Source organism: Paenibacillus motobuensis, from assembly GCF_039521865.1.
In the GTDB taxonomy this organism is placed as follows: Bacteria; Bacillota; Bacilli; order Paenibacillales; family Paenibacillaceae; genus Fontibacillus; species Fontibacillus motobuensis.
Genome location: NZ_BAAACX010000018.1, coordinates 329013 through 386683, shown reverse-complemented (window position 1 = coordinate 386683; position 57671 = coordinate 329013). Strand labels below are relative to the sequence as shown.

The window sequence follows — 57671 nt, the reverse complement described above, 5'->3', positions numbered from 1 at the left end:
TTTTGTTCCAGAGTTATGATAATATTAGAGGCCTTGGCATGCTTGCCGGCATTACGGAGCAACTCCTGTACAATACGGAATATCGTGAGCATCTGCTCATCATTAATATCCGCCATAAATGAGTCGGATTGAAAATCGATAACATAATTGGAGCGGATCTGCGCCTGCTCAAATAACCCTTGCAGAGCTTCAACAATTCCCATCTCCTGAAGCAGAGGCGGACGCAGCTCATTACATGTCTCCCGAATCTGATGGATAACGTCCAGTAGGCCTTCTCTGACATCGACCAGCTTCTGATGAAGCTCTGACGACATATCATGGTCCAGCATCGCGGATTCCAGATTACGATACCAGATCAATTGATCCTGAAGCGCGGAATCGTGGAGATCCGAAGCCAGCTTGCGCCGTTCCTTCTCGGCAAGCTTGAATATTAGTCGAAGCAGCCATGGAGAGGAGTCAGCCCCCCTATGCTTCTGGAACTCTACCTCAAGTTCCTCGACCAGGCTCTCGATCAAATACAAATTCTCATATACGATTGCACTGTAGTTGGCTAATGTCCGCAGCCAGGCCAGTTCATCCAGATTGTATCTGGTCCTGTTCCCTTTCACATCCAGCCACATCAAGTGCAGAATATTCTGCTTCTTCCCCGCGATCACGCAAATGCCCCTCTCCACATTCAGTACGCTTCCGATCATCAAATGGCCTGCTGAGGTCTGAACCGCTTCAATGACAGAATCCTGAATATCGGCAAGTGATTCATTAAGCTTAAAATCCATAAAATGATCCGTATCGATCTCAAGGAATGCGACTTTCTTGACCGGTAGCACATTATAGATTTCCTGCTCCAATACGCGTTCCAGATCGGATCGCTTCATAACGCGTGATATTCGAGCAGAAAACCGATTGAGGCTGCCTTGAAAATTATGCAGATCCTTATTGAGCTTGGGACGCAGCTTAAGATCGGCATATTCCTTCAGGAACAGCATCAGCGTAATCAATAAATAGCATGCGAGGAACAACCGGCTCCATTTGACCCAGGATTGATTATCCTGATTCATAATGAGAACCGTCAGCAAACAAATTACAAGCGTAGGCAAAAATGACAGACTGGCGTAATAGAAAACCCGATTGATTAGAAAATCAATATCGAACAACTGCTTAGTCGTAAACATATACAAATAAACAATTGGAATAGTCAAGAGAAATACCGCAGCGATTTCCGGCGATAAAAAGGATATGCCAAACAACTGAGGAACAGCAAACAAAAATACAAACGGAAAAAAGCCCGTTATATGTCCGATCAAAATTAATTTGAATAAAGACTTCAACGGTCCGTGGCGATGAGCAATAAACTTTTGCGCCAATCTTAAGACAATGTAAATATTAATTCCTATGAAATATATCAGTATCAAGGTTGATATGACACTTGGCGATCCGTAATTAAATATAATTTTGCATATATTGAGTCCAAGAACGATACAAACTACGGTATAGAAAAACCCTAGAGAATAGCGACTAATCATTTTCTCCTGATAGCGATCCAGATAATACGTCATAAATTGCAAGAAGAAGATCGGCACCATGAGAATGGTGAACGTCATGGTCAGTCTGCCCACCGGGTCAGCTCTTCCAGAAGAGAGCGAACTTAAATAAGCGATTCCGATAGATAAGAAGAACAGAATCAACTGAATGGCCGCCGGATCGCCCTTCTTCCTCTGATATACGAAGAAGGATAGACCGGAGAATAGAAGTACGGAGATCAGAGGCGAGATAAGCTGGATCATCAATTCATTCAACGACAGATTATTGGATACATGAAGCAAAATAAAGTTTGGTGTGCCATCCTCACCTGCCCGGTTCAGAACTATTGATGATGCCCTCTCCAGCAAGCCGTATGTCTTGATCGTGAAGAAATCCTTCGCCGGCTGGCCGTTCACCTCAAGAATCGTATCCCCGACTAATATTCTCCCGTTCCCCCAGCTGCTCTTGGAAGAGAAATCTGTGACTACATACTGTCCTTCCCCATTATCAGCAACCTGCGCTCCGATAAAAGGATTCTTATATATGGAGAAAGACAAATATCCTACAAGAATGCTAATTAGAACAATTAATATCGACATTTTTGGTTTATGTGCCAATGTTGTTCCCTCACATTTTAGATTAGTTCACTTAATCTGCATTCTTTATAAGAATGATGTTATTAGCACCATGGAATAAAGCGAAGCGGCTCTTTACTCATATCTCCTTGGTCTTTAAGCACATCGATTAATGCTCTTTGCTCGACGGCACTCATGCCTGCCAATTGAAGCTGTCCTGCCTGAATATTCATCATTGCACCAGAGTCTTTTACCATAGCTTGAATCAGTTCCTTCAACATCTTAAATCCCTCCAATTGGATTATTTGATTAAGAGGTTTTCCTCTTAAGCCCAATATACAGGTCATTTCAGACGTTGGAAACGACAACCACTCCCGTATTTCCCGCAAACCTTTTTGCGGGACTTGCGTGGGTTTGCGGCCGCCATTTGCGGTTGATTAGATAGGGGCGCAAGCTCCTCGATATCCCGCAGCAGTCAGCCTTTATTCGGCAAAAGAGAGCATCTTCTCCTTCCAGTGCGGCTCCAGATTAAGACGTTCGATATGCTCCAAATAACGGTAATAATGCGTCCTCATTCGGACGGAGGTATAGATCAACGTTCCCGTTGATTCTATCATCTGCTCAACCTCCTGCCTGCGTCCTACGACATCGGCAAAATCAAGACGCCCCTCGAAATAATCGATGATCCAGTGCTCCTCTTCGGAGACGGATTGCAGCAAGTACAGCGTCGGGAGCGTCTTTTTCCGATTCAAAAAGTCATTCTTGTCATCCCAGTTTAGCAAGTCGCGAATGTCATTTTTAATCTGGGCGGCGATACCAAGCTGTTCCGTATACAACTTGACTTCCTCGATCCATTCACCAGTCGCCAGTACAGTACCGATCATACTAGCGGTAACGAGAAGGGACGCCGATTTCTGCGATACCATTTCAATGTACTCTTCTTCCGAACTGATATCGTTGTAAAGATCCGTCATTTGACCATTCACGGCGATGAGGATCCCTTGATTAAGAAGCTGCGCCGCCGCTAATCTCCGTTCATCCGGGAATCCGGTTGATAGAATAAGCTCCCCTGAAAGTGTCAGCATACCGATCCCGATATTCAGGGCGATTTCGGACGGAAGCTGGTTCCATGCCATCTTACCGTTATCCTTATCCTGTATATCATCGATGATGTCCAGGCTGAGCATCATCAGCTCGATCGCCGCAGCTGCTCGGTAAATGTCCTTTGTGTCTCCACCTGCGAACATCCTATAATGAAGTACGGTCATTCTGCCCAGCAGCATAGAAGATTCTTGCATTTTGTCCTCAAGACATGCGAGTGCGTGTTCATAGAGCTGTGGGACACTAAAATAGGTTCTCAAACTTTCGCGCAACTCTATTTCTAGTATTTCCGCAAATGGTTCCACACTATAACCTCCATACGAAATGAATTATAAAAATATCCAATTCTTTATATGTATTCCATATCTACGAATTAACCCCTTCTTCCTTACGAAAATAAACAACAAAAAATTACAAGAAAAAAAAGTCTATCCCATGAAATATTCATCGAATAAACTTTGTAAGCAAGCTCTATTCTATTGATTTCCGATGGCGAGCCCTGAAGCCGCAAGTGGCCTCCTAAAATGGACTATATATTTTATATTTAATCGCAGTATAACAACTGATGGAGCATATTCGTCATCTCTTCGGGAGTAATCCGATACATCCGGGCCATCTGAACAGCCCCTTCCAGCGCACGACTGACTTGCGAGCAGCTCCATTCGTGATCGAAGCAGCCATTTTCAAATTTGACAAAGGTGCCGATTCCTTTTCTGACCGTCAGCAACTTCTCCCGCTCAAGGTCCGTATATACTCGGCGTACGGTCACAAGGCTGCAGCACAACTCACTGGCTAATTCACGGAGTGAGGGTAGCATCATGCCATCCGGCAGGTCGCCGCTAGCAATCAGGGCCCGAACCTGTTCCCGAATCTGAATATATAAGGGTTCATTGGATTCCGGCGATATAACGATAGGCAATATTCGGCTCATTCGTATCCCTTCTTCCTGCATAACGCAAGCCCTAGTTGGACTGAACTTCCCGTTCGAAGATCAGCTCGAAGTGGCCCGCTGTTCCAAACTAGGGGCAAAAATTTGCAGCAGTCTCCATCCCTGTCTGGCATGCTCATGCACAAACTCATGATAGTCCTGGACCGGTTTATTCTCGATAATCCCGCGCAAATCAACTCTCTCAAATTTATATTCGTACATCCCTATTCCTCCCCGCGAAATATAAGACTCGACAATACGACATCATAATAGCCATCCACGCCAAGCAGTTCCTGCACTGGCTTATCATAGAACGTCATTACCGGAACGAGCGATGATCCTCCGCCCTCTTGCGAGCTGCGCACGAGGCGCTCCGTCAACCGGCCGCCCTCAAGCATGCATAAGCGGTAGCCCCGCTCTCCGAACAGCCTGATGCTGCGGTTCATATTCGCGGTGATGAACAAGGCCAAGTCCCCATCGTGAAATTCCAGGCTCTTGTCATAAGCCTTGCTCCACCAGCGTGGATCCTCCTCTTCCTTGACATACTCTACGAACTTCTCCACGGGACTGTAATAGAAGAGCTCGTAGTTGCCGCCGGTCTGGCTCTTGGACAGAAAATATAAATCGAGAGCGTCCAGCTTATCGGTTGGGCCCAGATTATTTAGGCTCTCAAAATCCCAGAACGGAACGGCGGTGCGCTGCAGCTTCTCCAGGCTTGCGATCAGCTCGGCTATATAGGGATGGCCCTCTTGATAGAGTTCATCGGCCTTGAACCGCTCCGCGGCATAATAACGCTTGGCTGGCGTTACTACCTGATTCATCTGCATGAACAGATTTTTCAGCATGTTCATGCGCGACCGGGTCAATACATCCAGCTGCGGATAATGATTGGAGTTGAGATGATAAGTCATCGCCAAATGCTCCTCCTCAAAATCCTGATCGGATCGCCAATCCATATATTTGATTTGCATGGGTATCACGTCCTTATGATTTGATGAGTGAACGCTAGTGATCTTTATGGAAACGGATGCGGGCTGCGGTTCAAATTTTGCGGCTGGATCGGCTCTGTTCGGAGTGCAAGCTCCACCGGCGTCTTATAGATCCGTTCACTGGTAATAATCCGCTCCTTCTCGCTGCGCGGTAGCTGGACCGTACCCGGAACGATCATCTTGACGACATGCAACCCTAGTTGACGGACATCGTCCGTGGTTAAGTCGACACACAGCACTTCAAGTCTCCGATTCGCAAATTGCTGAACGATATATTGAAGGCGCTCCGCTTCCGTACCCGCTGCAATAGGCGGAGCCGGCTGGATCGATCGGAACTCGCTGGAAGCCGTGGTGAACGCTAATTCTTCATGGGCAAAGGGCTGTTCATAATAGGGCAGCCTCAATCCATAATCAGTAACCTGATGCGGCAGAAGCGACGGGATCGATTTCGAGTACATTTGCGACTTATTGCCGATGAACAATTGGCTTATCTCCAGCAGCGTCTTGTATACAGCTTCCTCCATCGATAGCTGGGCTGATCCTCCGACCGATACTTTGCCGTCGCGGGTCATCAGCAGACCAAATGCGGAAGGGATACCGATGTCGCTCGTTGTATCGATCATCGTTAACTCGAATTTATTCGGATCGAGCAGCTCCTTGAAATGATCCATAACGGGCAAATGGCGGGTATCCAGTCTCGGCAGCGAGAGCGAATTGTACCACATAATCATGAAGGCATCCCGCTCGATGATCTCCAGCAGACCTCCAATCATAGCCTGCTCCTTTGTGGTTCCCGCCGCTGACCCGGTCATGAGGCCGAAGCATATCGCTTCCTCATCCCCGCTCTGCGGGACATACGAGTCCCAGGCGATCGCGGCCGGCACCCATTTCGTTCGCCCCGTTGTCAGACTGCGGCCATGCACCCAGCGAATCCTGGATTGCTCTGTAAAGGGCCTATATGGAAATTGCCACTGCTCGTACTGCTCTTTCGTAAATAACGGAAGTTCATTCGGATGCAGCGCATCCTCGCCAAGTTCCTGCCAAGTCGCAAGTACCAGACGTTCCGGAATAACATAAGCGGCACAATAACGCTCAATCGCTTTCGCAACAGCGGTCGTATTGGCCTCCTCCAGCGTCAACCCCATTCCGCTGGCAAAGAAATCGATCAGACCATGCTGTCCCTCCGCGAGAAATTTCGGGTTGGCCGGAGCGGCCAAACTCAAATATAGTCTGGGGTCTCCAGGGTCCGAACTTAAATTCATTAATCCCCTGACCATGCCCCCATGCGGACTAATCGCCTTCCGCAAATGATCTGGCACGGTAGATGTCAAGCCTTGAAGCTTAACCGAAACCGCGGCATTGTCGGTCCTAGGGCGGCCTGCATACCTCGCCCCTCCCGACCTTCGGATCAACGTACGGCTCATGGCCCAAGCACCAGGTCCGACTCGCGCCAAGACTGTGCGGCGAGATGAGCCTGGCTCCTGGCTCCGCAGGAAGGACAGGTCGGCACCTTGTAGACCGGATTAACGTCCCCCTGCAGGTGGAAGACGTCAAAATCAATCATATGACCGAGCGATAACGGCGGAAAGCTGCTCGTATGGCGCGAGATCCATTTTGCCGTCTCGATGGCGATTACACCGCTTAGTACAGACCAAGACAGATCGAACATGATGTCCTTCGCCTCCAGAGGAGCGAGGCCGTTCGAGCTGCCGCGCCGCTGCGCGCATTCATAACAAGCTGAATAACCGGGAACGATAATCGGGCCAATTCTGCCTGTGGAATGAGAGAATTGTACAGGCAGCCAAGTGATCCCCTGCTCCAGTGCGTAGGTATTGAACGCTTCCCCCCATTTTTCAGCCTGCAGCACGACAACCAGCTCGGAATCTATGCTAACATCCGCGAACTCACTTACTGTGCTCACTTCAACGCCTAGTCCTGCAAGCAAGCCTTCGAGCGGATCCGCCGGATTAACAGCCTCCTTCTCGTACAGAATCGTGACCTGACTCATATGGATTGGCCACCTTTCTCAAGAATTAAGCATCTTACATTTTCCTCATCAAATACTCCGAAATACATCTCTTCAACCTCCCCCTATTTTCTCATGTATTTTTTTAGAGCCTCGTATACATTGACCACACCCACTCCGAAGTCCGTATCCGGACCTGTCGCTCCATAGTCTGTGGCACTGCGGAACAAGATCTGCTTGACATCCTCCGGACTCATTTGTCTGCCTTTTTCCCGTCCCTCCGCAATGAGCAGGGCTGCTGCTGCTGAAACTTTGGGAGCGGCAAGACTCGTGCCGATCATAAATTCGTAGCCTGCAGGCAATCCGACAAGCTGGCTAAGATACGACTGAGGCAGGTTAGTAGGATAAGTGGTGAGACACATACTTAATAGATTCAACTCTCCCTTGGTGAACCATGTGCTACCATAATCACCGGCTGGCGCGGCTATCATATTACGTAAGCCATAGTTCGAATAAAAAGCTCGTTCATGCTCCCGATTTGTCGCCGATACGGTGATGACACCAGGGAGACTACCCGGAGCATGGACGGCCAAATTCTTTCCCCAGCCCAAGTTTTCAGCCAATTGCAACGGGTTGCTAATATCCAGGCCATCCGTACCGGACGAAGCCACGACGACAACCCCATGCAGATAAGCATAAGCCAGAGCCCGTTCATAAGCGATTAAGATGGCTTGATCCTCACGTTTAATCAATGATTTATAAGTGCCTAGACTCAAATTAATGACATCCACTTTATCACGTACGGCTTGAATAATGGCCTCAATGACCCAGGAGCTGTCAGCTTCTCCCTCGTCAAACACTTTATATGCCGAAATTCCCAGGTTAGGTCCAACCCCCAAGAGCTGACCATTGGCAGCGATCGTGCCCGCAATCATCGTTCCATGCCCGAGACGATCTATGGTATCGTTGACACCAGGTACAAATGATCTCCCTTCGTTAACGATATTACCGCTTAAATCTGGATGCGAGGCATCAATCCCGCTATCTATGACCGCAACGACCACATTATGATTTCCGGATTGCATGGATAGGCTTTGCCCGTCTCCGGTTACCTCCTTAATATCCCACCCCCAGCTTTGATATAAGAGAGCACCTGTAGTAAGCGGCGATGAGCCCGCTACGCTGTCGGCTACCTCTTGACGGCGGGCACTTGGAAACTGCGTTACAGTTTTCTCTATATAGCTGTTCAAGTTCAGGATATTAAAGGTTTTTTTGCTAGCTATCCCGGCATCCTGCAAAGGGTCCGCAGCATGATCACTGATCATAATCTTAGGGTCCTCTCCCACCTCTTCAATATCAGAGGCAAAGGCCGCGGTCAGCGCTGCTTCCGCATCCAGGAGGCGGTCCAGCGAATAACCAGTCAATTTCAGCATGCTTACTTCAGGTAGCAGAGTAATCTCAATCTCCGGCCACTGCTGCAGCAATTCCTCCGGATATGCAGGCAATCTGCCTTCTTTAAACATAATTAGCCGGCTCTGCGGATCTCCCGATGTAATACCCTCGTCCCATCCCAGAGATTGCAGAGAGTGGTACGTGATATCTGTGACCGACATCGGAGAAATAATATTTCCGTATTTCTGCTCGGCCTTTGCACCATTCGTCTCCTCCATTACCGCTGCGAGTACGCCACTATTGCCTGGAGACGTTACCAGAAGCAGAACAACCGCCATTACAAACATAATCTTCCGTCTGCGGTTCCCTTTCTTATTTCCCACTTCCGACTTAAATTGCGAGTTCATGTTCTTTTTCCTCCTCACTCATATAAAGTTGATAATATAGCCCTTTTTTCGCTAAAAGCTGCTGATGTGTTCCCGTCTCGACGATCCTCCCCTCGCTCATTACAATAATCCGGTCGGCATTGATGACAGTACTTAGTCTATGGGCAACAACAAGCCGCGTACATTTCATAACCGACAACGCCCTATCGATCTCCGCCTGAGTTAGATTGTCGAGCGCACTGGTCGCCTCATCCAACAATAAAACCTGCGGACGGTTGACGAGCGCGCGCGCCAGAAGCAGGCGCTGTCTTTGTCCTCCAGACAAGCTTGTGCCGTTCTCGGAAACCACCGAAGCATAGCCAAGAGGTAGCTTCATAATTTCGTCATGTATATTGGCCATCATGGAGGCCTCTACAACTCGTTCCAAAGGAATATGTTCGTCCAGCATACGAACGTTCTCCTCGACTGTTCTTTGAAAGAGCCTCGTGTCCTGGAGAACAGAACCGATACATCGCCGTAATGAAGAAAGCTCCAATTCATCTATTAGCCGACCATCATAACGTATTTCTCCTTCGGTACAGCGATACAGTCCTAACAACAGCTTGATAAGTGTACTTTTTCCGGAACCGGAAGGACCAACAATGGCAACCTTCTCACCGGGTTCAATTTCAAGATTCACATTACATAGAACATCAGAGGAGAAGGGCGAATATCGGTAGGAGACGTTGTTCATCTCAATTCTCCCTTGCAAGCTCGTCACTGCTTCTCCCCCTTCCTGCTCCGGCTTTGCTTCGACGACATCCTGCATCCTTTGCAAGTATGATCCTACCGACAATAGCTGGGTATAAGCAGACCCGAGTGAAACAATAGGTATCATAAATGCGGCGGCCAGCGCATTGAATCCAAGCAGTCCCCCCAGGGTCATGTCTCCTTGAATAACTGCACCACTCCCTGCCCACAGCAACAGCAGCGGCAAAATGAATTGAATTCCAGTAGAAAAAGAATCCAATAGCGAAATCCAAATATTACGCTTCTGTGTTGTACGGAGTTGATTGCGGAACAAACGGCCCCAGGTGCCAAACAAATGGTTCTCAGCACCCAGTAGCTTAATGTCCGTTATACCGTAGATGCATTCCGCCAAGAAGCTCTGCGTCTTGCTCTGTTCGGTAATTTCGCGGCTGGCAAACTGCTGTGTCACCATCGTCGTAACAATCAAAATGCTGAATATCCCAATCCCCACCCCAATTACCATGCTTCCCAGCGAAACCGAGCTTGTGAACATTAGGACTGCATAGGAGATTAGTAAAATGAAATCAATTATGATGCTTACCATGCGGTTAGAGAGAATCTGCCTGATATACACATTGGCATTGGTACGGAAGAGCAGTTCGCCGCCTGTTCGCGATTCAAAGAAGGAATACGGTAGCCGGAACAGCTTGCCTATAAACGTCTCCATCATCAGCAAGTCCATGGCCGACTGCAATTTGGCTAGTAGCCAACCTCTTAGCATGGAGAACAATTCAAAGAATATGAACAACGAGAGTAATGCCACAGCGATGATGGATGCTTTATCTTGTGAGGAGTTAAGTAGTAGATGGTCCGTAGTGTAGGCTGTAAGCTTCGGAGCGATTAAGCCGAAGCTCTGTAGAGCGAGAGAGACGCCAAGAATATACAAAAGCCATTTGGGTTGCTTCAACGCGATTGTGAGAAAAAAACTCCACTTGCTTTTTGTCTTTCTCGGCTCCAGTGATTCGCCAGGGGCAAGGCAAAGAACGAATCCGCTGTACAGTCCCTGTGCCTCTTCCCTGCTGATTTTTTTGCGTCCAAAAGACGGGTCGACAATTGTCACGCTTCGTTTGCCTATGCGTTCAATAACAATGAAATGCTTCTCCTCCCAATGGGCAATCGCCGGTAGCGGTAAATTCAGAAGTTGCTCAAAATCAGTCTTGAAAGCTTTGCTTATCAAATTGTAGCCCGAACTGATATTGATTAATTGCAAGAGCGAACTTCCTCCCCTACTGATCCCGTACCGTTCACGGATCTCATGAAGGGAGACAAAAGTTCCATAATAGCCCAGCACCATGGCGATACACGCTATCCCGCATTCGGAATCCTCCATTTGTTCAATGAACGGTACTTTTCTATACATGAGTAAGTCTCCTGTTCATCCCCGCCATCTCAACCTCTAAAGCCGACTCTGGAGGGAATATCCATCCAAAATGGTAAGCCATGATCCCTATTTCGACCCGTGAAAATATCCCCCATTTATCTTTGATTCTAAAAACAATCTCACCAACTCTCCTACGGCTGATGTACAGCTTCTGTGCGATCTCGACATCCTTCATCCCCTGGGCAATCAGAATAGCCACTTCCTTTTCCTTTTCGCTTAAATGCATAGTAATCAGCTCTCCTTCCACAATTCATTTTTCAAGTTCCATATTAGTATCAACTGGTCCAGCTTGCACCGAAAATCCAGCTTCGGATTACCACAAATTATTGGCGGGGCAACATTGTGAAGCAGCGCAAAAAGCATATGGAAAATACTGCAATTTTGCGTAGTACACAACCGGCTTAATCGAAATTAAGATTAGAGACGTAAGGAGCAAAGCAAAACAAAGAGAGGAGGTTAACCTATGAATCGTCAAGCTGCTCTACTCTCCTTGGATATGGAGAACCCTGCAGGCAAGGCACTAATAGAACTAAGCAACGAGGAATTGAAGCGCGTCCATGGCGGTGCCGATGTTCAGCCTGAGACAACACCATTGTGCGGTTTTTTTGTAGGTGTCGGTATCGGTGTCATTCTGTCTGTCGTCAAATGCTAGTCTAATTGTTCAAAATTCAAACTAAAAAAATTGGAGGTATTTCAAATGAAAAGAGAAGACGTATTATCCGCTTTTAATCAGGTTCATCCTTCCGGTGAGGCTCTAGTAGAGCTCAGCCATTCTGAATTATCCCGCGTATACGGCGGAGCTGACGTACAACCTGAGACAACTCCGATCTGTGCGGTTGCCGCAACGGTTGCCGCATCTTCCGCAACTTGCGCAGCGGTAGGCGGAGGCATTGCAGTAGGGGTAACCATCGTATTGACGATCAAAAGCTGTTAATGTTGAAAATACCATTTATAAACACATATTCCTTAATTTGTACAGCCGAAATGCGGCTGTACACTTTGTGTTCCCAACATTAATAGAATTTGAATATATAGGGTCTTATGGGTTTGTATCCCTAATTAAAAGAATATATTATTGAGATATCCCAACCTACCGCAAATAATCAAGAAAGCAGGTGTTTCCATGAATATAAAGAGGCTTCTGAGACCACTGCCGTTCTTTCTCATATTAATCCTGATTGGTGTTCTCACGGTCCTTTTGTTCCCAGCATCCGGAAAAGCAATTACCCTTGCAGCCCTCATTTTCTCAGCCTTTCTATTTGCGGTTCTCGCTCACGAGTCAGGACATTTGCTGATAGGTACCTTAGCAGGGCTGAAGCCCGAAGAGATGGTTGTCGGTCCGATTATGATCGTCTTTACGGGAGGCTCTATCCGCTTGCGACCAAACAACAGCTGGTTGCGCTTTGGTGGAACGATGCGTTTTACGGCCTGCTCTGCAGATCTGAATGCAATGGCCCGAAGGTGGTCCTGGATGGCTCTTGGCGGACCTGCGGCAAGTTTAATCACCGCACTGCTTATTCTGATCCTCCCCCCTTTCTGGCCACTATTCAAGGAACTATTATTATGGATCAGCCTTACTCTCGGAGCAGCCACGATCTTCCCCTTATCGAACGGGTCTAGTCATTCTGACGGAAAGCTATTTTTGCTTCTGCACAAGAGGTCGGCAAGAGCCCATTTATTGATGGCCGGGGTTATACTCCAGAAGGACTATCTATCTGAACGGCAACCCGCCGAATGGAACTCAGAAATCATTAACGCAGCCGCCCAGTTGCTGAAGGGTTTGCCGGAACGTACGCCGGAGCAGCTTGCTGAGGAGATTGAGCTGCGAATGTATCTATACCTTCACTATGCCGACAAAGGGCAACCTGAGGAAGCGTTAAAATATATTCGACCTGTCTGTTTAACTAAACATCCTTATCCTGCCATTTCAGTGTCCCGAATTATGATAGATAGCTTATACGCCGGTCATCTCCTGCTGTATCCTCCGCAAGACACACGGTCCTGCGAGGAAGCCGAGGCGCTTGTAAAATCTTTGCCAAACAACGAGCCCTACAGCTATCACAAAGCTTGGGCAGCTCTGTTGTCTGTACAGGGTAACAAAGAGGAAGCTATGGAGCACTTATCCCAAGCTCGAATCCTGCTTGACCGCTGGTTCAGGCCGTTCGGAACCTACCGTCTCGAGCGGAACATATTGTCGCAAATTGAAAATCAACTGTAGCAGTCCCTTCTTTTACTCTCGTAAAAAGCGCTATTTTGCGAAGTACCGACCTCAAAGCGGCAGTGCTAACATTAAGGCATTAAGAATTTCGGGAGGGATTATGATGCCATCATTAATAGATAAAACCGCCAAAGGTGAACTGAACGAACGAAACGCCCCGTCCCTTTTTCTCAAGGAACGGGAAGCCCTGCTTGGCCTTCATTTCAAGCCTCATGACGAAGCTATGGAAATGAAGTCTAACGAAATCGAACGTTGGAGAAAGGACGCACTTCTCTTGGATGACAAACAGTTCCGCAGCAGGCTGGCCGCGGAACTGTGGACAGAGGAAAGATTCGGCGAAGTAATTTCAGCCGTAATGGACTCGCAGCAGCTTCCGGCAGACCTACCTGAAAACCGTTATTACAATTGGGTGGGCTTACCTGAATTACAAGAAGCTTTGCGATTGAATCGCGCTATTCCCCCGCAGGAACCTGCCAACCTGAAGCTCCTCTCTGCCTTTCGTCCCTTTTTGCTCTGGGCTGCACAGAGATGGGACCAGGCCATCGCAATGAACCAAAAGGTCGAACAATTCGTGGATACCGAGGCAGTACGGGAAAAACTACTCAATGAACTGGCCGACTGCCTGCTGCAGTGCGGTGCTCGAACGCTGGTCCTAGAACTGCATGTAGCGAAGAAATTGGAGGAATTGGAGGGAGACACCCCGGAAGAGAGATTTCAAAGCTTCGTAAAACAAAAATTATGTGACATCGATGGATTGGAATTCATTTTTAGCGAATACCCTATGCTTGCTCGGATCCTGATGATTCGAACTCGTTTTATCGTTGAGGCCGTACTGGAAGCAGTAACACGCTTCTCAAACGACTATGATGAAATCATAACCACCTTAGCACTCCCGCAAGGCATACACAGGCTACAAACCTTTTCGGCCGGTATGGGTGACGCACACCAACAAGGACGTTCCGTTATGCGTATGCACCTGGATTCCGGTAATGTATTAATGTATAAACCAAAGCCTCTCGGGGCCTCCCTTCATTTCAGCAAGCTTCTGTCGTGGCTGAACAACAAGGGGTTTTCCCCTGCCTTTAAACCGCTTCATGTACTGGATAAAGGCACTTATGGCTGGGAGGAATATGTGAATCCAGAAAGCTGCAGCACAGTTTCTGAGGTCGCGCTCTTTTATCAGCGCCTAGGGGGATTACTCGCTATTTTATACAGTTTGCGCGGTACGGATTTTCATATGGAAAATGTAATTGCTAAAGGTGAACATCCGGTCCCTATTGATTTGGAGACCTTATTTCATAATGCACCCGCACTGAATTTCCCGGATACTGCCGATGTAGAGGCCAAGAAAAAAGTTGTTGATTCCGTAATCGGCACCGGATTATTACCGCTCCTGCTTTATCAGAACGAGGAAGGCTTCGGCATCGAAATGAGCGGTATGGGAGGAGCAAGTGAACAACCGCTGCCATTCCCAGTATTACAAGTAGAGAACGAGGATACAGATGAAATGCGGTTCGTACGTAAAACAAGGTGTTCCAGCCCTTCCAGCAACAGACCTATGTTAAACGGACAGGACACTAATGCCAGCAACTATGTGGACGACATTGTACTCGGATTCCGGAAGGTTTGTTCTATTCTGCGCCAGAATCTTGCACAGCTTTTGGATGAATCCAAAGGTCCGTTGGTCCCTTTCAAGAATGATCCCATCCGGATCATTCTCAGACCGACCCAGTTCTACGCCAATTTTCTGATGGAAGCCAACCATCCCAATTACACTAAAGATGCGATTGAACGGGAGAAGCTGCTCGATCGTCTCTGGTATACGGTTTTGGATGAACGAGCGATTACTTCCGAACGGGAGGATCTGCTCCTAGGGGATATTCCTTATTTTATAACGACCCCTACTTCCCGAGATTTGTTCGATAGTCGGGGCAAGATCATTCCGGACTTCTTCCCGGAGACTAGCTATGATCTGGCCATACAGAGACTTACCGCATTGGATGAGGCAGAAGAAGAACGCCAGACTGGCTGGATCATTTCCTCCATCCTCGGTTCGGCGGAGTGGAACACCCCGAATTCTGCATGCTGTTCTTCCGATAATTCTACTTGCTTCATTAATGAAGCTGAGACGGCTTCCTCTAGTACTCAAGCGGAGAACTCGGCAGACGAGTATATCAAGCAAGCGACTGAGATCGGAGACTATCTGCTGGAGCAGGCCATCTTCAGCAAAAGCCGCTCGGACGCCACATGGATCGGTGTAGGAATGAACTATCGGGGACAATGGAACGTATCCGCGATGAAAGGGGGATTATATGACGGTACTGCAGGTCCTGCGCTTTTTTTGGCATATCTCGGAAAAATTACAGGAGAACAGGCCTATACGGAAACTGCTCGCCTTGCCATGCAAACCTCCCTGGCTTCGCTTCCCTATCATGCCAATTTCAGCTCCGCCTTTTATGGTCAGGCCTCCGTTCTTTATGTGTTATCCCAGTTCATCGGAATCGAGGCTGCCGATCCTTCGTGGAAAGATATCCAGACTCATCTTGTCGATCATCTAGGTACCATCGTTGAAAATGATCATTGCTATGACCTGCTCGGTGGCGCAGCTGGAGTTATTCTCGTACTGCTTCAGGTCTATAAGAAATTCAAGATTGAGCAGGCACTGGCTGTCGCCATAGATTATGGAAAACACCTTATGTCTCAGTCCATTCAGACTAAAGGCGGCGTGGCTTGGCCGTCGCTTCTTCAGACACGAAAACCCTTAGGGGGCTTTGCACATGGAACTGCCGGTATTGCCTTGGCTCTGCAATCGTTATGGGAAGAATCCGGAAGAGTGGAATTCCATGAGCATGCAGAGAAAGCTTTAGCCTTTGAGCGCTCCTTGTACTCGAACAAGCAGGGAAACTGGGCCGATCTGCGTAAAGATGGACCCGAAGCCTACCATGCTAAATATTGGTGTCACGGTTCTGCCGGAATTGGCTTGGGAAGAGTTCTTATGTATGATATGCCGGATATGGATAAACCTGCATTGCTTGCTGAAATTGAAGCTGCCACCGATACCACACTGAAAGGTGGAATCGGTGCAAGTCATTGTCTCTGCCATGGAGATATGGGGAATAGTGAGCTGCTTCTTCAGTTTGGAAGAAAGCTCGGACGCCCGGAACATATTGAGAAGGCTTATTCTCTAGCCAATCAAGTGATTAGTGAGAAGAAAAAAGCAGGATCATTCCGAACTGGAATTCCCCGCGGATTGAAAACACCCGGATTCTTTCTTGGTTACTCAGGTATCGGTTACCAGTTATTACGATTATTTAATCCAGAGTTAGTCCCTTCTGTACTATCTCTGGAAATCCATCCAGAAATATGATCATGCGCAAATCATTAAATATTTTGAAGGTTTTAAAATGTAATTATAAAGAGAAGTCGGTATTTCGACTTCTCTTCTATATTGCCAATAGCCGGAACAGCCTATTCTGTTCATTTTCTATGGGCGCTTGCTCGTTCCTCTTCTGCCCTTCTCCTCTTCTGCTCAATCCAGCTTAAATCCACGCTGCCCTAGAAACTCCTTCATATGAAGACGCGACGGTGTCGTTAGCTTCTCCGCCATAAGTCTGGACCACGGTGTAGCCTTGGCCCCTCCAGTACGATCGCGCAAATACTCACTCATAATCTCATCATACTTAGCAATCTGCTTCTCACTCTCAGCACTGTCATATTCCTCCCAGTGCAGTACCGCCGACTGAGGCAGTCTCGGGCGCAGACCCGGACTCTGCTCCGGGTAGCCCAGGCACATGCCGAATACCGGATAGGCCAGCTTTGGCAAATGGAGCAGTTCAGTCACATGCTGGCTGTGATTGCGGATTCCCCCGATATAGACGATGCCAAGACCGAGCGATTCGGCAGCGATGGCTGCATTTTGCGCCGCCAGAGCAGCATCGACTGTAGCCACAATGAAATTCTCTGTCGCTCCTTCATATGATTTTGAATCCGGTAAATGATGCTGGGCAGCATTTTTCAGTCGGGACAAATCCGCACACCATACCAGAAAGACAGGGCATTCCACAATGTAAGCTTGATTGCCGCTGAGCTGCGACAGCTTCTGCTTGCGCTCTGGATCCGTGACAGCTACTACACTGTAACCTTGTACATTGCTGGAGGACGAAGCCATTTGTGCCGCAGCAATGATCTGCTCGACAACCTCGCGGGACACCGGCTTGTCCGCATATTTGCGGATCGAGCGATGCGCCATTAACAACTTGATGGTCTCATTCATGCGTATATCTCTCCTCTATGATGTTTATTTCTATATCATGCTTCAGGGTCCATTGCTTTATATACTAACTCTCCTTAAATAAGAAAAACCAGCCTGAACGGATCACGTGTCGGACTGGTCTATCAAAATAAAAAGCTTATTTATAATACGACGTTGTTAATGGAACAAACATAGCTCCATTATTGAGTACATCGGCATAAATAAACAACTCATTAACGCCTGCGATATCTACCTCGATGGTCTTAAGACCGTCGCTCACTGCAACTTTCTCAGTCTTCAGCTTCACATTGTTTTCACTGTCTTCAATGAAAAAGTTATCGATATCTTCTCCAACGGCTGCCACTTGCAGAACCAGCTTCTGATATTTCCCCTTCGGGAATAGCATAAAGCTACTGCTGCGTTTGCCGCTAGCATTATCGAAATAAGCTTCCTTGTAGTCCTTACCTTGGTAGGTCGTCTCTTTCGGGTCCTTCGTATAATACATGTTCTCAAAGCCTTTGGCGATCGCTACGCCCTCCGCCTTCTCACCCAATTCGACCGTATATGTCTCCGGGTTATAGGATACTGCGACTCCCACAATATCAGCGACTGCACGGACAGGAAGATATGTCGTTCCGTTATAGGTAAGCGGGAGAACTGCATTCCCCTTTTCATCCCGTGGCTGTACAAATGTTCCATTGTACTTGAGTTGAATGCTGCTGTTCAGGTAGGCTTTGACCTCCTGCAGTTTTGCACCTGCATATACACCAGTTCCGGCTGTCAGCATCAGCGCTGCCACCATGGTACTAATCATCCATTTCTTCCTCAACAGTTCCTCTCCCCTTCTATAAATGGATTACTGCACATTTATATAGAGAATATAAAATATTAATTTCCTAAATTCAAGCTACCCATTAACTAAAACAGGATGTGATTCGCCCATCTTTAGTACTATTTTCACAATATCAATTTACAATATATCCTAAAAGTGATATCATATGAATATCAAATAAATATTAAATGAATATTAAGGAGTGCTTCGCTATGCTGAAGGAAAAACAATTGTCTTATCTGAACGGATTTGTTGCGCTGCTATTCTTCATCGCCTTTGCAGGCGCTGGAGTATATCTGTTTACCATTGCTACGCCCCTTCCAATCATTCTGGGCGCTATCTCTTGCGTAATCGCCTTTGTAATCCTCACTGGGCTTACGATCGTGCAGCCAAACCAGGCCGCTGTCGTAACCTTCTTCGGTAAATATCTTGGCGTGATCCGCAATAGCGGGTTCTATATGGTAACTCCATTCTCCACCCGAAAGAAAGTATCACTGCGTGTGCGCAACTTCAACAGCGCTAGGTTGAAGGTCAATGATGTTAACGGGAACCCGATTGAAATTGCCACTGTTGTTGTATTCTCGGTAATTGATTCCGCCAAAGCGCTTTTCGAAGTCGATGAATACGAAACCTTCGTGGAAATTCAGAGCGAAACTGCTCTTCGACACGTAGCTAGCAAATATCCTTATGATCAGTTGGATGGCAGTGGCTTCTCCTTGCGCGGAAATACAGAGGAAATTGCTCAGGAACTGACTAATGAGTTGCAAAACAGATTAGCTATAGCAGGTGTCAAAGTCATCGAGTCTCGCTTGACACATTTGGCCTACTCTACGGAAATCGCCAGTGCCATGCTGCAGCGCCAGCAGGCTGATGCTATTCTCTCCGCTCGTGAGAAAATCGTTGACGGAGCCGTTACGATGGTACAAATGGCGATCCAGCGCCTGCAGGATGAGAGCGTCGTTGAACTGGATGATGAGCGTAAAGCTGCTATGATCAATAACCTGCTTGTCGCGGTCGTATCAGACCGTTCCGCCCAACCTATCATTAATACGAGCAGTCTGTATTAATTGGAGCCCCATTCACGATGGCTAAGAAGAAGAGCTTCCCGCTGCGCCTGGACCCCGTCGTATATGAAGCTTTGGAACGCTGGGCGGCTGACGAATTCCGAAGCGTGAATGGTCATATTGAATATGTACTACGCGAGGCCCTACGGAAGGAAGGGCGCTTGCCCTCACCCCAAATGCGTGTCAAGGAGGCCTTGGAAAATGACGCGGACCAAGATTAAGTCTACTAAGCCTTGGTGGGAATCAAAATCAAAGTTCCTGATGCAGGAGTATGCGAATAAATACGAAGCGACTTTTGTAGAGGCGACCTTCAAGAATTGGAAATACACCGGACGCCATGTCCTGATTCGGCTACCGCATGGACGGGGACAAATGTATCTCACAGTTACCGATTCCAACTCCAACGGATCTAATACAAACAGCGGCCAAGTAATCGGAATCAAGTATAAGTACAAGCCGAGAAGAAAGCTTGAATATTTGCTGAGCCCGGTCAAAAACCCTCTACTTCTAATCCTTCATGGGAATTTACGGCAGGTCACCCTGCCGAATCCCCTCAGCAAGTCGTTCCATGCTGGGGCCTCTCACCCCAGTATGTTAAGAGCTATTCTGAAGCATGAGGGTATAGCGGACTTACTGGAGGAACATAAGGGCGCCCGTCTCAAGGCGCGCGTCAAAGAGCATGAAGCCCAGCTTACCTTCTCGGAGACGAATAAGAAAGCCGATGTAGAGTTCCTCCGTGGATGTGTCCAGATCATGGAGTCGTTTGTCGAAGCCATGTATGAGCAAGGCATTGTCCGCGAGGTAAAATAGAAGTTGAAGAAGCGGATGCTATCGTACCACTGCATCCGCCCTCTATTTAATGAAACCTTTGAACACATACACCGTAAAAATATGTTAGACAGAATGACTTTTACACCTTTAGTAGTGGGATTCTGGATACGATTACATTGGGGAGGTAAGAACGAAGATGAGAATGAAGAAGCGCCTATCACTTTTAGTGATGGCAGCCCTGTTGCTGACATTGCTCGTGCCAGCTGGAGCTTTTGCCGCCGAAAACAGCCCTTCTTACGAGGCGACCAAGCAATTGGCAGCGCAAAAGGCCGATTTGCTGACGAAGAATTATGGTACGTACAGCTTGCAATACGCACTCATTGATCAAGGTAAGATTGTAGTATCCGGGCAATCCGGTATCAATCATGTGTCTGACAATACCCCGTTAACAGCTGATTCCATGTATGGCATTGGCTCCACTAGCAAAATGTTCACAACCGTTGCTGTTATGAAGCTTGTCGATGAAGGGAAAATAGATTTGGATCAGTCTCTGACCACCTATATTCCTGATTTCAAAATGAAAGACGAGCGCTATAAAAAAATTACTCCGCGTATGCTGTTGAATCATTCCTCTGGCTTAAGCGGATCTACATTCGTCAGTGGCTTTTTGTTCGATGATAATGATACATCTGGATATGACAATTTGCTGAAGCGGCTAGAAGTACAGCGGCTGAAGGCTGATCCAGGTGCATTCTCGGTTTATTGCAACGACGGCTTCACTCTAGCAGAAATATTGGTAGAGAGAGTCAGCGGCTTGGACTTCACAGACTTCATACATAAATTTATTACAGAGCCGCTTGGTATGAAAAATACAAAAACTCCGCAAGATGATGTGAATACTGCCCAGCTAGCTGGCGTTTATTCTCCTGCCTATCAAGGAGAGCTACCGCGGGATACAGTTAATTTCATTGGAGCCGGTGGTATTTACTCTACGGCTGAAGACCTTGCCCGCTTCTCGCAAATCTTCACAGGCAACGCTAGCGGTCTCCTGTCGGAGAAATCAGTAGCTGCTACGGCCAAGCCAGAGTATAAGAACGGGTTGTGGCCGAAAGAAGCAGATAGTTCGATCGCATACGGATTAGGCTGGGATAGTGTCAATTTATTCCCGTTCAACGACTACGGAATCCAAGCGCTCACGAAAGGTGGGGACACCCTCCTATCTCACGCTTCTCTAGTAGTACTGCCTGAGCAGAAGTTGTCTGTGGCGGTTCTCTCTTCAGGTGGTTCAGGTTCATTAGATCAAATTATGGCGAATCAGATCCTGTTAAGTGCAATGCAGGAGAAAGGTATCATTAAGGAACTGAAGCCTGCCAAGTCATTTGGTGTACCTGTAAAGGTCAATATGCCGGCGGAGATATCGACAAATGCAGGAATCTACGGCACAGCAGGTCAGTTGATCAAGCTGGATATTAGCAAGGATGGCGAGTTGTCCTTAAGCTCGCTTGCGATTCCTGAAGCTCCGGTTCAGAAATTTACTTATACAGCAGATGGCTCATTCGTCAGTGAGGACGGCAGCACGAAGCTTAACTTAGTCACAGAAGATAACGGACGTACTTACTTATGGGTAAGAGCCTACTCAGCAATTCCAGGCCTTGGCCAAATGGCTATGTCCGAATATCAGGCGGAGAAGCTCGAGCCTAACGAATTGTCCAAGGATGTTGCTAAGGCATGGGAAGCGCGTGAAGGTAAGACCTATTTTCTCGTAAGTGAAAAATATACATCGCAGGCCTACTTCATGCAGCCTCCTATCGCATATATTGCAACACTTAAAGATATGCCAGGATACTTAATGGCAAATAAGATTACAGGTGCCAATGAAGCTCTGAATTTGTTAAACATTCCGACATTGATGGGCAGAGACACGAGTGATCTCATCTTCTTCACAGATGACGGTGTAGAATATTTGGAGGCTGCCGGAAGCCTATTTGTTAGTCAGGACAATGTCACTCCACTCTATATAGGTAAGAAGTCGAAGACGAAAATTCAAGAGAATGGTCAAGCGAGATGGTACACCATTCCGGAGAAATCAGTAGGCAAGACACTATCGGTTAATATGCCGAAAGCAGGTTCCTTCGCGGTCTACGATGCCAATGGAACATGTGTAAATTTCACTGTAGTCAGCGGTGTGAATGAAGTAGTACTGCCTGCGAATGGTTTCATCGCCTTTATTGGCGACCCAGGATCACAGTTTGAAATCTCGTTAAAATAAAGAGGTTGTTGTTCTGAAAGTCTGACTTTTTAAACTCGCACATAAACGATAAGCCCCACCAGTTCAATACGAACCTGTGGGGCTTTATCGTTCTACATACCAGTATGGGGTATATATTCCACGCATTATTTCATCAATTTATTCACGGTGACCAACAGTTCATCAACTACATCCATCTCACCGGCCTGAATCCGCTCAATCACGCAACTCTTCATATGACCCTCTAAGAGCAGCTTACCGACACTATTCAGTGCTGATTGAACCGCTGCGATCTGATTCAAAACATCATCACAATACGTATCCTTCTCGATCATACCTTTAATGCCGCGAATCTGACCTTCAATCCGGTTCAAGCGGCTCGTCAAATTGCTCTTCACGGTTTCGGAATGATGGCTATGACGGACATGGCCCTCGCCCTCACCGCCGCAGCACTCATCAGTCGCGCCATGCTTCTTATCTTCTTGTTCCGCCATGTTATCACCTCACTATTTTGACCCTTTACATCATATTATCGCAATCCAGGCAACCTTTCAATCGGTTACAGGCATTCGATGCTCCTGCCAATCCGTCGATACAAAAAGTCACCCCATACCTTCATTACAGAAGATACGGGGTGATTCTGGTTACTAGACCAAAGCGAACGCCTCGTCTAACTTTATTGATATCCCCAGATCATGGTGAATAGCGTACCGAAGACGGTCACAAGCCCAACGAATAAGGCATAAGCAATGTTGGTATACAGTGAAGTCTTGGATCCGGTCTCGCCGATATGCATGAACATGAACAGTTGGACGCCCATCTGGATCGCCGCACAGACAAGCAGGATCGTCATACCGACAGCCAGTGGCATATCCCATAGAATGACGGACAGAGCGACGACCGAAAGGATCAGCGAGAACACATATCCCATGACATGGTGGACAGGGAATAATTTTTTCATGTCACATCATTCCTTTCAGATATACGAAGCTGAAGATAAAGATCCAGACAACGTCAAGGAAGTGCCAATAGAGCGAGAAAATAAATGATTTATTCGCTGTATCAAGCGTGAAGCCCTCGCGTTTGATCTGTATCATAATGCCTGCTCCCCATAGCAAGCCCAAGGTTACGTGGGCACCGTGCGTACCAAGCAGAACGAACAGACTGGACATGAAGGCGCTCGTTGAAATCGTTGCTCCTTCATTAACATAGGTCACGAACTCGGTAATTTCTACCCCAAGGAAGATCAGACCAAGTACTAAAGTGATGAAGAAAAAGACCATTGCTGCCTTTTGCATCCCGTGACGCATACTGTTGATCATCAGACCGATCGTGAAGCTGCTTGTGAGCAACACGAAGGTCTCGATCAGAACCGGACCGATCTCGAATATTTCTTTACCACTCGGGCCGTTGCCGGTCCGATTCCAGAGTGTGAAATAGACGGCGAACAGCGTCGAGAACAATACGATTTCCGCGCCAAGGAACAGCCAAAAACCGAAAATCCGATTACTATTCTCTTCTGAACGGTATTCCAAAGGCAAAGAGTTATCTAACTTCATGCCTGTTCACCCCGCAATCTAGCTTCCGTTTCTTCAATTTCACGAACCGGGATATGATGCCCGTGATCGCGTTCGAACGAACGAACTGCCAACATTACAATTACACCGAGCCCTCCGATGATCGCCGGAATCCACCAGCTGAATACCATAGCGAATCCGAAGAAGAAGAAGATCGCTCCTAGTATAACTGGTTGGCCGCTGTTATTCGGCATATGAATCTCTTCATACTTGCCTTTATAGAGCTGATGTCCGCCCTTCTTATGCTCCCAGAACGGGTCACGGTCACGAACAGTAGGAACAATGGCGAAGTTGTAATCTGGAATTGGACTAAGCGTGCTCCATTCAAGCGTACGTGCGTTCCAAGGATCGCCCGTCGTCTCTCTAGGTGCATAGCGGAAGCTCCAGTAAATGTTATAAACCAGAATAATAAATCCAATCGCCAAGCCAAAGGCGCCGATCGTTGCGATCATATTGAGCGGGCCGAAGCCTGTATCCGCCGAATAAGTATACATCCGGCGCGTCATGCCTTTGAGTCCAAGGAAGAACAACGGCAAGAACGTTACGTTAAAGCTGATAGCAATAACCCAGAATGCAAGTTTACCTTGACGCTCGTTCAGGCGGAATCCGAACAATTTCGGGAACCAGTAATAGAAACCAGCGATAACGGCAAATACTGTACCTGGAATCAATACATAGTGGAAGTGAGCAACCAGGAACATCGTATTATGGTACTGATAGTCGGCACTTGCCATTGCGAGCATGACACCGGTAACCCCACCGATCGTAAAGATCGGAATGAACGCAAGTGAGTACAACATCGGTGTCGTAAACTCAATCTTCCCTTTATGAAGCGTAAGCAGCCAGTTGAATATCTTCACCCCGGTCGGAACGGCGATTAACATCGTTGTAATCGAGAATACGCCATTGACCATAGCCCCATGACCCATCGTGTAGAAATGGTGAGCCCATACGAGAAAAGACAGAAGCGAAATAACGACCATACTCCCTACCATCGAGGAATAGCCATAGAGGTTCTTCCGGGAGAAGGTAGAAATCACTTCGCTGAAAATACCGAACGCCGGTAAAATAACGATATATACCTCCGGATGCCCCCATACCCAGAACAGGTTGGCCCAGAGCATATCCATCCCGCCGTTCGCCATTGTAAAGAATTGTGAACCGAACAATCGATCAAACATCATAAGTGCAAGCGCTACGGTAAGAACCGGGAACGCGAACAGAATAATAACGGAAGTGATCAATATAGACCAGGTAAACATCGGCATCTTCATCAGCGTCATGCCAGGCGCACGCATCTTCAGAATCGTGGCGATGAAGTTAACGCCCGTCATCAACGTACCAATCCCAGCAATCTGAATCGCTATCGAATAGTAGTTCATACCCACCGATGGACTGAACTCATTGCTCGCGAGCGGGAAGTAACCGGTCCATCCTGCATCCGGTGAACCCCCGATAACGAAGGAAATGTTAAACAGCATCGCTCCCGCGAAGAATAGCCAGAAGCTGACCGCATTCAGTCTCGGGAAGGCAACGTCGCGCGCACCGATTTGCAGCGGTACAACCACGTTCATCAGACCGATAATGAACGGCATTGCCATGAACAGAATCATGATGACCCCGTGGGTCGTAAATATCTCATTATAGTGCTGTGCATCAAGAATCCCGTTCTCTGGCATCGCGAGCTGAGAACGCATGAGCAGCGCATCAACGCCGCCGCGGAACAACATCAAGAGCGCACTGATAATATACATGATACCGATTCGCTTATGGTCAACCGTTGTCAGCCACTCGCGCCACAGGTAGCCCCATTTTTTAAAATAGGTCAAGCCGATGACAATGGCCAAGGATGCGACTACGATACTGACCATCGCACCATAAATCATCGGTTCGCCAGTGACGAAAAATTCGTCCCATTTCATGTCAAGCTTACTCCCTTCTGTCCTTAATTTCCGTGTGAGGCATGTTCAGCCCCGTCGTCATTTGTGTCGGAGTGGTCCATATCCATATCCATATCCATGTCGGAATGATCCATTTGTGAATGATCACCGGAGTCTCCGCCATGATTATGGCCTGCATGCTCACCTTCAGGTGCTGGACTGAATTCCAAATGTGTCGAGGAATATGTCTGTCTGCCTACCTTCGCAGTATCCAGCAAGGAATTGAACTGCTCTTCAGTCAATGGATCGGCTGTATTCTTGACCTCATTCACCCACTCGCCATATTTCGCATTCGACATCGCCAGAACTTCAAATTCCATATCGGCAAACCCTTTGCCGGAGAAGTTGGAGTTCTTGCCCACAAATGAGCCTTCGTGCTCCGCAACAAGATTGAGCTTGGTTACCATATCGCTCATCGCGTATTTCTGTCCGCCTAATTGCGGAACCCAGAAGCTCGTGATCGGTCCGTAAGAGTAGAGTCTGAACTCAATCGGACGATTTGTCGGAATGTTAACATAGTTAACTGTCTCAATTCCTTCCTCCGGATAGCTGAAATGCCATTTCCAGTTGGAGGATGATGCATAAATAACTAGCGGTTTTTGATCTTCATAGCCTGCCGGCACCTTATCCAAGGCATTGGTAGTCCGAACTGTAACTACCGACAGGATCGCAACGATAACGACCGGAATAGCTATCCATGTGAATTCCAGCCATTTGCTGCCCTCTACATGCGGCGGTTCATAATCCGGAGCCGCCTTGGAAGCACGATACTTCGTAAGCATAAAGATGTACAAGACATAGACAACCAGCAAGATTAGCGCCATGACCAGCATTGAGAAAATAATTACATTAGACTGCGTCTTCGCTACCGGTCCTTTCGGGTTCAATACGGCCAGCGAATTACAACCGGTCAAGAGGACAAGAAGCGCTGAAAAAACGGCCAGCAGCAATCCTTTCCTTTTCATAAATTTCCGTTACCCCTTTCCAGCAATATCGCGCACCATCCACTCTTCCAGGGATGGTAGTATTAATTATCTACCACTATGTTAGGTAAGCTACTAAACAATAACAATTCATAGCAAATTACATTTGTACTAAAAAATTACATTTATTTTTCGTTTTTCTCCTCTATTTTTAAAACATAAGTTCAAATTCAGCCAAATTTGATCGTATTCCCGCAAAATCGTCGATTTTGATAATTGTTCACATTGACCTTTCTGTAGACCAATGTTCGACGAATTGTCATATTTGTTCGAATCGTTCGTGATTATTATCACTTACTTTAGCAACCGAAAAGTTAAACTTCCCATATGGGACTTTTTTCCACTGACGCTTTATTCCTATTTTCAGACCATCCATTTCAGTGTTGAGATAACACGAATAGAAGTCTTCATTCTAGCCCATATCGTAGTGAAAACATACCAAAAAAGCCTAAGGCCGACGGCCCTAGGCTTTCTTACGTGTTCTGAAAGATTTCAATCCCGCTGTTAGAGAATTTCCTTACGAAGCTGTTCTGGCGATTTCGGAGACATTAGTCCAAATGGAATATCGAATACCGTTCTGGCTCCGGATTGTCCAGCTTGGGACAATTTGTAGACAGCACGTGCATAGGCTACCAGTACACTAGCTGTAAATTCCGGATTGCTATCCAATTTAAGCGCAAATTCATAAATTTGCGTGCTGTTCTCCCCAGTCTTGCCGCTTCTGAGTACCATTCCACCATGAGGCATAGCCGAATGATCCTTCTTCAGCTCTTCTTCACTAATAAAGTGAACGATTGTATCATAATCCGCGAAGTAGTTCGGCATTTCCTTGATTTCGCTCTCGATCTTGGCCAAATCAGCGCCTTCTTCCGCAACGACGAAGCACTCACGCAAATGCTTCTCACGCGTCGACAATTCCGGATTCTGGCCCTTACGTACACGCTCAACTGCGGCTTCCACAGGAATTGTATATTGAACACCGTTCTTGACGCCCGCTACACGGCGGATCGCATCGGAGTGCCCTTGGCTAACCCCTTTGCCCCAGAAAGTATATTCCTTGCCTTCAGGCAATACAGATTGTGCAAGCAGACGATTAAGAGAGAACAAGCCTGGATCCCAGCCTGTGGAGATCAAGCTAACATTACCACCTTTGGTCGCCGCATCATTAACTTGCTCGAAATACTCCGGAATTTTCGCATGGGTATCGAAGCTGTCCACCGTATTGAACATAGCCGCGAATTCCGGTCCTTGCTGAGGAAGGTCGGTTGCAGATCCTCCACAAAGGATCAAGACGTCGATATCGCCCTTGTACTTCTCAATTTCAGAAATATGTACGACGCCATTTGCAGCCGCTACATCGTCTGGGTTTCTTCTTGAGAAAATGGCGCGCAATTCGATGTCAGGATTTTGTTTGATTGCTTTCTCTACACCGCGCCCTAAATTTCCGTATCCTACAATGCCTACTTTAATAGTCGATGTCACTAAACCTTCCTCCTTCAAATAATAGCTCTTCAACTATTTTAGCTCACTCTTGTCCATTTTTAAATATTTAACATAAAAAGTAAGCGCTATTCCCTTCATTACAACTCGGATTTATTGAAATTTTCATATTTTAGACATACTTAGTACTGAATTTGCAAATCGAATAGCCCATTATAGCCATACTCATTCTCTAAAAATAATTTTAAAATAAGGGTTAAATGTAACAAATGTCATTGTATTTATAAACAAGGCGGTGTGCAACTGTGCAAATCTTCAAATTCATATCTTCCCGCTGGATGCTTCCGCTTCTATTGATCGGTATCATCGCTGTGATCTACTATCCTAGTCTGGCATCTGCTCATGCGACCGTCACCTCTTCCTCCCCGGCGACGAATGAGATTCTGGCATCGCCTCCTGAGGGGGTCTCCATCACTTTTAATGAATCGATTGAGCAAGCCTTCTACTCCGTCATAGTAACAGGACCTGATGGAAGGCGCGCCGATCAGGGTGACGCTGCCATCGATTCAGAACGTTCTGATCGACTGGTCGCCAGCCTGAAAAATGACTTGCCGAACGGGATCTACAGTATTAAATGGAAGGCTGTATCCAGCGATGGACATGCCATCAGTGGAACGATTCCTTTTGCGATTGGCACTGATGGGAGCGGGTATGCCATACATACTCCCGCCGGGGATGACAACGCGCTGCCCCGGGCTGGTTTAATAATCATCCGCTGGCTGTTCTACATCGGGTTAAGCCTATGTATCGGCACCATATTTTTCCGTCTTCTGCTGCTTCCTGCTAGAGCCCAAGTACTTCGCGGTAGCTCTTTACTTGAACAGCGCAGTCTACTGCTGCTCTACATGGGGCTCGTCTGTACTGTAGTTGGAGTATTGTTCAGTCTTCCCCAGCAAACAGCCAGTGATGCAGGTGTCTCATGGATCCAAGCTTGGGACCTCGATTTACTGCAGGAGACTCTGCGCTTCACCAGCTTCGGACAAGTCTGGACCTGGCAGGTCATCCAAGTCATACTACTCGCTGTATTCATCATGGGGCTATGCTACACGATTTCCGGAGCCGGACAGGACGGCCCGCATGATAGCAGCATGAAGCTCATGGACAAGGAGCATCACAAGGCTTCAGACAGATCTACTTCCAGATTCATCGGACAGGAGCATCTGTGGTCCTGTCTCGTGCTTATCGCTTGTATTGGCCTGATGGTCGCCAAAGCCTTCATCGGTCATGCAGCCACAACTAGTCATAAGCTAATGGCTATAAGCGCTGACTTCATACATCTGCTCACGGCCGTAATATGGCTTGGAGGTATTCTATCCATTGCCTTTCTGCTTCCGGCAGTTCGCAGACATACCGAGCAGTCAGACAGTCTAAGGCCACTTTATTGGGGAACCATCCGGCGTTTTTCCCTGCTTGCCTCGCTCTGTGTCTTAATCTTGCTGCTCACCGGGGTCTATGGAGGCGTTCTGCATATTCCAACTTTGCATGCGCTATGGAATACCCCATACGGGCTTGTCCTTCTGACTAAATTTGCGCTTATGCTCATCATGTTGGCCTTTGCTTTATCGGCATTCTTGCGCGGGAGAGGACGCACCCGACCGCTCGGACGCGGCGTATGGTACGAATTCTGCCTCGGTGCTGTCGTACTCGTACTTGCCGCTGTTCTAGGAAATCTGCCTTCCGCCTCCTCCACACCAGGTCCGGTATCGCTTCAGGCTACGACGGAGGATGGATACCGGATTACTCTGAGTGTCAGTCCGAACCATCTAGGTGAGAATCACTTTAGCCTGGAGGTTCAAGACTCAAGCGGAACCAAGCTTAACAATATTGAGCAGGCTACTCTCAGCCTGACTTCCAGAGAGATGGACATGGGCGTCATTCAGATCGAAATGCCAGGCTCATCACCGCTGGAAGCAGATGAGATGATTACAATGGGCGGGGAATGGAATGTACGCATTCACATTTTGTTGTCCACACTCGATTCCATTGATCATGATTTTATTCTGCAGAGCGGAAATTAAAGAGTAAGGAGCGTTATGCATGAACAAAAATTTCACTAGATTAACTACACTATTGTCAGCCGCCGTATTATTTTTCATCCTATTTGCAGGTAACGCCAGCGCCCATGTTACCGTATCGCCTAACAGTTCCACGCCTGGCTCCTGGGAAACCTACAGTATCAAGATTCCATCGGAGAAGGACCTCCCCACAACCAAAGTTGCTTTGAAAGTCCCAGAAGGCTTTGATTTTAAACAGTATCGACCGATTCCAGACTGGAAGGTAGAACTAACGAAGGACGAGTCCGGCAAGATTACTACTGTAATCTGGTCTGCCGAGAAGGACGGAATTGGCCCGGGAGAGTTCCAGCAATTTGAATTCGTCGGCAAAAACCCGGATCATGAAGCAGACCTGGCCTGGGACGCTTTTCAATACTACAGCGATGGAAGCATTGTAGAATGGACGGGCGCGGAAGGGTCAGACAAGCCTCATTCGATCACCAAGATTACAAATGACCCACAGGCCGGCGGTACCGCGTCTCAGGGAAATGACCATCATGATGCTTCCAGCGATTCTGCTGCCAAATCAGACAGCCATAATGCTCAGGATACCAACAGTGCCGACAGCAGTCAGAGCAACGCATCGCAGCAAACTGCCGAGCCTGCCCAAGGCTCAGGTACGTCCACAACTTCCATTATTCTGTCCACTGCGGCATTGATCGTCTCCATCATCGCTCTGTTCCTCGCACTGCGCAGAACTAAGCGATAAGGCAGGCTATAGGACATAAACAAAATGCACCTGCATGAGGAATTCCATTCCCCTATGCAGGTGCATTTTCAATTGCGGTCAAAAGCCCATCTCTATTACCTAATTGGCAACTGCGTACCGTCCTTCGGCTGCTGTCCGGAGGATTTCTTCTCGGATGCAGCCCCGAATAAGCAGACCAGAGCGAGAAGCATACCAAGCGAAGCGCATACGAACAGTGCAGAATAACCAAATATATCAATGACCCAGCCTAATAGCGGTGGAGAAGATATGGCTGCCAGAGACGATACAAAATAATAGATCCCTGTTCGCGTACCAATACTCTCTTCACGGCCGGTCGAAATGACCCATGGATAAGAGTTAATGTTAATGCATGCCCAGAAAGTACCGCCAATGATCAGAAGTACTCGCAGCCATAATACGGAATCGACAAAGATCAATGAACCGAAAATGACAAACAGACCGCCTACTCCGATAGAAATAATTTTCTTCTTACCGAACTTGGCCCCAAGCCAGCCGCTCGGAAGGGCGAACAAGAGAAAGGCAAGCGAGAAGAACGTCAGTGAGAATGAAGCCTCACTATCAGACATACCGATATATTTGGTACCATACAGGGTAAATAAAGCCTCGACCCCTTGATACGCTACGAACCAGAAGAAGATCGCGCCCAATATGAATAGCGTCGTGCGGTTCAGCTCTTCCTTAATGGAGATTGGACGGATCGGCTTCGCAGCCTCCTCCTGGCTTAGCAGCGTAACCGGCTCCCGGATGACTGCTTTTAACACAACTAAGGAACCTAACATGACAATTCCTGCGAACAGGAATGGCATATACGAACTGATCCCGTACATCTTGGAACCGAGGGCAAAAGCCAGCACTGAGCCTACACCGCCCATAAAATTAATGATCCCATTGGCCTTGGTACGATTCTTCTCCTCTGTGATGTCAGGCATCAATGCAACCGTCGGCGACCGGAACAAGCTCATCGACAAATTCATTAACACCATGAACAATACCAGGGTAAGGAAGCTTGTATGCCAAGGAATAAGTGCTGCGAATACCGCGCCAAGCGGCATCCCAATTAACAGATACGGCATCCTGCGTCCGTATCTCGTATTCGTTCTATCACTGCGGTGACCGATCCATGGCTGTAGAAACATCGCGAAATAATTATCAATCGTCATCATAAACCCTATCATCGCTGTGCTCTTCAAATAATTGTCCAAGAACAGCGGTACGAAGGCATTATAAAGCGCCCAGGTCAAACTGATGCTAAAAAAACCGAGTCCCAGCAGCCATGTTTTCTTCATTCAGTCACGCTCCCTATTTAGAGGTTGTTTAAAAAGTCACCCTTAGCTTCATCCAACCTGAAGCATTTCGAAGAAACACATATCGGAAGCATTAGCTTCGGTGCCGAAAGTCTGACCTTTTAAACACTATTTTGATAATAGCTGGGCCAGTCTATCCGGATAATCGGTAATAATCCCCGCTACCCCAGCCTGGATCAAAGCCTTCATCATACTCTCTTCATTTACAGTAAACGGATGATAAACAACTCCGTGCTTTGCCGCCTCGGCAACTAACTCCGGTGTCAATGCATACATGTATGCATGCAGCGCATCAGCGCCGATCCCCTTCGCATACACCCATGGCTCATACAGCCCTTCACCATACAGAATGCCAGTACGAATATCCGGCGCGATCTGATGACATTCCCGCAAAGAATAATGATTGAAGCTGGAAATAATCGTTCGATCCGCCATCCCATAGCGCTTAATCATCTCGATCACTTTCTTCTCTAATTCAGGATACTGGATGAAGCCATTCTTCAGCTCGATATTCACGATAATACCCTTATCGCATGTGAGCTCTAGCAGTTGCTCCAGAGACGGCAGCCTCTCACCCGCAAAATCGGCATGGAACCAGCTCCCAGCGTCCAGCGTCTGAATTTCCTCCCAGGTCAAGTCCTTCACCAACGCCTTCGTTCCCGTGGTCCGCTCCAGCGATTCATCATGAATTAGCACGAGACGGCCATCCTTCGTCAGCTGCACGTCTGTCTCAATCCCGCTGGCACCAAGCTCCAAAGCACGGACAAAAGAAGACATTGTATTCTCAGGACAATAAGCGGAAGCTCCACGGTGGGCAAAATTAATCAAGTTAGTCACGTTGTATCCTCCTTAGGCAAATCCCATTTTTTATAAATAATATTATCCATAACCCTAGTATAATCCTGCAATGTTAAGCCTGTATTACCTTTTTTGTATTTGCCCCCGGTCTTGTGGCGTGCTTCTCGGCCCGACTAAGGTCTAGTTCACAAACCATCTTAAGCCCGTTATGCCGAGAACCGAATCCATATACAATGAAAACATAAGAAAACGACGCACAAACAAACAACCAAGTAACCAAACGATGAATTTATATAAGAAAGTGAGTGTTGAAAAATGAAAAAATTGTACCGTTCTGCAACAAACAGACAGGTGAGTGGGCTTTGCGGAGGTATCGCAGCATGGCTCGGCGTTGACCCTACGGTAGTACGGCTAGTGGCTGTTGTAGCTGCCCTCTGCAGCTTCGGCACAGTGATCGCCCTCTATCTGATCGCTACCCTGATCGTTCCAAAGGAACCGATCGGCGGCGCCGAATACTTTGACCATTTCAGCAATTACTAATCACAAAATACGAATTCAAATTCAAAGGAGCAGATAACAATGAGTATATTTGAGAGAATCTCCAACTTAACCAAAGCAACCGTCCATGAAGTATTGAACAAACTGGAAGATCCGGTCCTTATGACTGGGCAGTATTTACGGAATATGGAAGAAGATATCCGCAGAGCCGAAGAGAATATCAAGGGACAGCAAAGAGCAGCCGGCGTAGCAGAGAGAAAACTAAATGAAGCCGTACAATCCGTTAAAGAATACGAGCTCCGCGCCCTCTCCGAGCTTCAAGCAGGCAATGAGGCCGCAGCCCGTGAAGCAGCTATACTCAAGATTCAATTTGAAGACAAAGTGCAGCAGCACACCTTGGAAATGAACCAAGCGAAGGAACATGTTCTTGAACTGCAGCAGCGATTAAGCCAAGCGGAGGAAGAATATGCCCGCCTTAAGGAAAAACGCAATGAATTGGCAGCCAGAGCTCAAAAAGCCAAGGACCGCGCCGCAGTACAGCAACCAAACTTCAGTCGTGGTATCGAGGACGGGGATGCGGCACGGGGATTTGAACGGATGGAAGAGAAGATATTGGAGTGGGAGACGGATCTCGACCTTTCGCTTAATTCCCGAGGCATTCATAGCGAAGCCTCAAACTCAGCTGATTCTACAGCAGTCAATGAAGAACTGGATCGACTGAAAGAACAGCTCGCCAAGCGTAATTCCTAAGCGGTTTATTATACACAGGGCTGTTGGACAACGGAGATATGATTCGTTGGTCAGCAGCCCTGGCATTATACATAATCTGTTAGACAAGAAAGACATCGCGTCTATTTGGCAGCCTCCCTCCTATACTCGCCATATAAACACATAACGATTAGGACTATCCCCTCCTTCTCTTTATAACATTTTGTTCTGGCAGTCCGTTTTATAAGAGTTATTACATACTTGAGAATAAATTATGGCAAATAAGAGGGATCGTTCGATGAAAAATATAGTAGCGCTTGAATACAAAAGGCTTTATAAAAATTATGGCTGGCTTATGATCGCAGCCGCCGTATTGTTAGCTGCATTTCTGAGCAATCCGATACTCCCTAGCTACCTGGCAGAGGATCAGGCGGTTTCTTTATTCACACATCATTTAAGGACTCTCGTTCTCTGCACAATGCCGCTATCGATTACCATGATCTTGAAAGAACACAAAGGCACCTTAACGAATCATATATTATTCTCGCAACCTATCCCGCTTCATAGCATTGCATTGGCAAAATGGCTGACCGTCATATCCACCTATCTCTTCTGTTCCTTTGTCAGCTTAGCCCTGTACTCGGTGAGTCCATTACTCATTGGGCGATCGCCTTACAATGTAATGAAGCTGTTGTCTGCGTTTGTCAGGGTTGATGTTCCTGCTGTATTTATCGCTTCCCTGTTCTGCAGCGTTCTATATATTTTATTGCGCAGCAAGATTGTCTCTTATGTGGGAATGCTCTTAATCGCAATCTATGTCCCAGCTATTTTCGATTTCACTTTATTGGCTTTGATGGTCTTCATCCTGCTTCTTACAACCTATGTATGGCTGTACTGTGTCCAGTTAAACCAGGATAGATCTAACATGGATGATTCAAGAAAACGCAGAAGAAAAGTTAGGAAAATATGCTTTTCCTACAATCAAGCGATTCTGCTTAAAGGAGCTGCGCCCGTCATCACAGTTATGCTACTCCTTTGCATGTATGCGTTTATTTCGAAAGACCACTCTTTCTGGTCCATTTTTAAATATGTTATCGTGCTGCTACCTAGCTGCATACTGATTCCTATACATTCGGAGATATATGGAAATAAGCGGGCCGGGTACATTTATACGAGCAGTACGCCAAGGTATAGAATTATGCTCGAACGCTTTATTTTTGGTGCGTTAGTCTCGGAATCATTGATTACCTTGATGTATATGGCGGCGCTTCTGTTCGGACTCGAGAATGGCATGGGTAGATTGTTGATCCTTTATAGTTCCAGCCTACTCCTGGCAGTAGTTGGACTGACCACTGCGAATATTACAAGAAATAGTATGGCCGGTTATATCGCTTCATTGCTACTATGGGGTGCGGCATTATTAGACGGTACAAATCTCGAGGGAGAGCTCTGGACGATCGTTTTGATCAGCATCACAGTGTTACTATTTATTTTGAATGTATCCGCCATGAAGGACAGAAAGTCATAGACCAAGCTAACCCGACCTAAGGAGGTAACAATGAACAAGCTAGAAGTCGCGAACGTATATAAATCCTTCAGGAAGAATGAAGTGCTTAAGGACATTAATTTCAAAGCTAATACAGGCATATTGGGTATTCTGGGGAATCACGGGTCAGGCAAGACGGTATTAATGAATTTGATCTCCGGGTTAACCAAGCCGACACAGGGCAGGGTTCTCATCAACGGACTTGATACCGTAGACAATTCGATACAGGTCAAAGAACGTGTAGGCTATCTCCCTCAAGACTTCAGTCTATATGATGAGCTCAACGCCTACGAAATGCTGGGCTATATCGGCAAGCTCAACAAGATGGGTACTAGGCAGCAAATCGATGATCGTATTGATGAAGTACTGGAGTGGGTCAATCTTAAAGGTGCCGCCTATCGGAAAGTCGGTTCATATTCGCCGGGAATGCGGAGAAGACTGGGGATTTCCCTCGTCTTGATCAAAGATCCGGACATTATTCTTGTCGATGAACCAACAACCGGACTTGATCCGCTGGAGCAAATCCGGTTTCGAGCCTTGCTGGCCTCACTGGGAGAGCGTAAGCTCATCCTGCTGTCGACCCATCATGTAGATGATATTGCAGCTATTTGCGACCAGCTCATCTTCCTCAAGAACAAAACCGTGGACTTCTACGGAACTCCGAATCAGTGGCTAGGTGGCATCCAAAGCCGGATTGCTGAGACTGTAATAAGAGACCGCAATCAATTAAGCGAATTAACCCGGGAATATAAAGTGATCTCAATGAAGCAAGTAGAGAGCGGAGTCCATGTCAGACTCATCCTTAGATCTACTGAGCCATACTTCCCCTACACATTAGTGAATACGGAGTTGGAAGATGCCTTGGTCTACTACTCCTAACAATAGCGTTACCTAGTTTTGTTAGAAAAAGGAGCCATCCCTTAGCAGCACTCATAGCTACCAGGATGGCTCCAACTATTACATAAATCTTATGTCAGGAGGGGTTACTTCGCGCCCTTCCCTTCCTTGAACAACTCACCGATCGCACCAAGACTTCCAAGCGTCTCGACTGCGTTGGATGGGATAAACACTTTATTGGCTGGTCCCTTAGCTACTTCCTTCAACGCTTCAAACGACTGATAAGCAAGAACCTGTTCGGTCAATGCAGCGTCGCGCAGCATTTGAATCCGCGCCTTCTCCGCTTCTGCAACAGCCTGGATCGCTTTCGCTTCCCCTTGTGCCTCCAGCTCCTGCGCCTGGCGCAAGCCTTCCGCCTCGCGAATCCGTGCTTCCTTATCCCCTTCCGCCTTCAGGATCTTACTCTGCTTATCCCCTTCAGCACGAAGGATCATATCTTGCTTCGCTGCTTCCGCCTCAAGGACGATAGCCCGTTTGCTCCGTTCTGCCTTCATTTGTTTGTCCATCGCTTCTTGGATATCAAGCGGCGGCTTAATATCGATAACTTCAACCCGCTCGATCCGCACGCCCCACTTCTCTGTAGCTTCGTCCAAGGCGATACGAATTTCTGTAGAGATTTTCTCCCGTCCGGACAGCGTCTCGTCCAGCTCCAGCTTACCGATGATTTGACGCATCGTCGCTGTGGAAATATTTCTTACCCCGTATACATAATCCGAAATTCCGTAGGTAGCCTGCTCCGGCCCTACAACTTGATAGAAGATAATCGTGTCGATTTGCACCTGCACGTTATCCTTGGTAATAACCGTCTGAGGCGGCACATTAGCCTGTTGAATCCGCAAATCATGAAACACACGAACCTGATCGATCACCGGAATCAAAATATTAAGACCCGGATTTAACAGGCGATTAAACTTCCCGAGGCGTTCTACGACACCCACGCGTTGCTGTGGTACGATCTTAACAGTAAGTGAGATAAATACAACAACAACTAGAATAATAACAAGTATAACTATCCATTCCCAGCTCATTAAGTGAAATCCTCCCATCTTTCTACTTCAATAATTGTACTGCTTCGCTTCAGCACCCTAACCAGCTCATCCTTCTTCAGAGAACGCACTGATGTAGCACTCCAGGTGTCTCCGCCAATCTTCACGATTCCAAACTGTCCTTCCTCAATAGGTTCAACAACAACTCCCTGTCTCCCTACCAGTTCTGTACCGGCATCCTCATACCCCTTGGATGAATTACGAAATTTTCGCGATAATGGCTTAGTAAAGATCGTAAGCACAATAGCCACTACGCAGCCTGCTATAACTTGCAGGATATAAGCATCTGGAGCTATCCAGGCGACAACCGCTGCGACCACTGCTCCAAGGCATAACCAAAGCAAGTAAAATGTCAGCGTCATCATTTCAAATACGAGTAATACTCCTGCGGCAATTAGCCAAAGCACCCATGTATCCATTCTGCCAGATGCACCACCTTTCCGCGTATTAATACTAGTATATACGAGAACAGCGGCAAAGCGTCTCATTAATTTGTAAAGATTACTGATAGTATACCTGGAATATGTCAAGTTTTCAGTATTAATGTTGGAAAATGTATAATTCTATCCGAAAAAAAACGCCATTCTTCCGAACGACAGTAATGACTAGTATAAGCATACGTATCAGACCTAACACATAGAACGTTGAATACTCCCACTCTTCACTAGAACCCAAAAAACGCCGATGGATCTCCCCCTAAGGAGGGAGTCTTATCGACTATGGATTATAGAAACTCCTCAACCGTAGGCTGGATGTCCCGCTCTCCTCCCCACTGGTCGCTTTATATTGCATTGCTTCAGCGATATATAGACGCTCCTTAGAATGAATAGCGGCTAAAAAATGTTTTGTCGCTTCCAGCGATCCCTCCAGACGAAGCTCTATACCAATTGACAAGAGCCCCGGGATTTGTTGATTAGCTCTCTCCAGCAGACCACTGAATCCATCAGCGGAAGTGATACTCTCTCCCTCCGTAGAAACAGCAGTAGACCGATCAACAGTGACCGGCTCCTCCAGGAGAAATGACGCCCCAAGTACCTTGACTCCGGAGAGATCCGCCGCCGTCTCCAAGTCGCGCAGCATCCCCTCCTGATCCACCTTCTTCGGCAATTGTCCCTGGTCCAGACCCGCTTCCTCCGCAGCGGCCTCCCTAGCCTGAGCACGCTTATCTTCAGCGATTTGCTCAGTCTTATGTAAGAACTGCACAGACTCCTGCTGTTTAGCTGACAAGCTATGCGATTCATTTAATACCGGCCGATACCATAAGAAATAAAACACACCGCAAAAAACAAAAATAATGACGGCCAGAAATAATAGAAACCCGTCTCTTCGCTCCATCTGTCCCGAGATCATCCGGCTTCACCTGCCTGCATCTGTCCAAGAATTGTCGGGATGTCCCTTTCTAACAACCGGAAAGTCCCGATATAGCGTTCATCCTGCTCATTCACTGATTGAATAAATACTTTCCCCCCAGCAAATATCTGCTGGATGGAAGTCGAATACGCCCCAACTGCGTTCATACTGTGAAAAGAACAAGTCCATTCCACGCTGCCACCATCAAATTGAAGACTTTCCATTTGCCCCCCTTCTGGAAGGGGCGCCTCCATCTCACGGATGACGAGCTCTAGATCCGGACGAAGCTGACGCAAGCTCTTGAGTAGATCCTTCGCTTCAGTTCCGACTCCGTGCATTTTGCTAAGCTGCAGTATTTCCAACTGCAGCTCAGCCTGCCGTCGCTCGGTAGTCTGGATGCTTGTCCGCATGGTGCTAACCGATTGTCTGAGTTCAATGTATCCTACAACTAAATATGCGGCGAGCAACACCCCAGCCAACAAGAGAATGACCGGCAACAGAAGCGCGGACCATAACGGTCGTGGACGCGGCGGGAGAAGATTAATCTCGATCACGATTGCTTCGCCCCCTTTAGCGCCAACCCAAGCGCAATAGCATAGCTATCCTGGCAATCCGAAGACACTGCAGTGAAATATTCCTGAACATCGAATTCCAATACATTTACCTGACCGAAGGCCGTATTCAGCTGTTGTCTGATCGTTCCCTTATCAGGAGCAGATCCAGCCAGAATAATTGTAGAAATTCGTTCCCCGCCTTCATGTAAAGTATATTCGTAGAAATTGATAATCCGCGTAACCGATGAGACAATCTCGCTATACCGCCAGTTATTCAGACTATCCTCCGACACCTGTTCCAGAGAAAATGTACGAATGAAGTCAGGGATTCCATTATTATATAAATACACCTCCGCTTCCTTTTCTTTAAAGTAAATCACCATTACACACTCCTGCTCCAATTGATTCTGGCGCTGTAAAATTCGCGATAAAGCGATAGCGCCAAGATCCACCGATTCAATGTGGAGTCCGGCAGCCTCAAGCACATCAACCATCTCCACGATGAGCGGACGGGGAACAGCGGCGACGAACGTAGGCAGCATGCCCTTCTCCAGATCCTCAGGCCGTTCATCCATCCAATGGTAATCTATAATCGGCTGTTCAAAAGGAAAGCGGAGACTTCCCTCAATCTCAAGCGCCGTCACCTGCCTCTGCTGTCGCGGTCTTACCTTAGGGACACGTAGAATACGGATGAAGGACTGGGCAGTCGGCGCGGCAAGATGCGCCTTGCTGCCGCTTAATCGATAACGCTCCAGCCAAGTCTGTAGTGTATGGAGATGAACTGTTAGTTCAGGCCAGCCTTCCTCGTTGATCAATGAAGGAAGGGGCAGAAAATCGCAAGCCGTTACAGTACCCAGCTTATGATCAATTTGGACGAAGCGGACGCCCTCCTCCTCTACTGTAACTCCGACCCCAGCCGGTCGTGTCCAGCGGTTAATTATAGATGAACTACGCTTGTCATATACCAATGGATGATCTCCTTTCCGTAGGCATGCACTATCAGGGCCGCCGCAGTCAGATAGGGGCCGAAGGCTATCGTACGATGCCCGCGGCCTCGCCAGATCATCTGCGTCAGACCGACGCTCATGCCGAGCAGGCTAGCCAAGAATAGCAAGATCAGAACGCCAGGGAATCCGACAACTGCGCCGAGGATGCACAGCAGCTTGACGTCGCCCATCCCTACGCCGCGGCCAAAGGTTAGTGCAGACAGCAGCAGAAGCAGCAAGCCGCCGCAGGCTAGACCGAGCAGGTGAACCCAGAGCGGTTCACCGCTTATGAACGGCGCAGCGACGAGCAGAGCACCGCCAAAGAGCAACACGATCCCGTTCGGAATAATCCGCGCCGCAAGATCGGTGTAGGTCACCAATACGGACAGCGCGGACAGCAGCAGTCCGATACCCCATGCGCCGGTGAAGCCGAAGCGCATGTACATGAGGGCGAACAGCACCGCCGTGACNGGCTTCGCCAGCCGCGGGAGATACACCCGGCGGCGTAAGCCCGCGCCGGGCAAGCAGCCATCGGCTGACCTCGCCAAGCGCCCAGCCGGCCCCCAATCCGATGAGAAAGTTAACAATTATCATAATCGTAGGAATCATCGCCTTGTTAGTTTCCGCCTCAAGGGGCCGTAGCGGTTACAGTGCTCTTGGTTAACTGATCTATAGTAAATTCTCCAACAGTTTTTCCGTCAACATAAAGCGTGACAATTGTAGTGTTACTCTTCACCCCACCAAGATCTACTTTTGTAAGAGTATTGTCAAAAGGCTTCCCCTCCTTCGGATCCGTCAATCCACCTTGAATATACCCCTCACTTATTAACTCATCTAGAGTATGGACTTCCTTCATCTCCCCATTAAACTTCGCAATCGACCGCAGCTTCGCAGCTTCAAACAGCTGGTTCGCCGTTGCTACCCGTGCATTCTCCTTCGTTTTATCCAGCATCCCTGTGATGAGCGGTACGGCGATCGCCGCAATAATCCCGATAATAACGATAACAGCCAGCAATTCGATGAGTGTAAGCCCCTTCTCTTCTTTTCTCAAACGTTGGATGAGTGCAGTCATAGTCGTTAACCTCCTAAAATATTTTTTGTTTTTTAAATGAGTGTTCAAAAAGTCCGCTTTTCAGCACCGAGAAGGTTGGATGAAGCTAGGGTCTGAGGTGCGGAGCGTACGTAGTTGGTACGTGAGTACCTGAGATGTTTCCGTAGGAAACATGGACTTCGTAAGCATCTGCTTAGGCCCGGGTGAATTCAAGATTCGATGTCGATTAAGCTACCAGTGACTACTACGTGTTAGATATAGGATTTATAAGTTATCAACGGAGTTGATGAAATTCTATATCGCAAGAAAACCTACCTCTGAATCGCGGTCGCTCATCCTTGAATTGGCCTCGATGGGTTTTGTTATCAAAAGTGAACTTTTTGAATTACCTCTACTAGCTTATATTTCCGTAAAGGCTCAGCATCGGTATCATGATGGACGCCATAATGAAGCCTACGACACCGGCCAGAAGGACGATCATAATCGGTTCGATCAACTGCTTGAGCTTGTCCACGCTGTTCTCGACATCACTCTCATAGAAGTCGGCCACCTTGCCCAGCATCGTATCGATCGAACCGGTCTCTTCACCGACTAGGATCAGTTGGGTGACGAGTGGAGGGAAGATCCATGATTGCTTGAGTGGCTCCGAGAGTGGGCGTCCCTGTCGGAGCGAGATCTGGCATTCGCGAATCGTCGCCCCAATTACCTTGTTGCCGACCACCTTCTCCACGATGGCCAAGGATTGCAGCACAGGCACCGCGCTCGCATAGAGAGAAGACAGGGTGCGCGTCATTTGAGCGATAGCGCTCTTGCGATTCAGCAGGCCAAACACCGGCACTTTCAGCTTGATATAATCCCAGGCATAGGCGCCTCGTTCCCAACGGAGCAATAAATATATAACAGCTACAATCCAGACCATGACCATCAGCCAAATATACCAGCGCTCCTCGATGCTTCGACTCAGCGAGAGGGTGAAGCGAGTAATCGCTGGCAGATCACCGCCAAGCTGAGTGAACATCGTCTGGAAGCGCGGAATAATAAATTTAAGCAGAAAAACCACTACGAAGACGGCCACTATGCTGACGATGGCCGGATAGGTCATCGCCGATTTTACCTTCTCCCGGGTATAGTGTGCTCGTTCAAAATAGACGGCCAACCGCTCCAACGTATCCTCCATACTGCCCGATTCTTCCCCGGCCCGGATCATATGGACAAATATCGCGGGGAATATGCGCGGATAGGCAGAGATCGCACCAGAGAATGTATTGCCCTTGCGAAGCTCCGCATTCACCTCGTGCAGCGTCTTGGCCAGGGGCTTGCTCTCGCATTCTGCTGCCAGCACGTTCGTCGCCTCAACAATCGATATGCCAGCGCGGATCATCGTTGCAAATTGGCGGCAGAACACAACGAACTGCTCATTCTTGACCGGGCTGCCGATGTAGAACTCTTTATTCCATACGGACTCCCGCTGCTCGTGGATATCCGTCACGATATACTGCTGCTTCAGCTCGGCTAGGGCGCTGCTGCGGTCAATCGCCTGGATGACGCCACGGCAGCTGCGCCCTGATACAATATCCTTCCCGCGATATGCATACTGCGGCATATTAAATATGTCCTTCTGCTAGATACGGCTTGGCTGAGACTTCATCAATCAGGTTGAGCCGCAGCAGTTCTTGCAAGCTCATATCCAGTGTATGCATGCCAAGCTGGTGGTTCGTCTGCATCACACTCTTGATCTGATGCACCTTCTCTGTACGGATCAAATTGCCGACAGCAGGCGTATTGAGCAGTAGTTCGGTCGCGCATACCCGCCCCTTTCCACTCCGTGACGGCAGCAGACGCTGCGATAGGACAACCAGCAATGTTGCCGCCAATTGAATTCGAATCTGTCCCTGTTGCTCCGGTGGGAAGGTATCGATAATCCGATCGATCGTCTGCGGAGCATCGGAGGTATGAAGGGTGGCGAATACGAGATGGCCGGTCTCGGCCGCGGTGATTGCCGTACGAATCGTCTCAGGATCACGCATCTCCCCGACCATAATCATGTCAGGATCCTGTCTGAGCGCAGCCCTCAGCCCTTCGCCGAAGGATGTAGTATCAAGACCAACCTCACGCTGATTAATGATCGATTGATCATGACGATGCAAATACTCAATCGGGTCCTCCAGCGTAACGATATGCTTCCTCTTCGACCTGTTCACATAGTCAATCAACGAAGCTAATGTCGTAGATTTCCCGCTGCCAGTAGGCCCGGTCACAAGGAACAGACCCTGCGGCCTCTGCGCTAGCTTCAGCAGCACCGGCGGCAGCTTCAAAGACTCGAAGGAGGGAATCGTTGGAGAGATCACCCGGGCCGCAATGCCGACCGATCCACGCTGACGATAGACATTAATCCGAAACCGAGATAGCCCAGGTATCCCATATGAGAAGTCCAATTCGCCTCTGATTGAGAATTTCTCATATTGCACCTCATTTAGCATCGACCTGGTGAACTCCTCAAGTTGTAATGGAACCAGCGGCTCATCATCCAGGCGGTGAAGCTGTCCGTCAATACGCAGCACCGGCGGGGAATTGACCGTCAAATGAAGATCAGATGCGCCGCCATCAAATGCCTGACGCAACAGATCGACGAAATAAACCTCAGCTGTCTTCAATATCCGCTCACCTCCTCTTCCTCTCCAGTCTCCCGAAGTATTTCCTGCAGCGTTGTCTTACCTTCCTGCATTTTGAGAAGGCCATCTTCGAATAATGGCTTCATTCCCCGTTCCGACGAATAGCGGCGCAGCTGTTGGATCGGAACACCGTTCACGATCGCAGCCCGCAGCTCATCATCCAAATACAGCACCTCATGGATCGCCATTCTTCCCCTGTACCCGCTCTTGCCGCATGTTCCACAGCCTGTCCCGCGATACAACGTATCGGCCTGAACGCCAATACGCTCAAGATAGATCCTCTCCTGCAGATCCGGAGAATACGCCGCCTTGCAATCAGGGCAAATACATCTGACTAGCCTCTGGGCTACGACTCCGATTAATGAGGAGGATATCAAATACGGTTCCAGCCCCATATCCCTAAGGCGGACTACCGTGCTGACGGCGTCGTTCGTATGTAATGTCGAGAATACTAAGTGACCGGTTAATGAAGCGCGGATCGCGATCTCGGCTGTCTCGAAGTCGCGGATCTCACCAACCATGATAATGTTGGGGTCCTGGCGCAAAATAGAGCGAAGCCCCTTGGCGAAGGTCAGACCAGCCCCCGTATTCACCTGCATCTGGTTCACGCCCTCCAGCATGTATTCGACAGGATCCTCGACGGTAATAATGTTGGTCTGCTCCTGATTCAAATGCTGCAGCGCGGAATAGAGCGTCGTCGTCTTGCCGCTGCCCGTTGGTCCAGTTAACAGCACGATGCCATGCTGCTTCTCGATCATCCGTCTGAACAGTTCCAGATTGTGCTTCGTCATACCAAGCTTCTCGATGCCCTTGATCCCGGAAGTGGTGTCCAGAAGACGCATCACGATCTTCTCTCCATGCACTGTCGGCAGTGAGGACAAGCGAATATCGATTCCTTTCCCGTCAACAGACAGCTTAATCCGTCCGTCCTGAGGCAGTCGGCGTTCAGCGATATTCAGATTGCCCATAATTTTGAGCCGTGCCGTGACCACTCCCTGCATTCCCTTCGGAATGGATCGCTCATTGCGCAGCATGCCATCGATCCGGTAGCGGATCGCTACTTGCGTCTCCATCGGATCGACATGAATGTCACTTGCTCCAAGCCGAACGGCTTGTTCAATCATCTGCCGCACCAGCCGCACGACCGGGGAATCCTCGTCGGTAATAGACGATTCCTCCACTTCGATATGGCCGTCCCCGCTGCTAATGTCATTGATCATCTCATTCATGGAGTTCTGCAGGCCATATAATCTGGCGATCCCGAGTTGCAGCTCGCCCTGCGATATAATCGCAGGCTCAATCGTAAATCCGGTGCTCATCCGCAGATCATCAATCACGAGCAAATCAAGCGGGTCCGTCATAGCAATCATCAGCTTGCGTCCATCCGCTCTGATCGGCAATACATGATACCGTCTGGCCAAACCCTCGGGCACAATCTGGGCCAGCTTAGAATCGATTTGATACCGCGATAGTGTCACATGAGGAATTCCCAGTTGAAATTCAAGTACCTCGATCAACTGATGTTCTGTCATAACGCCCTGCGACAACAGAATATCACCGAGCTTCTTTCGGGAATGCCGTTGTTCCTCCAGTGCAGCTTGCAACTCCGCTTCCGTTATAATCTCAGACTCTAAGAGAAGCTCGCCAAGCCTTTTTTTGAACATCTGCATCATTCACCTCTGAATTGAACGACAGATTTGCTAGATTTGTGTTGAATGGAAAGTAGATAAAGTAGGTCAAAAATACTATGTAAGGTAAGAAAAATGTAAAATCGAGGATGTTTGTGGAAGTTATGTTATACATTATATACCTTTTTTAGAAAAGATGCTATTATAAATGGTAGATTGTTCCTAGTCACTCCGTCCAGCGTCCTATTCGTGTGAAAAATATGTTTAATAGGGTCGGTTCTCGCAATAAAATATCTTCCCCGTAGAAAGGGAGTAAGTAGTATGGGTATTGCCCGCAAATGCTGCATGTCCTGTCGCAGCGCGCTCGCGCGCGAGGATGGACTGACTCTGATTGAGGTAGCGGCTGCACTGGTCATCCTCTCACTGATCAGCCTATACTTCCTGTCTTACTTTACGAACAGCGCCGCCCAGAGCAAGCTCATCAACCAACAGCTATCGGCCACTCACCTCGCCAATGCCAAGCTGCATGAAATTCAGTCCATGGCCTTTGACCAACTGCAACAATATGCTAGCTCCGGCAGTTCTCTGCCCGAGCAAGCTGAAGATATCTATTCCATTCAAACCATAGTAAGCTCTTCCCACCCCGAGTATCCATTCAATTCCGACTTCCTGTACATCACAGTCACCGTATATTGGTCCAAAGATCCGGATCATCCAGAGCAATACAGGCATCAGATCTCACTAGTTGGCGCCGCCAGACGGGATTACCAGAAGAACGGAGGTGCCCAGACATGAGAAACCTAGCGCAACGACTCAGGGATGAGGACGGTCTGACCCTTGTCGAGCTTCTCGCCGCGATCGCCTTATCCGCACTGTTGCTCATGCTCGTCTCTACCGTTCTTACCACCTCCCTGATGGCCTATGGGCGTATCAATCATGAGACTGAACTGCGTAACCAAGCCGTTACGCTCAGTTCCAGCCTGCAGACCAGACTGAAGAATGCAACCAAGATCACCGATAGGGACGCAGTTGGACCGCTGGACAAGTTCCAGGCTGAAGTGCTGACTGACGTGCTCAGTGGAAGTACTCAGCCCGTTGCTGTTCGGCTTAACAATGGAAATTTGTATGTCAATGGTTCCCAGATGAATGATGATAGCTTGTCGCTGGCCGGTTCTTTCTTTGTAAAGGATACTGCCGGACTCCAGCTCCATCTGAAATTTCGACTTATAAATGCACCTAATGTCGAACCCCTTTATTTATTCGTCTCGATCAAATTCATATCATGAGGTGAATGAGAACATGGATAGATCCCCACGTTCCACTGAACGCGGCTACGCTCTCGTCTCCGTGCTGCTTCTCACCGTCCTGCTGTTCCTTCTCGGAACGCTTGTCATGAGAAGTGTTGCCGATTCGCAAGGCATGGTGAATATATCCGGAGATATCGTATCCGCACAGGCCGACGGTGAGACGAAGCTGATGCTGAAGCTGTCTGATCTCCGCACACAAATTATGGATTTACAGAATCTGGAGGATATAGTCACCCTGGAGCATGTCCGCGATACGGCTGATCCCTATGTAGACTCTGACAGTGTAATGATGGACGAAGAGAGCCAGCGCTACACCGCAGTAGTGTCTGCCCAAGGTAAGTCGGGCAAAATCACCCAAACTGTACAGAGAAAAGTAGAGATCACGCTAAGCTATAATCCGACAGGTCCTCCGGATGGCGAGGATAACAACGGATATGCCGTCGTAAGTCAAGGCTCCATGGATCTGAACGGTACAGTTATTGAGGGAAGTGTGTATGCTGGCGGAGCCCTTGCGAACAATCAATCCACCGTTAATGGCCAGAAGGTCACGCCTGTCACGCCACCTATGGATGGTCTAAGCTTGCCATCGAGATTGGAGGTCGCTTCCATAGTCTCAGAGCTTGATAAGCAGTTATCCCTATCATTATCTGACTTGTTCCATCAAGCTCCTACTCAACCGGTAAATTTCGAGGTCTCCAGGAATGAGCATTATACCGGGTCAACCACGCTCAGAAGCTTGAAGCTCATGGATGGAAAAACCATCGAAGTCGACGGCGACTTAGTCATCCAAGGCGAATTAACGATGCAGCCCGGATCAAGTCTCTCCGCCAGCGGCCATATTTACATCAACGGGAATCTGATTCTTAATGGCAGTGCCGAAATTCATTCAGGAGAATCCATTTACGTCAACGGATCTATGAACATGAACGGGAGCACTCCAACTAAGACCGTCATTGAGGGAGATCTGTATACAAATCAAATCAATATTAACGGTACACTCACAGCAGGACACATTTATGTAAAATCCGAGGTCAACGGCACTTTGTATAACCACAGCCAATTCAAGATTTACTCAGCAGGCTCCCTCATATTGAATGCCGGCTCCGACCCTTCTACTCTGCTCGGTTATGTATACTCGAACGGCTCGATCCACCTTAATGGCAACGGAAAATTAACCATCGAAGGAACGGATATCAACAAGCAGCCGCCGAAGCAGCCAGCCGATATTGTATTCATTGAAGGGAGCCTATGATTAGGCAGATAGACTGATCTACATCTGTATAAAAAAGACGGCAGCCTCTCTCATCTTTGAAGATGATCAGAGGCTGCCGCCTTGTCATTTATAGAGGTTGTTCAAAAAGTCCTCTTTTGATCACGAACTTATATATTATGCTTGCACAGCATCCAATTCTACATTTTGCTTGAACACGTCTTTATCGTTCTCGCCAAGCACCTTGCCGGTTACAACCCCGGCTACGATCGAATCGTTGACGTTCAGTGCGGTACGGCCCATGTCGATCAACGGTTCAACGGAGATCAACAGGCCCGCCAGACCTACAGGCAAGTTCATCGTCGACAATACGATCAGCGAAGCAAAGGTAGCTCCACCACCAACGCCAGCAACACCGAACGAACTGATCACTACAACAAGAATCAAGGTAATGATGAAATCCCAGCTCATTGGATTAATACCTACCGTCGGTGCAATCATTACCGCCAGCATCGCCGGATAGATCCCAGCGCATCCGTTCTGCCCGATCATCGAGCCGAACGAAGCCGACAAATTGGCAACACCCTCAGGCACACCCAGACGTTTCGTCTGAGTCTCTACATTCAGCGGAATGGTAGCAATACTAGAACGGGATGTGAACGCGAAGACCAGTGTCGGGAATACTTTTCTTACATACTGAATCGGATTGTATCCGAAGAGTGCCAGTATAATTAAATGAATAATGAACATCACGATCAGAGCTACATAGGAAGCGCCGACGAACTTGATCAGTTTCAGAATTTCTTGCGGGTTCGTCGTCGCCACTACATTGGTGATGAGCGCCAGAATTCCGTAAGGTGTCAGCCTCAGCACCAAGGTTACAATTCGCATAACAACGGCGTATACAGATTCAACGATTTTACGGAAGGTCTCTGCCTGTTCTGGCTTCTTCCGGTCTATTCCAAGTACAGCAACACCGATAAATGCCGAGAAAATCACGACGGCCATCGTCGAAGAACTACGTGAACCAGCCATATCCGCAAACGGATTCGTTGGGATGAAATCCAGGACGTACTGCGGGATCGTCTTATCGGCTACATCGCCGACACGCTCTTCAAGCTTCGCTCCGCGCTCCTGTTCTTTCTGGCCCGCTTCAATTTGAATTGCCTTCAGATCGAAGCTAAGGCTAGTAACGATACTTACGGTCGCAGCGATTGCTGTTGTTATCAGCAATGTAGCAATAATCAGAGCTGTCATCTTGCCCAAATTCTGTTTGCCCTTCAATTTCATAATCGCTGAGATGATCGATACCATAATCAGCGGGATAACGACCATTTGCAATAAGCCGACATAACCCCGTCCGACAAGATTGAACCAATCCGACGATTTGGCCAGCACATCAGAGCTGGAAGTATAGATAGCTTGTAATACAACCCCAAATACAAGACCTAATCCAAGACCGGTAAATACTCGCTTTGTAAAAGAAATATGCTTCTTCTGCATCCAGAGCAACAGCCCGATTAATGCAAGCATAACGACAACATTCAGAATGACTTGAATGGTTTCCACTTCTGTCTCTCCCCTCAACTGTCATCACAAAATGACCTTGCTGATTTATTAATGACGATATAATATCACAATCTCGACTAAATGGGTAGGATTAATTTAAGATTACTTTTGGGAACTTTGGGAACAGTCCTCTTCCTCTTTATCATCCACAAATTTCATTTCAACGATACTGTGTTAAAATGGAAATCGATGTAGAACTCTTCTTCTTAACAATATTACTTTCGAATAACGGGAGAACCTTATGTTAGAAATTTATATGACTCCGCTTCAGCATAATATGAATCCCCTCCACTTTGAAAACCTGCTTCGCTTACTTCCCTTGTTCAAGCAGGACCAAATACGTAAGTTTGCCCGTCGAGAGGATGCATATCGTTCGCTGATCGCCGACATTCTCTCCAGGTGGCTAATATGCGATTATCTTAGCATAGCTAATGAAAAACTGCAGATTATGCAAAATGCCTATGGGAAGCCGATTCTTCAGAGTAACGAAGGACTGCATTTCAACCATTCCCATTCCGGGCAGTGGATTGTCAGTGCCATTTCCGATGCCCCTGTCGGTATTGATATCGAGCAGATGAGTAACATTGATCTCGGGATTGCAGATCGCTTCTTCTCTGAACAAGAAGTTATGGATTTACGCGAGATACCGGTGGAGGTCAGATCCGACTATTTCTTTGAGTTATGGACTATAAAGGAGAGCTATATCAAGGCGGAGGGCCGCGGCCTCTCTCTGCCCTTATCCTCATTTACCATCCGCAAGCAGGGCGGCGAAATTCAACTTGATACAGAAAACAGCTTCCAACACTGTTTCTTCAAGCAATATATCCCCGATCCGCTTCATAAAATGGCGGTTTGCGCCCAAAGCGCGGACTTCCCAGAGCAGCCTCGGATCATCGACTTTGATGAGCTATACAGAAAATTCATGCACGTCAACACAACGACTCGATAAAGACTCTGAACCATACAAAAAACAGCCGATAAGCGCTCTTCACGCTTTATCGGCTGTTCTATTTGCATTTACTTGCTCATCTCAGCGACTTCGCCGAGAATTTTCTCTCCGCCCTGCTTATTCCACTTTGTCACGAATTCGTCGAAGGAATCGATCGGAGCCGAGCCCATGATGATCTTGGCGAAGGTCTCCTTCTCCAGCTTCTGCAGATTCGCCCATCTGGAAGTCATCGTATCGGTCTGACCGTAGTACAGACTGTATACCTCTTTAATATTCGTATCTGTCGCCAGCGGTCTGTCGCCGACCATAATTGAGACGAGACGCGGTAGGTTGGTTGTTATCAGGTCACCGCTGTCCTTCAAATCCCAATTGTTGATCGAGAAATCATCGAGCGGTTCCTTCTTCAGCTTCTTGATCGCATTCATATCGTCCTTAAGCAGCTTGTGCGTGCTGAAGTCGATGCTGTCAATATCAGCCTCGCCTTTCAAATATTTTGCGAGAATATCGTAGGACACTTCAATCTCATCCACGTTGTCAAATACGGTAAAGAGCGGGTATCCTCCAGATGGTGATGGATTTTTGCCCAAGCCTGACTCTACCCATTTCGATTCATCACGCAGGAGCAGATTGACCAGCTTCAGTACAGCCTCCGGATTCTTGGCATTCTTATTGACAACCACGAACGCATTCGCCGGAGCAGCCATGTGAGCATAATAGCTGCCGTCATCCGCCTGAGGGTAGGCATACGCCTGCCAGTCAGGAGTCGGGTCTTTCTTGTAGGCGTCGGCAATCGTGTATCCGGTCCACCAAGGTCCGAAGAAAATGCCGGCCTTGCCGTCCAGAATTGGCTGCAGACTGTCGTCGCGAACGAGCAATTCCTTGTCGATCAAGCCTTCTTTATACATATCAGCCAGGGTCTGCAGCGCTTGCTTGGTCTCCGGCTGTGTGGAGCCGTATACAACCTCGCCCTGATCATTCTTCAACCAGTAGAGCGGGAAGGATTTGTGGGCTGCAAAAATCGGATCCAGACCATATAAGTTGCCGTCTGTGCCGCTCAGGAGGCCGGATTTCGACGGACCTACGATCCCCATCGTATCTTTCTTGCCATTGCCGTCAGGGTCCTGTTCAATGAAAGCACGGGCTACCTTCTTCAGCTCCTCCAGATTCTTCGGAGGCTCCAGACCCAGCTTATCGAGCCAGTCTTGGCGAATCCACATCTGGCTCATTCCAGATGCCTTCGGCACTGTGGCAGGGATAGCCATAATCTTGCCATCGCTCTCTACCAATTGCTTCAAGGCGTCGCCGCCGCTCTCATAGAAGCCCTTCAGCATATCGCTGGCTGTAGAGTTGAACACATCTGTCAAATCGGCCAATTGGTCAAACTTCTGCATCGATTTGAACTGCGTCAAGTTCACAATTGCTGCATCAGGAATATTGTTGGATGAAATCGCCAGGCTAATCTTCTGATCCCAGTCCGCCGGAGCGCTGATCCAGTCATACACGATTTCAATATTCAGCTGCTTCTTGATCTCATCCAGGTACTGGTTGTCCTCCACAGATTTACCTTCATCAAACTTGAGATTCGGGTCAAGGGAACGAACAAGATGAAGAGTTACCGGTTCTTCATACTTCCCGAAGGGATCCAGTGCCGCCGAGGAAGCCTCGTTGTTGGCGTTGGCCGTATTCTCAGCCTTATTGCCAGCAGTATCATTGGATGGGCTATTCGCGTCTGTGTTCGCTTTATTGCCACCGCAGGCTGTCAGACTAGCCATTAGCATGACCGTAATCAACCCAGTTAGTAGCCATCTGCGCTTTTTCATTGATTTTCCCCCTAGAAATGATATTAGAAAATATATTTCAATTGCACCGCTGGCGCAATTAAAATCACTCTTTCACAGATCCAAGCGTAATCCCCGTGATGAAGTACTTCTGCAGGAACGGATAGATGACAAGGACCGGGATCATGGCGATGAATATTTTGGCAGCATTCAGTGAGCGGTTGTTCAGCTGCGAGATTTGCTTGATCTGCTCGGTATCCATCGTCGATAAATTCAAATTTACCACCAGCTGCTGGATATAGGTTTGCAATGGATAATTGGACTGCTTGGTACTCAGTACCAGCCCCGCGAAGAACTCATTCCAATAGCCTACGATGGTGAAGAGGGCAATCGTCGCCACGACCGGAGCCGAGATAGGAATGAAGATCTGGATAAATGTGCGCCAAGGTCCGGCGCCATCTACATAAGCCGCCTCCTCCAATGCCGCCGGAATATTCCGGAAGAAGTTGACGACGAGGATCACATTGAAGATCGGCAGACTTCCTGCCAAGACGAGTCCCCAGATCGAATCGATCAGCCCATAGCCGCGCATTACGAGATACCAAGGAATCGTTCCTCCATTAAACAGCATGCAGAAGACGAGCACCCACATATAGATATTGCGGTGAGGCAGCTGTCTCGATGTCTTCGACAACGGGTAAGCCATCATCAGGATGGCGGCCAGGCTCACAGCCGTACCAATCACCACCCGCTTGACCGATACCCAGAAGGAATTGAAGAAAGCCGCCTCTGACACGATCTTCTGGTAGGACAGCAGATTGAACCCAATTGGCCAGAAAGTAACCGAACCGGCATTAACAGCCGCTTTATCGCTGAGCGAGATCATCAGGATATACCACAGCGGAGTCAGACATAGCAGTGTAATTAATATAAGCAAGGTGGCATTGATGCCATTGAACAATCTGGAACCGAACGTTTTTTGCTCGACCAAGGTTTCTCCCCCCACACATGAAGTCTTAGAATGAATGCACGATTAAAAGATCTTGTATCCTGTAAATTTGTCCGCTAAGGCATAGCTGGTTACGATCAGAACGAAGCTGACAACGGACTTCAGCAGTCCTACTGCAGTAGCCAGACTAAATTGCAACTCTACTAGACCCGCACGGTACACCCATGTATCGATGATGTCCCCGGTGGAATATACCAGCGGATTATACAGGTTATAAATCTGATCAAAGCCTGCATTAAGTACATTCCCGAGAGAGAGAATCGCCAGGAGAATCACGGTGGTCTTAATTCCCGGCAGTGTAATATGAATCAATCTCTTGAAGCGGCTAGCACCATCGATGGCGGCAGCTTCGTGCAAGGATGGGTCGATAGAAGTCAAGGCGGCCAAATAAATGACGGCGTTATAACCGAATCCCTTCCAGATATCTGATCCAATGACCAACGGTCTGAACATATCTGCACGGCCAAAGAATACGATCGGCTCTATACCGAATACGCCCAGCAGACTATTGATAGGCCCATCGACGCCGAAGATGTTCAGTACGATGCTGCCGAGAATAACCCAAGATAAGAAGTACGGCAAGTACACCAAGGTCTGGATCGGCCTGACGAGCTTCTTGATCGTCAATCCATGGAGCATGAGCGCAAAGATCAAGGGGATGATCAGGTTCCCGATCAATTTCCCGACCGCAATGACAATTGTATTGATGAATACTTGGGTGATATCGTCCATGCTGAACATATAACTGAAGTTCTCAAGTCCGATCCAGGGCGATTTGAAGATTCCCAAGGCCGGATTGAAATCTTGAAATGCCATTACGATTCCGAACATGGGAACTATGCTGAATAAAGTAAGCCAAATATAACCGGGTGCCATCATGAGCCAATAGTGCTTTATATTTTTTTTACTGTACATTGTGTCTGTTCTTCCCTTCACATAATTTAATGGCGCTTTCAAGAAAATTGCTCTCGAATCGATGACAGCGTTTTCTTATTACAAAACAACTATATCACCCATGTATCGACGACCCGTATGGATGGATGTTGCCTAGAAATCATTGAATCGTCTTATTTACCTACGCTGCATTCATGCATTCCGTAAAAGTAGCACTGCCCTCTTCAAATTACAAAACAATAGTCGTGATTGAACTTTAATGAAGCTAAAAGCTGAAGTGCAGAGAAAAAAAGACCGCCGCCGCAACTAACCTGAGTTAGCTACGTAGCAGTCCTTATGCCGCGGATACATCCAGCAGGCTATGTTATGCCCTCATTAAACTCTTCTTCACTCCATTCTGCTTCCTGTACTCGCCAGGGGTCATGCCGATGATTTCGCAAAATACACGGATGAAATAATTCACATCCTCATAGCCAACCTCTTGAGCGATTTCTGAGATCAGATCTTCCCTCTCGATCAACAGCATTCTCGCCCTTCGAATGCGTTCCTCGCGTACGAATTCATTGAAGGACATGCCGGTATTTTTCTTGAAATTGATAGAGAAATAGCTGCGACTAAGCCTAACGATCTGAGCAACTTCCTCGCCGTGCAGCTTGCCGCCCAAGTTCTCCTTCACGTAGATGACAGCCTTTAGAATACAGAGCTGGATGTTGTCCAGGCTATTCTCCGAAGCAGCTTGCTTATATAGCGCTTCCCTGAAACCCGCGAGCCAATCCATGAACTCGCCCAAGTTACTGTATTCCTGAACATTTTTCTGTACTGTTCCCACGCTCTCCTCTGCCACACTCGTTAAATGAAGCAGCACCTGCGCCGCTTGCCATACCGAAATATGGAGCGCTATAGTCCCCTCACACAGTTCTTTAAATGTAGTATCATCATACAGCCAGTACATTTGGTTCCATTTGCCGACAAGATACTCCCATTCCTTCTCATTACGAGCTTCAGACCGATGATGCTGGTCTTGACGACTTAACGCCCCCTTCTTATTCTCTAATTCACTAGATACAGCAGCAGAGGTAGACAATGGCTTCAATATCGTCTCCACCTTCTCGCTGATCCTGCGCAGCAGCTCATCACAATCCATGCTCTCCATCTCCAGCTTGGATATATAATCAATCGCTCCGATCCGCAGGGCAGACTGGGCGTAGTGAAATTCCTCATGAAAGGTAAGTACGATGAATAGCAGTTCAGGATACAGCTGATGGCATTTCTCCATTAAGGAAATCCCACCCATAACGGGCATATCGATATCAACAAATAATAGATCTACGGGATGATCCTGTAGAAATTCCAGCGCCTTCGTTCCGTTCTGCGCCTCGCCAGCCACGACCATGCCGTACTTCTCCCATGGCATCATCGAGATGATGCCTCTTCGCGCCAGACGGTCATCGTCAACAATCAACACTCGATACATCGGACATTTCCCCTTTTCACTTATTGGTTATTTCTGCACTACACCCAGCATCGGTTTCTCGCGATCTATCGGCAATACCAGAGTGACTTTAGTCCCCTGATCCAGTTCACTATCAATGGTAATCACAGCATTGTCCCCATAAAATGATTCCAGCATATAGCGAACATATCGCAAGCCGATTCCATCAATTTTATGTTCCTCATTGGGGCTTTGCTGTAGAACATCACGAATACGGCCAAGCTGCTCACGGTCCAGACCTTTGCCATTATCCTCGAATGTAATATCAATTGCATTGCGACTCAAGGAAGGGGCCACACCTATTCTTAGACACCCTTCGTCACCAAGTCCATGATGGAGTGCATTCTCGGCGATCGGCTGCAGAATCATCCTCGCTGTTGGTGTATCCAGATACGCTCCTTCCACAATGTCTACGTCCACTTCGAAGTCATAGCGCATCTTCTGCAATTTCAGATAAGCCTGAAGCATCCTGATCTCCGTCCTCAGCGTCGCTTGTTTATCGATCTTATCGAGGCTGTAGGCCAGAATATAATTCAGTTCGGTAATGAAATTCTCGATCTCGGCCTGCCCATGCATTTTCGCCAGCCAGTGAATGGAATGGAGCGAGTTCATTAGGAAATGAGGATTGATCTGATAATAGATCTTCTCAATTTCAAGTCTGTGCTTCTCTTGAGACATCCTTTCCGTATCCATCAGCAGCCCCTGGATCTGCCTCTTCATAGTGTTGAACTGCTTGAACAACGCATCGAACTCCAGCACGCCGCTCTGTACGGACACTTCGTTCAGATCTCCTCTGCCCAGCTTCTTCATCTCCTTCGAGAAAATAGCGAGCGGTGTGTAGATCAGCCGTGATAATAAAACAAACGAGGCAATAAATACGAGTAGGGCCACTAACAGAATCCCAGCCACATTACGAATCCAGGTGTACAGCTCGCGATTATAATCGGCGGAAGGCAACAGCAGCACGTTATCGAATCCAAGCTCTGTGCCGAGCCTGACACCCAAATACTTATCCGCACGGCCAAAGTAACCGGCACCTATTTGCTCTTCATCCTTCAAATGAAGCATCTGCCCCACAGTAAAATCATCCTTGCTGGAGAATTGAATCCGGTTATCGCTATCCAGCTGCAGCAGAATATAGTCCATATTTTGCGAATGGGACAGATTCTTAATGACGGCATCCGCCTCCAGACGCGATTCGATATAAATAATCAGTTCGCGATCATCC

Annotated in this window: 55 protein-coding genes (2 of these 55 cut by a window edge); 18 read left to right on the top strand and 37 right to left on the bottom strand. The window is 47.8% G+C overall.

The genetic code is table 11. The features are described from left to right. The 11 genes from ABD014_RS21025 to ABD014_RS20975 form a co-directional block, all read right to left on the bottom strand. On the bottom strand, positions 1–2138 hold the 5' portion of the coding sequence (locus ABD014_RS21025) for an ATP-binding protein (protein ID WP_343864515.1). Its footprint begins 244 nt before the window's first position; the window shows 2138 of its 2382 coding nt (coding positions 1–2138); the start codon lies at positions 2136–2138; the stop codon falls past the left edge of the window. Positions 2139–2200: 62 nt separating this feature from the next. Beyond that, entirely contained in the window at positions 2201–2377 is a 177-nt protein-coding gene (gene comX, locus ABD014_RS21020; protein ID WP_343864513.1) for a competence pheromone ComX, read from the bottom strand. 201 nt (positions 2378–2578) lie between these two features. After that, positions 2579–3502 carry a polyprenyl synthetase family protein gene (locus tag ABD014_RS21015; RefSeq protein WP_343864511.1) on the bottom strand — a complete coding sequence of 308 codons (924 nt, stop codon included), beginning with the start codon at positions 3500–3502 and terminating at the stop codon, positions 2579–2581. Between the two features lie 239 nt (positions 3503–3741). Next, the gene (locus ABD014_RS21010; protein ID WP_343864509.1) at positions 3742–4128 is read right to left on the bottom strand and encodes a GntR family transcriptional regulator; all 387 of its coding nucleotides are present in this window, start codon (positions 4126–4128) and stop codon (positions 3742–3744) included. 60 nt (positions 4129–4188) lie between these two features. Further along, positions 4189–4347 (bottom strand): DUF4177 domain-containing protein, encoded by a 159-nt coding sequence (locus tag ABD014_RS21005; protein ID WP_343864507.1) that lies wholly within the window; start codon positions 4345–4347, stop codon positions 4189–4191. Positions 4348–4349: 2 nt separating this feature from the next. Next, the gene (locus ABD014_RS21000; RefSeq protein ID WP_343864505.1) at positions 4350–5096 is read right to left on the bottom strand and encodes a nitroreductase family protein; all 747 of its coding nucleotides are present in this window, start codon (positions 5094–5096) and stop codon (positions 4350–4352) included. A 44-nt stretch (positions 5097–5140) separates the two neighbouring features. Next, positions 5141–6538, bottom strand: a complete 1398-nt coding sequence (locus ABD014_RS20995) for a YcaO-like family protein (protein WP_343864503.1) — start codon at positions 6536–6538, stop codon at positions 5141–5143. Continuing rightward, complete coding sequence (locus tag ABD014_RS20990; RefSeq protein WP_343864501.1) at positions 6535–7122, bottom strand: TOMM precursor leader peptide-binding protein; 588 nt, start codon at positions 7120–7122, stop codon at positions 6535–6537. The genes ABD014_RS20995 and ABD014_RS20990 overlap by 4 nt, the downstream gene beginning before the upstream one ends. Positions 7123–7205: 83 nt before the next feature. Further along, positions 7206–8879: a S8 family serine peptidase gene (locus tag ABD014_RS20985; RefSeq protein ID WP_343864499.1), complete on the bottom strand. Its 1674-nt coding sequence runs from the start codon at positions 8877–8879 to the stop codon at positions 7206–7208. Then, positions 8863–11007 (bottom strand): peptidase domain-containing ABC transporter, encoded by a 2145-nt coding sequence (locus ABD014_RS20980; protein WP_343864497.1) that lies wholly within the window; start codon positions 11005–11007, stop codon positions 8863–8865. Before ABD014_RS20980 ends, ABD014_RS20985 begins: the two co-directional genes overlap by 17 nt. Then, a complete protein-coding gene (locus ABD014_RS20975) occupies positions 11000–11254 on the bottom strand; it encodes a response regulator transcription factor (protein WP_379338353.1) in 255 nt (84 codons plus the stop codon). Before ABD014_RS20975 ends, ABD014_RS20980 begins: the two co-directional genes overlap by 8 nt. A 237-nt stretch (positions 11255–11491) precedes the next feature. Between ABD014_RS20975 and ABD014_RS20970 the strand changes: the two genes are divergently transcribed. The 4 genes from ABD014_RS20970 (at position 11492) to ABD014_RS20955 (ending at position 16613) form a co-directional block, all read left to right on the top strand. Beyond that, positions 11492–11680, top strand: a complete 189-nt coding sequence (locus ABD014_RS20970; protein ID WP_343864494.1) for a mersacidin family lantibiotic — start codon at positions 11492–11494, stop codon at positions 11678–11680. A 45-nt stretch (positions 11681–11725) separates the two neighbouring features. Continuing rightward, positions 11726–11962, top strand: a complete 237-nt coding sequence (locus ABD014_RS20965) for a mersacidin family lantibiotic (protein WP_068779519.1) — start codon at positions 11726–11728, stop codon at positions 11960–11962. A gap of 189 nt (positions 11963–12151) precedes the next feature. Beyond that, positions 12152–13246 (top strand): site-2 protease family protein, encoded by a 1095-nt coding sequence (locus ABD014_RS20960; protein WP_343864491.1) that lies wholly within the window; start codon positions 12152–12154, stop codon positions 13244–13246. A gap of 100 nt (positions 13247–13346) precedes the next feature. After that, complete coding sequence (locus tag ABD014_RS20955) at positions 13347–16613, top strand: type 2 lanthipeptide synthetase LanM family protein (RefSeq protein ID WP_343864489.1); 3267 nt, start codon at positions 13347–13349, stop codon at positions 16611–16613. A 162-nt stretch (positions 16614–16775) separates the two neighbouring features. Here the strand turns inward: ABD014_RS20955 and nfsA are convergent, their stop codons facing one another. Together nfsA and ABD014_RS20945 are read right to left on the bottom strand one after the other, a co-directional pair. Beyond that, entirely contained in the window at positions 16776–17519 is a 744-nt protein-coding gene (gene nfsA / locus ABD014_RS20950; protein ID WP_343864487.1) for an oxygen-insensitive NADPH nitroreductase, read from the bottom strand. Between the two features lie 136 nt (positions 17520–17655). Further along, entirely contained in the window at positions 17656–18327 is a 672-nt protein-coding gene (locus ABD014_RS20945; RefSeq protein ID WP_343864484.1) for a stalk domain-containing protein, read from the bottom strand. Positions 18328–18542: 215 nt separating this feature from the next. On the opposite strand from ABD014_RS20945, the gene ABD014_RS20940 reads away from it, so the two are divergent. The 4 genes from ABD014_RS20940 to ABD014_RS20925 all read left to right on the top strand — a co-directional run bounded on the left by ABD014_RS20940 (position 18543) and on the right by ABD014_RS20925 (position 22434). Further along, positions 18543–19397, top strand: a complete 855-nt coding sequence (locus ABD014_RS20940) for an SPFH domain-containing protein (protein ID WP_379338364.1) — start codon at positions 18543–18545, stop codon at positions 19395–19397. Between the two features lie 17 nt (positions 19398–19414). Further along, positions 19415–19615 (top strand): type II toxin-antitoxin system antitoxin, encoded by a 201-nt coding sequence (locus ABD014_RS20935; RefSeq protein ID WP_068779514.1) that lies wholly within the window; start codon positions 19415–19417, stop codon positions 19613–19615. Beyond that, positions 19596–20204, top strand: a complete 609-nt coding sequence (locus tag ABD014_RS20930) for a hypothetical protein (RefSeq protein ID WP_343864481.1) — start codon at positions 19596–19598, stop codon at positions 20202–20204. Before ABD014_RS20935 ends, ABD014_RS20930 begins: the two co-directional genes overlap by 20 nt. Before the next feature lie 163 nt (positions 20205–20367). Next, positions 20368–22434, top strand: a complete 2067-nt coding sequence (locus ABD014_RS20925; protein ID WP_343864553.1) for a serine hydrolase domain-containing protein — start codon at positions 20368–20370, stop codon at positions 22432–22434. Positions 22435–22559: 125 nt separating this feature from the next. Here ABD014_RS20925 and ABD014_RS20920 read toward each other — a convergent pair whose 3' ends face one another. The 6 genes from ABD014_RS20920 to ABD014_RS20895 form a co-directional block, all read right to left on the bottom strand. Continuing rightward, a complete protein-coding gene (locus ABD014_RS20920) occupies positions 22560–22907 on the bottom strand; it encodes a metal-sensitive transcriptional regulator (RefSeq protein ID WP_343864479.1) in 348 nt (115 codons plus the stop codon). Positions 22908–23089: 182 nt separating this feature from the next. Beyond that, positions 23090–23374 carry a cytochrome aa3 quinol oxidase subunit IV gene (qoxD, locus tag ABD014_RS20915; RefSeq protein WP_126995297.1) on the bottom strand — a complete coding sequence of 95 codons (285 nt, stop codon included), beginning with the start codon at positions 23372–23374 and terminating at the stop codon, positions 23090–23092. Position 23375: 1 nt separating this feature from the next. Next, positions 23376–23972, bottom strand: a complete 597-nt coding sequence (gene qoxC / locus ABD014_RS20910; RefSeq protein ID WP_068779510.1) for a cytochrome aa3 quinol oxidase subunit III — start codon at positions 23970–23972, stop codon at positions 23376–23378. Next, positions 23969–25912 carry a cytochrome aa3 quinol oxidase subunit I gene (qoxB, locus tag ABD014_RS20905; RefSeq protein ID WP_343864476.1) on the bottom strand — a complete coding sequence of 648 codons (1944 nt, stop codon included), beginning with the start codon at positions 25910–25912 and terminating at the stop codon, positions 23969–23971. Before qoxB ends, qoxC begins: the two co-directional genes overlap by 4 nt. A gap of 23 nt (positions 25913–25935) precedes the next feature. Then, the gene (gene qoxA / locus ABD014_RS20900) at positions 25936–26895 is read right to left on the bottom strand and encodes a cytochrome aa3 quinol oxidase subunit II (RefSeq protein WP_343864474.1); all 960 of its coding nucleotides are present in this window, start codon (positions 26893–26895) and stop codon (positions 25936–25938) included. Positions 26896–27417: 522 nt separating this feature from the next. Beyond that, the gene (locus ABD014_RS20895; RefSeq protein ID WP_343864472.1) at positions 27418–28395 is read right to left on the bottom strand and encodes a diaminopimelate dehydrogenase; all 978 of its coding nucleotides are present in this window, start codon (positions 28393–28395) and stop codon (positions 27418–27420) included. Between the two features lie 263 nt (positions 28396–28658). On the opposite strand from ABD014_RS20895, the gene ABD014_RS20890 reads away from it, so the two are divergent. Together ABD014_RS20890 and ABD014_RS20885 are read left to right on the top strand one after the other, a co-directional pair. Then, the gene (locus ABD014_RS20890) at positions 28659–30431 is read left to right on the top strand and encodes a copper resistance CopC/CopD family protein (RefSeq protein WP_343864470.1); all 1773 of its coding nucleotides are present in this window, start codon (positions 28659–28661) and stop codon (positions 30429–30431) included. Positions 30432–30450: 19 nt separating this feature from the next. Continuing rightward, entirely contained in the window at positions 30451–31176 is a 726-nt protein-coding gene (locus tag ABD014_RS20885; RefSeq protein WP_343864468.1) for a YcnI family copper-binding membrane protein, read from the top strand. A gap of 95 nt (positions 31177–31271) precedes the next feature. Here the strand turns inward: ABD014_RS20885 and ABD014_RS20880 are convergent, their stop codons facing one another. Then, positions 31272–32483, bottom strand: coding sequence for an SLC45 family MFS transporter (locus tag ABD014_RS20880; RefSeq protein ID WP_343864466.1), 1212 nt, complete (start codon positions 32481–32483; stop codon positions 31272–31274). A 126-nt stretch (positions 32484–32609) separates the two neighbouring features. Further along, a complete protein-coding gene (locus ABD014_RS20875; RefSeq protein WP_343864464.1) occupies positions 32610–33338 on the bottom strand; it encodes a glycerophosphodiester phosphodiesterase in 729 nt (242 codons plus the stop codon). Between the two features lie 276 nt (positions 33339–33614). Between ABD014_RS20875 and ABD014_RS20870 the strand changes: the two genes are divergently transcribed. The 4 genes from ABD014_RS20870 to ABD014_RS20855 all read left to right on the top strand — a co-directional run bounded on the left by ABD014_RS20870 (position 33615) and on the right by ABD014_RS20855 (position 36930). Next, on the top strand, positions 33615–33839 hold the full coding sequence (locus tag ABD014_RS20870; protein WP_251417433.1) for a PspC domain-containing protein: 225 nt from the start codon (positions 33615–33617) through the stop codon (positions 33837–33839). A 39-nt stretch (positions 33840–33878) separates the two neighbouring features. Next, complete coding sequence (locus tag ABD014_RS20865) at positions 33879–34547, top strand: PspA/IM30 family protein (RefSeq protein ID WP_343864461.1); 669 nt, start codon at positions 33879–33881, stop codon at positions 34545–34547. A 256-nt stretch (positions 34548–34803) separates the two neighbouring features. Beyond that, positions 34804–36033, top strand: a complete 1230-nt coding sequence (locus ABD014_RS20860) for a hypothetical protein (RefSeq protein WP_343864459.1) — start codon at positions 34804–34806, stop codon at positions 36031–36033. Positions 36034–36063: 30 nt separating this feature from the next. Beyond that, on the top strand, positions 36064–36930 hold the full coding sequence (locus ABD014_RS20855) for an ABC transporter ATP-binding protein (protein ID WP_343864457.1): 867 nt from the start codon (positions 36064–36066) through the stop codon (positions 36928–36930). Positions 36931–37034: 104 nt separating this feature from the next. Here the strand turns inward: ABD014_RS20855 and ABD014_RS20850 are convergent, their stop codons facing one another. The 10 genes from ABD014_RS20850 to ABD014_RS20805 form a co-directional block, all read right to left on the bottom strand. Continuing rightward, positions 37035–37976, bottom strand: a complete 942-nt coding sequence (locus ABD014_RS20850) for an SPFH domain-containing protein (RefSeq protein WP_251417441.1) — start codon at positions 37974–37976, stop codon at positions 37035–37037. After that, positions 37976–38413 carry an NfeD family protein gene (locus ABD014_RS20845; RefSeq protein WP_343864451.1) on the bottom strand — a complete coding sequence of 146 codons (438 nt, stop codon included), beginning with the start codon at positions 38411–38413 and terminating at the stop codon, positions 37976–37978. The genes ABD014_RS20850 and ABD014_RS20845 overlap by 1 nt, the downstream gene beginning before the upstream one ends. Before the next feature lie 298 nt (positions 38414–38711). Next, entirely contained in the window at positions 38712–39344 is a 633-nt protein-coding gene (locus ABD014_RS20840; RefSeq protein ID WP_343864449.1) for a hypothetical protein, read from the bottom strand. Continuing rightward, positions 39341–39898 carry a hypothetical protein gene (locus ABD014_RS20835; protein WP_343864447.1) on the bottom strand — a complete coding sequence of 186 codons (558 nt, stop codon included), beginning with the start codon at positions 39896–39898 and terminating at the stop codon, positions 39341–39343. The genes ABD014_RS20840 and ABD014_RS20835 overlap by 4 nt, the downstream gene beginning before the upstream one ends. Continuing rightward, complete coding sequence (gene pilM / locus ABD014_RS20830) at positions 39895–40866, bottom strand: type IV pilus biogenesis protein PilM (protein WP_343864445.1); 972 nt, start codon at positions 40864–40866, stop codon at positions 39895–39897. The genes ABD014_RS20835 and pilM overlap by 4 nt, the downstream gene beginning before the upstream one ends. Then, on the bottom strand, positions 40836–41330 hold the full coding sequence (locus ABD014_RS20825) for a prepilin peptidase (protein ID WP_343864442.1): 495 nt from the start codon (positions 41328–41330) through the stop codon (positions 40836–40838). Before ABD014_RS20825 ends, pilM begins: the two co-directional genes overlap by 31 nt. A gap of 182 nt (positions 41331–41512) precedes the next feature. After that, the gene (locus tag ABD014_RS20820) at positions 41513–41956 is read right to left on the bottom strand and encodes a prepilin-type N-terminal cleavage/methylation domain-containing protein (protein ID WP_343864440.1); all 444 of its coding nucleotides are present in this window, start codon (positions 41954–41956) and stop codon (positions 41513–41515) included. A gap of 373 nt (positions 41957–42329) precedes the next feature. Next, on the bottom strand, positions 42330–43538 hold the full coding sequence (locus tag ABD014_RS20815) for a type II secretion system F family protein (protein ID WP_343864438.1): 1209 nt from the start codon (positions 43536–43538) through the stop codon (positions 42330–42332). A gap of 1 nt (position 43539) precedes the next feature. Beyond that, positions 43540–44589, bottom strand: a complete 1050-nt coding sequence (locus ABD014_RS20810; protein WP_343864436.1) for a type IV pilus twitching motility protein PilT — start codon at positions 44587–44589, stop codon at positions 43540–43542. After that, positions 44586–46277: a GspE/PulE family protein gene (locus ABD014_RS20805; protein ID WP_343864551.1), complete on the bottom strand. Its 1692-nt coding sequence runs from the start codon at positions 46275–46277 to the stop codon at positions 44586–44588. The genes ABD014_RS20810 and ABD014_RS20805 overlap by 4 nt, the downstream gene beginning before the upstream one ends. A 279-nt stretch (positions 46278–46556) precedes the next feature. Between ABD014_RS20805 and ABD014_RS20800 the strand changes: the two genes are divergently transcribed. Genes ABD014_RS20800 through ABD014_RS20790 form a run of 3 tightly spaced genes read left to right on the top strand, consistent with a single transcriptional unit; the run spans position 46557 to position 48794 of the window. Then, positions 46557–47030, top strand: a complete 474-nt coding sequence (locus ABD014_RS20800; RefSeq protein ID WP_343864434.1) for a type IV pilus modification PilV family protein — start codon at positions 46557–46559, stop codon at positions 47028–47030. After that, complete coding sequence (locus ABD014_RS20795) at positions 47027–47521, top strand: prepilin-type N-terminal cleavage/methylation domain-containing protein (protein ID WP_343864432.1); 495 nt, start codon at positions 47027–47029, stop codon at positions 47519–47521. The genes ABD014_RS20800 and ABD014_RS20795 overlap by 4 nt, the downstream gene beginning before the upstream one ends. A gap of 13 nt (positions 47522–47534) precedes the next feature. Continuing rightward, entirely contained in the window at positions 47535–48794 is a 1260-nt protein-coding gene (locus tag ABD014_RS20790; protein ID WP_343864430.1) for a hypothetical protein, read from the top strand. 135 nt (positions 48795–48929) lie between these two features. Here ABD014_RS20790 and ABD014_RS20785 read toward each other — a convergent pair whose 3' ends face one another. Continuing rightward, positions 48930–50321, bottom strand: coding sequence for an L-cystine transporter (locus tag ABD014_RS20785; protein ID WP_343864428.1), 1392 nt, complete (start codon positions 50319–50321; stop codon positions 48930–48932). Positions 50322–50562: 241 nt separating this feature from the next. Here ABD014_RS20785 and ABD014_RS20780 point away from each other — a divergent pair, with 241 nt between their 5' ends. Next, positions 50563–51270 (top strand): 4'-phosphopantetheinyl transferase family protein, encoded by a 708-nt coding sequence (locus ABD014_RS20780; protein WP_343864426.1) that lies wholly within the window; start codon positions 50563–50565, stop codon positions 51268–51270. Between the two features lie 68 nt (positions 51271–51338). Here the strand turns inward: ABD014_RS20780 and ABD014_RS20775 are convergent, their stop codons facing one another. The 5 genes from ABD014_RS20775 to ABD014_RS20755 form a co-directional block, all read right to left on the bottom strand. Continuing rightward, positions 51339–53090: an extracellular solute-binding protein gene (locus ABD014_RS20775; protein ID WP_343864424.1), complete on the bottom strand. Its 1752-nt coding sequence runs from the start codon at positions 53088–53090 to the stop codon at positions 51339–51341. A gap of 64 nt (positions 53091–53154) precedes the next feature. Continuing rightward, entirely contained in the window at positions 53155–54039 is an 885-nt protein-coding gene (locus tag ABD014_RS20770; RefSeq protein ID WP_343864422.1) for a carbohydrate ABC transporter permease, read from the bottom strand. Positions 54040–54081: 42 nt separating this feature from the next. Continuing rightward, positions 54082–54972, bottom strand: a complete 891-nt coding sequence (locus tag ABD014_RS20765; protein WP_343864420.1) for an ABC transporter permease — start codon at positions 54970–54972, stop codon at positions 54082–54084. A 343-nt stretch (positions 54973–55315) separates the two neighbouring features. Beyond that, positions 55316–56425 (bottom strand): response regulator transcription factor, encoded by a 1110-nt coding sequence (locus ABD014_RS20760; protein WP_343864418.1) that lies wholly within the window; start codon positions 56423–56425, stop codon positions 55316–55318. 27 nt (positions 56426–56452) lie between these two features. Further along, positions 56453–57671 carry the 3' portion of a sensor histidine kinase gene (locus tag ABD014_RS20755; RefSeq protein WP_343864416.1) on the bottom strand. 575 nt of this gene lie beyond the right edge of the window, so the window shows 1219 of its 1794 coding nt (coding positions 576–1794); its start codon lies beyond the right edge, outside the window; its stop codon occupies positions 56453–56455.

Bases quoted from the DNA above. Each gene is read 5' to 3' on its own strand.
- ABD014_RS20930 (WP_343864481.1), top strand. From the start codon at position 19,596: ATGACGCGGACCAAGATTAAGTCTACTAAGCCTTGGTGGGAATCAAAA.
- qoxD (WP_126995297.1), bottom strand. From the start codon at position 23,374: ATGAAAAAATTATTCCCTGTCCACCATGTCATGGGATATGTGTTCTCG.
- ABD014_RS20765 (WP_343864420.1), bottom strand. From the start codon at position 54,972: ATGTACAGTAAAAAAAATATAAAGCACTATTGGCTCATGATGGCACCC.
- ABD014_RS21010 (WP_343864509.1), bottom strand. From the start codon at position 4,128: ATGAGCCGAATATTGCCTATCGTTATATCGCCGGAATCCAATGAACCC.
- ABD014_RS20780 (WP_343864426.1), top strand. From the start codon at position 50,563: ATGTTAGAAATTTATATGACTCCGCTTCAGCATAATATGAATCCCCTC.
- ABD014_RS20855 (WP_343864457.1), top strand. From the start codon at position 36,064: ATGAACAAGCTAGAAGTCGCGAACGTATATAAATCCTTCAGGAAGAAT.
- ABD014_RS20965 (WP_068779519.1), top strand. From the start codon at position 11,726: ATGAAAAGAGAAGACGTATTATCCGCTTTTAATCAGGTTCATCCTTCC.
- nfsA (WP_343864487.1), bottom strand. From the start codon at position 17,519: ATGAATGAGACCATCAAGTTGTTAATGGCGCATCGCTCGATCCGCAAA.
- ABD014_RS20850 (WP_251417441.1), bottom strand. From the start codon at position 37,976: ATGAGCTGGGAATGGATAGTTATACTTGTTATTATTCTAGTTGTTGTT.
- ABD014_RS20865 (WP_343864461.1), top strand. From the start codon at position 33,879: ATGAGTATATTTGAGAGAATCTCCAACTTAACCAAAGCAACCGTCCAT.
- ABD014_RS20825 (WP_343864442.1), bottom strand. From the start codon at position 41,330: ATGTACATGCGCTTCGGCTTCACCGGCGCATGGGGTATCGGACTGCTG.
- ABD014_RS20990 (WP_343864501.1), bottom strand. From the start codon at position 7,122: ATGAGTCAGGTCACGATTCTGTACGAGAAGGAGGCTGTTAATCCGGCG.
- qoxC (WP_068779510.1), bottom strand. From the start codon at position 23,972: ATGAAGTTAGATAACTCTTTGCCTTTGGAATACCGTTCAGAAGAGAAT.
- ABD014_RS20970 (WP_343864494.1), top strand. From the start codon at position 11,492: ATGAATCGTCAAGCTGCTCTACTCTCCTTGGATATGGAGAACCCTGCA.
- ABD014_RS21005 (WP_343864507.1), bottom strand. From the start codon at position 4,347: ATGTACGAATATAAATTTGAGAGAGTTGATTTGCGCGGGATTATCGAG.
- ABD014_RS20935 (WP_068779514.1), top strand. From the start codon at position 19,415: ATGGCTAAGAAGAAGAGCTTCCCGCTGCGCCTGGACCCCGTCGTATAT.
- ABD014_RS20760 (WP_343864418.1), bottom strand. From the start codon at position 56,425: ATGTATCGAGTGTTGATTGTTGACGATGACCGTCTGGCGCGAAGAGGC.
- ABD014_RS20860 (WP_343864459.1), top strand. From the start codon at position 34,804: ATGAAAAATATAGTAGCGCTTGAATACAAAAGGCTTTATAAAAATTAT.
- ABD014_RS20820 (WP_343864440.1), bottom strand. From the start codon at position 41,956: ATGACTGCACTCATCCAACGTTTGAGAAAAGAAGAGAAGGGGCTTACA.
- ABD014_RS20870 (WP_251417433.1), top strand. From the start codon at position 33,615: ATGAAAAAATTGTACCGTTCTGCAACAAACAGACAGGTGAGTGGGCTT.
- qoxB (WP_343864476.1), bottom strand. From the start codon at position 25,912: ATGAAATGGGACGAATTTTTCGTCACTGGCGAACCGATGATTTATGGT.
- ABD014_RS20775 (WP_343864424.1), bottom strand. From the start codon at position 53,090: ATGAAAAAGCGCAGATGGCTACTAACTGGGTTGATTACGGTCATGCTA.
- ABD014_RS20790 (WP_343864430.1), top strand. From the start codon at position 47,535: ATGGATAGATCCCCACGTTCCACTGAACGCGGCTACGCTCTCGTCTCC.
- ABD014_RS20885 (WP_343864468.1), top strand. From the start codon at position 30,451: ATGAACAAAAATTTCACTAGATTAACTACACTATTGTCAGCCGCCGTA.
- ABD014_RS20955 (WP_343864489.1), top strand. From the start codon at position 13,347: ATGATGCCATCATTAATAGATAAAACCGCCAAAGGTGAACTGAACGAA.
- ABD014_RS20995 (WP_343864503.1), bottom strand. From the start codon at position 6,538: ATGAGCCGTACGTTGATCCGAAGGTCGGGAGGGGCGAGGTATGCAGGC.
- ABD014_RS20920 (WP_343864479.1), bottom strand. From the start codon at position 22,907: ATGGCGGAACAAGAAGATAAGAAGCATGGCGCGACTGATGAGTGCTGC.
- ABD014_RS20845 (WP_343864451.1), bottom strand. From the start codon at position 38,413: ATGGATACATGGGTGCTTTGGCTAATTGCCGCAGGAGTATTACTCGTA.
- ABD014_RS20840 (WP_343864449.1), bottom strand. From the start codon at position 39,344: ATGATCTCGGGACAGATGGAGCGAAGAGACGGGTTTCTATTATTTCTG.
- ABD014_RS20975 (WP_379338353.1), bottom strand. From the start codon at position 11,254: ATGCATTTAAGCGAAAAGGAAAAGGAAGTGGCTATTCTGATTGCCCAG.
- ABD014_RS20985 (WP_343864499.1), bottom strand. From the start codon at position 8,879: ATGAACTCGCAATTTAAGTCGGAAGTGGGAAATAAGAAAGGGAACCGC.
- ABD014_RS20880 (WP_343864466.1), bottom strand. From the start codon at position 32,483: ATGAAGAAAACATGGCTGCTGGGACTCGGTTTTTTTAGCATCAGTTTG.
- ABD014_RS20940 (WP_379338364.1), top strand. From the start codon at position 18,543: ATGCTGAAGGAAAAACAATTGTCTTATCTGAACGGATTTGTTGCGCTG.
- ABD014_RS20960 (WP_343864491.1), top strand. From the start codon at position 12,152: ATGAATATAAAGAGGCTTCTGAGACCACTGCCGTTCTTTCTCATATTA.
- ABD014_RS20795 (WP_343864432.1), top strand. From the start codon at position 47,027: ATGAGAAACCTAGCGCAACGACTCAGGGATGAGGACGGTCTGACCCTT.
- ABD014_RS20925 (WP_343864553.1), top strand. From the start codon at position 20,368: ATGAAGAAGCGCCTATCACTTTTAGTGATGGCAGCCCTGTTGCTGACA.
- ABD014_RS20805 (WP_343864551.1), bottom strand. From the start codon at position 46,277: ATGCAGATGTTCAAAAAAAGGCTTGGCGAGCTTCTCTTAGAGTCTGAG.
- ABD014_RS21000 (WP_343864505.1), bottom strand. From the start codon at position 5,096: ATGCAAATCAAATATATGGATTGGCGATCCGATCAGGATTTTGAGGAG.
- ABD014_RS20800 (WP_343864434.1), top strand. From the start codon at position 46,557: ATGGGTATTGCCCGCAAATGCTGCATGTCCTGTCGCAGCGCGCTCGCG.
- ABD014_RS20815 (WP_343864438.1), bottom strand. From the start codon at position 43,538: ATGCCGCAGTATGCATATCGCGGGAAGGATATTGTATCAGGGCGCAGC.
- qoxA (WP_343864474.1), bottom strand. From the start codon at position 26,895: ATGAAAAGGAAAGGATTGCTGCTGGCCGTTTTTTCAGCGCTTCTTGTC.
- comX (WP_343864513.1), bottom strand. From the start codon at position 2,377: ATGTTGAAGGAACTGATTCAAGCTATGGTAAAAGACTCTGGTGCAATG.
- ABD014_RS20980 (WP_343864497.1), bottom strand. From the start codon at position 11,007: ATGTATAGAAAAGTACCGTTCATTGAACAAATGGAGGATTCCGAATGC.